This is a genomic window from Acetobacter papayae, assembly GCF_047721125.1.
In the GTDB taxonomy this organism is placed as follows: Bacteria; Pseudomonadota; Alphaproteobacteria; order Acetobacterales; family Acetobacteraceae; genus Acetobacter; species Acetobacter papayae.
This window is the reverse complement of the sequence record NZ_JBDNWF010000015.1, coordinates 1-51,716: the sequence shown is the minus strand read 5'-3', so window position 1 is coordinate 51,716 and position 51,716 is coordinate 1. Positions and strand designations below refer to the sequence as shown.

General features: G+C 61.0%; 40 protein-coding genes and 1 tRNA gene. 14 read left to right on the top strand and 27 right to left on the bottom strand.

Features of this window, described 5'->3' with window-relative positions; all coding sequences use genetic code 11:
• The 6 genes from ABF757_RS06695 to ABF757_RS06670 form a co-directional block, all read right to left on the bottom strand.
• The coding region (locus ABF757_RS06695) for a hypothetical protein (protein WP_415481471.1) at positions 1-218 on the bottom strand (218 nt) is incomplete at its 3' end.
• A gap of 399 nt (positions 219-617) precedes the next feature.
• Entirely contained in the window at positions 618-2,714 is a 2,097-nt protein-coding gene (bcsA, locus tag ABF757_RS06690) for a UDP-forming cellulose synthase catalytic subunit (RefSeq protein ID WP_415481470.1), read from the bottom strand.
• A 123-nt stretch (positions 2,715-2,837) separates the two neighbouring features.
• Positions 2,838-6,767, bottom strand: a complete 3,930-nt coding sequence (locus ABF757_RS06685; RefSeq protein WP_415481469.1) for a cellulose biosynthesis protein BcsC — start codon at positions 6,765-6,767, stop codon at positions 2,838-2,840.
• A 35-nt stretch (positions 6,768-6,802) separates the two neighbouring features.
• Positions 6,803-7,909 (bottom strand): acyltransferase family protein, encoded by a 1,107-nt coding sequence (locus tag ABF757_RS06680; RefSeq protein WP_415481468.1) that lies wholly within the window; start codon positions 7,907-7,909, stop codon positions 6,803-6,805.
• Positions 7,910-8,002: 93 nt separating this feature from the next.
• Complete coding sequence (locus tag ABF757_RS06675; protein ID WP_415481467.1) at positions 8,003-8,656, bottom strand: SGNH/GDSL hydrolase family protein; 654 nt, start codon at positions 8,654-8,656, stop codon at positions 8,003-8,005.
• A 109-nt stretch (positions 8,657-8,765) separates the two neighbouring features.
• A complete protein-coding gene (locus tag ABF757_RS06670; RefSeq protein ID WP_415481466.1) occupies positions 8,766-11,492 on the bottom strand; it encodes a cellulose biosynthesis cyclic di-GMP-binding regulatory protein BcsB in 2,727 nt (908 codons plus the stop codon).
• A gap of 599 nt (positions 11,493-12,091) precedes the next feature.
• Between ABF757_RS06670 and ABF757_RS06665 the strand changes: the two genes are divergently transcribed.
• The gene (locus ABF757_RS06665) at positions 12,092-12,799 is read left to right on the top strand and encodes an FkbM family methyltransferase (RefSeq protein ID WP_415481465.1); all 708 of its coding nucleotides are present in this window, start codon (positions 12,092-12,094) and stop codon (positions 12,797-12,799) included.
• Between the two features lie 593 nt (positions 12,800-13,392).
• Positions 13,393-15,534 (top strand): FUSC family protein, encoded by a 2,142-nt coding sequence (locus tag ABF757_RS06660; RefSeq protein ID WP_415481464.1) that lies wholly within the window; start codon positions 13,393-13,395, stop codon positions 15,532-15,534.
• A gap of 10 nt (positions 15,535-15,544) precedes the next feature.
• On the opposite strand, the gene ABF757_RS06655 is transcribed toward ABF757_RS06660, so the two are convergent.
• From ABF757_RS06655 to truB, 5 genes are all read right to left on the bottom strand, one after another.
• Complete coding sequence (locus tag ABF757_RS06655; protein WP_415481463.1) at positions 15,545-16,063, bottom strand: YqhG/Tai3 family protein; 519 nt, start codon at positions 16,061-16,063, stop codon at positions 15,545-15,547.
• A 15-nt stretch (positions 16,064-16,078) separates the two neighbouring features.
• The gene (locus ABF757_RS06650; RefSeq protein ID WP_415481462.1) at positions 16,079-17,497 is read right to left on the bottom strand and encodes an NAD(P)H-dependent flavin oxidoreductase; all 1,419 of its coding nucleotides are present in this window, start codon (positions 17,495-17,497) and stop codon (positions 16,079-16,081) included.
• A 152-nt stretch (positions 17,498-17,649) separates the two neighbouring features.
• On the bottom strand, positions 17,650-19,800 hold the full coding sequence (gene pnp, locus ABF757_RS06645; RefSeq protein ID WP_025860822.1) for a polyribonucleotide nucleotidyltransferase: 2,151 nt from the start codon (positions 19,798-19,800) through the stop codon (positions 17,650-17,652).
• Between the two features lie 371 nt (positions 19,801-20,171).
• On the bottom strand, positions 20,172-20,441 hold the full coding sequence (rpsO, locus tag ABF757_RS06640) for a 30S ribosomal protein S15 (RefSeq protein ID WP_025860821.1): 270 nt from the start codon (positions 20,439-20,441) through the stop codon (positions 20,172-20,174).
• 26 nt (positions 20,442-20,467) lie between these two features.
• Positions 20,468-21,382, bottom strand: coding sequence for a tRNA pseudouridine(55) synthase TruB (truB, locus tag ABF757_RS06635; RefSeq protein WP_415481461.1), 915 nt, complete (start codon positions 21,380-21,382; stop codon positions 20,468-20,470).
• Between the two features lie 279 nt (positions 21,383-21,661).
• Between truB and ABF757_RS06630 the strand changes: the two genes are divergently transcribed.
• The 5 genes from ABF757_RS06630 to ABF757_RS06610 all read left to right on the top strand — a co-directional run bounded on the left by ABF757_RS06630 (position 21,662) and on the right by ABF757_RS06610 (position 27,912).
• On the top strand, positions 21,662-22,828 hold the full coding sequence (locus ABF757_RS06630; RefSeq protein ID WP_415481472.1) for an ABC transporter permease: 1,167 nt from the start codon (positions 21,662-21,664) through the stop codon (positions 22,826-22,828).
• A 3-nt stretch (positions 22,829-22,831) separates the two neighbouring features.
• Positions 22,832-23,632, top strand: coding sequence for an ABC transporter ATP-binding protein (locus ABF757_RS06625; protein ID WP_025860819.1), 801 nt, complete (start codon positions 22,832-22,834; stop codon positions 23,630-23,632).
• A 6-nt stretch (positions 23,633-23,638) separates the two neighbouring features.
• Positions 23,639-24,595 carry an MlaD family protein gene (locus tag ABF757_RS06620; protein ID WP_415481460.1) on the top strand — a complete coding sequence of 319 codons (957 nt, stop codon included), beginning with the start codon at positions 23,639-23,641 and terminating at the stop codon, positions 24,593-24,595.
• Positions 24,592-25,257, top strand: coding sequence for a PqiC family protein (locus ABF757_RS06615; protein ID WP_415481459.1), 666 nt, complete (start codon positions 24,592-24,594; stop codon positions 25,255-25,257). The genes ABF757_RS06620 and ABF757_RS06615 overlap by 4 nt, the downstream gene beginning before the upstream one ends.
• A 327-nt stretch (positions 25,258-25,584) precedes the next feature.
• A complete protein-coding gene (locus ABF757_RS06610) occupies positions 25,585-27,912 on the top strand; it encodes a TonB-dependent receptor (protein WP_415481458.1) in 2,328 nt (775 codons plus the stop codon).
• Positions 27,913-27,933: 21 nt separating this feature from the next.
• Here the strand turns inward: ABF757_RS06610 and ABF757_RS06605 are convergent, their stop codons facing one another.
• Positions 27,934-28,518, bottom strand: a complete 585-nt coding sequence (locus ABF757_RS06605) for a hypothetical protein (protein WP_415481457.1) — start codon at positions 28,516-28,518, stop codon at positions 27,934-27,936.
• A gap of 228 nt (positions 28,519-28,746) precedes the next feature.
• Here ABF757_RS06605 and metH point away from each other — a divergent pair, with 228 nt between their 5' ends.
• From metH to ABF757_RS06575, 6 genes are all read left to right on the top strand, one after another.
• Positions 28,747-32,247, top strand: coding sequence for a methionine synthase (metH, locus tag ABF757_RS06600; protein ID WP_415481456.1), 3,501 nt, complete (start codon positions 28,747-28,749; stop codon positions 32,245-32,247).
• 113 nt (positions 32,248-32,360) lie between these two features.
• The gene (locus tag ABF757_RS06595; RefSeq protein ID WP_025861294.1) at positions 32,361-33,206 is read left to right on the top strand and encodes an aldo/keto reductase; all 846 of its coding nucleotides are present in this window, start codon (positions 32,361-32,363) and stop codon (positions 33,204-33,206) included.
• Positions 33,207-33,366: 160 nt separating this feature from the next.
• Entirely contained in the window at positions 33,367-33,711 is a 345-nt protein-coding gene (locus ABF757_RS06590; protein ID WP_051543289.1) for a phosphoribosyl-ATP pyrophosphatase, read from the top strand.
• Between the two features lie 175 nt (positions 33,712-33,886).
• Positions 33,887-34,411: a CvpA family protein gene (locus ABF757_RS06585; protein ID WP_415481455.1), complete on the top strand. Its 525-nt coding sequence runs from the start codon at positions 33,887-33,889 to the stop codon at positions 34,409-34,411.
• A gap of 47 nt (positions 34,412-34,458) precedes the next feature.
• Positions 34,459-36,006 (top strand): amidophosphoribosyltransferase, encoded by a 1,548-nt coding sequence (purF, locus tag ABF757_RS06580; RefSeq protein ID WP_025861289.1) that lies wholly within the window; start codon positions 34,459-34,461, stop codon positions 36,004-36,006.
• Positions 36,007-36,121: 115 nt separating this feature from the next.
• Positions 36,122-36,197, top strand: a tRNA-Thr gene (locus ABF757_RS06575).
• 78 nt (positions 36,198-36,275) lie between these two features.
• On the opposite strand, the gene ABF757_RS06570 is transcribed toward ABF757_RS06575, so the two are convergent.
• The 15 genes from ABF757_RS06570 to ABF757_RS06500 form a co-directional block, all read right to left on the bottom strand.
• Entirely contained in the window at positions 36,276-37,289 is a 1,014-nt protein-coding gene (locus tag ABF757_RS06570; RefSeq protein ID WP_415481454.1) for a LysR family transcriptional regulator, read from the bottom strand.
• Between the two features lie 52 nt (positions 37,290-37,341).
• Positions 37,342-38,364 (bottom strand): ABC transporter substrate-binding protein, encoded by a 1,023-nt coding sequence (locus tag ABF757_RS06565; RefSeq protein ID WP_415481453.1) that lies wholly within the window; start codon positions 38,362-38,364, stop codon positions 37,342-37,344.
• Positions 38,365-38,421: 57 nt separating this feature from the next.
• The gene (locus ABF757_RS06560) at positions 38,422-39,462 is read right to left on the bottom strand and encodes an isopenicillin N synthase family dioxygenase (RefSeq protein ID WP_415481452.1); all 1,041 of its coding nucleotides are present in this window, start codon (positions 39,460-39,462) and stop codon (positions 38,422-38,424) included.
• A gap of 39 nt (positions 39,463-39,501) precedes the next feature.
• Positions 39,502-40,386 (bottom strand): hypothetical protein, encoded by an 885-nt coding sequence (locus ABF757_RS06555; RefSeq protein ID WP_415481451.1) that lies wholly within the window; start codon positions 40,384-40,386, stop codon positions 39,502-39,504.
• 132 nt (positions 40,387-40,518) lie between these two features.
• A complete protein-coding gene (locus ABF757_RS06550) occupies positions 40,519-42,234 on the bottom strand; it encodes an ArnT family glycosyltransferase (protein ID WP_415481450.1) in 1,716 nt (571 codons plus the stop codon).
• Positions 42,228-42,998, bottom strand: a complete 771-nt coding sequence (locus ABF757_RS06545; protein ID WP_415481449.1) for a glycosyltransferase — start codon at positions 42,996-42,998, stop codon at positions 42,228-42,230. Before ABF757_RS06545 ends, ABF757_RS06550 begins: the two co-directional genes overlap by 7 nt.
• Before the next feature lie 28 nt (positions 42,999-43,026).
• Positions 43,027-43,521, bottom strand: coding sequence for a F0F1 ATP synthase subunit B (atpF, locus tag ABF757_RS06540; protein ID WP_035371190.1), 495 nt, complete (start codon positions 43,519-43,521; stop codon positions 43,027-43,029).
• Between the two features lie 33 nt (positions 43,522-43,554).
• Positions 43,555-44,148, bottom strand: coding sequence for a F0F1 ATP synthase subunit B family protein (locus ABF757_RS06535; RefSeq protein WP_051543278.1), 594 nt, complete (start codon positions 44,146-44,148; stop codon positions 43,555-43,557).
• A gap of 38 nt (positions 44,149-44,186) precedes the next feature.
• Entirely contained in the window at positions 44,187-44,411 is a 225-nt protein-coding gene (locus ABF757_RS06530; RefSeq protein ID WP_003624142.1) for an ATP synthase subunit C family protein, read from the bottom strand.
• Between the two features lie 52 nt (positions 44,412-44,463).
• A complete protein-coding gene (locus tag ABF757_RS06525; protein ID WP_025861281.1) occupies positions 44,464-45,213 on the bottom strand; it encodes a F0F1 ATP synthase subunit A in 750 nt (249 codons plus the stop codon).
• Positions 45,214-45,284: 71 nt separating this feature from the next.
• A complete protein-coding gene (locus tag ABF757_RS06520; protein WP_025861280.1) occupies positions 45,285-45,593 on the bottom strand; it encodes an AtpZ/AtpI family protein in 309 nt (102 codons plus the stop codon).
• Positions 45,594-45,750: 157 nt separating this feature from the next.
• Complete coding sequence (ftsY, locus tag ABF757_RS06515; protein ID WP_415481448.1) at positions 45,751-46,698, bottom strand: signal recognition particle-docking protein FtsY; 948 nt, start codon at positions 46,696-46,698, stop codon at positions 45,751-45,753.
• A gap of 1 nt (position 46,699) precedes the next feature.
• A complete protein-coding gene (mtaB, locus tag ABF757_RS06510) occupies positions 46,700-48,064 on the bottom strand; it encodes a tRNA (N(6)-L-threonylcarbamoyladenosine(37)-C(2))-methylthiotransferase MtaB (protein WP_415481447.1) in 1,365 nt (454 codons plus the stop codon).
• Positions 48,061-48,876, bottom strand: a complete 816-nt coding sequence (dapF, locus tag ABF757_RS06505) for a diaminopimelate epimerase (RefSeq protein WP_415481446.1) — start codon at positions 48,874-48,876, stop codon at positions 48,061-48,063. The genes mtaB and dapF overlap by 4 nt, the downstream gene beginning before the upstream one ends.
• 66 nt (positions 48,877-48,942) lie before the next feature.
• Entirely contained in the window at positions 48,943-49,356 is a 414-nt protein-coding gene (locus ABF757_RS06500) for a VOC family protein (RefSeq protein ID WP_415481445.1), read from the bottom strand.
• A gap of 199 nt (positions 49,357-49,555) precedes the next feature.
• Between ABF757_RS06500 and ABF757_RS06495 the strand changes: the two genes are divergently transcribed.
• Positions 49,556-51,448 carry a hypothetical protein gene (locus tag ABF757_RS06495; RefSeq protein ID WP_415481444.1) on the top strand — a complete coding sequence of 631 codons (1,893 nt, stop codon included), beginning with the start codon at positions 49,556-49,558 and terminating at the stop codon, positions 51,446-51,448.
• Positions 51,449-51,716 lie beyond the last annotated feature (268 nt).

Sequence of the window (51,716 nt, the reverse complement as noted above, 5' to 3'; positions counted from 1 at the left end):
AGGATACGCGTCTCGATTGGCGCATGGTGTTGCGGCGGCAGCGAACTACCCCTCATACCGTACATCAGCCCCATAACCGCAAAAATATGCAGCAGACCGACAAAAACAGCCGCAATCAGCAGCAGGACAATACCCGGACGCAGCCCGCGCACCACGCGCCCGCCCGGTGTTGCATGCTGCCCCTTACGCTCATCCACCGCAGTGTGAAAAGCGCTCATGGCGCGGCCTGCCCCGGCTGAAACCCCATGTTCTGCGCTCTCCCTTTCACACCGTTTGCGAAGGCCTGCACTCGCGTAACCTGACAGGACAGCGAGCCCGGAGCCTTCTTAATTGCACTATTTTATAATGTTGTTTTAGTCGTTTTCGTATCACGCACTGTATATTCAACGCGTAAATTAACAAGCGATAATTTTTAATATAACAGATTTCTATCGCATATGCGCAGCATACCCCAGACAAGCTGCGGCAACCCGCAACCAGAGCGCCCGGTCAGGTTAGGATATTTTATGGTTTTTCTGTAGGGAGCAGGCAGGCCGCAGAATGCACCCGCAAAACGTAGCGGCGGTGCCAACCCTTCCCGACACGCATCACGTGCGTGAAGGGCTGGCCGCCTGCGCTCAGGTCTGGGGATTACGCCGCAGGATGATGAGCATCAGTAGATTGGCGACACTGCGTGTCAGCAGCGTCAGGCTATGGAAAGGTTTATCGTTGGAGTAGTTGCTCCAGTGAGACCAGGCATCGCTGCGGCCGAAAATCATTTCGATAATCGCCGTTTCATCCTGCGTATTCCGGCTCATCCACTCAAGCCTGACCAACCCATCACGCTGGTTGATAATCCGGGCCGGGACACGTACGGTAATCTTGTCGCGCGTGTTGATATATTCGACCTCCACCGTCTGCATATCCCCTGGCAGGGGGCCAAGCATCTTGACCGACAGGCCACCCTTTGAAAGGTCCTGTGTCTGTGCGGGATAACGCTGCTGCCCCACGGCATCACGCAGGACAATATCAAGCTGGGCGGCAATACGCGGTGCCCGACGCACCTGCTTGCGCTCATACCCAACAGTAATAGCCGCCAGAACGATCAGCAGATTACCCGTGACCCAGAGCAGGTTCATGCCATAGGTCTGAAACAAGGTATGGTTGGCCCGGCTTTCAATCATGCCGTATACGCCAACAATTGTTGCGACAATCAGCAGGCAGCCCATAATGACATTGGGCCTGACCATACGGGTATCAAGATAATCCTTTGTAATCAGGCCACCTTTTGCCGTGACATTAAACGTGCCGCGCTGGGGTGCGAAAAACGCCACCACCACAACCGGTGCCAGAAAGGTGGCAATGGCGGTTTCGTAAACATAGTTCCATGTCGAATAACGCCACCGCCCCTGCATGCGCGACTGTGTCAGCACTGATTGCAGCAGATGCGGGATAACATAAGTCATGACCGCCAGCGGTGTGGCGTAAATGATATTCTGCCCGAGGAACAGGAAGGCCATGGGGGCAAGAAGAAAGATAATGCGCGGAATGGGAAAGAAAAAATGCAGCATGGCCGACAGATAGCAAAAGCGCTGCCCGAGGCTGAGGCCACGCCCCAGCAAAGGATTATCGGTACGGAAAATCTGCACCATGCCACGCGCCCAGCGAATACGCTGGCCAACATGCAGCGCCAGACTTTCAGTCGCGAGGCCACCCGCCAAAGTCTCTCGCAGGTAAGCGGACTCCCACCCCTTGCGCTGCATTTTTAGCGATGTGTGGGCATCTTCCGTAACCGTTTCAATGGCAAAGCCATCGATACTGGCCAGAGCCGAGCGACGCAGCACCGCACAGGAGCCACAGAACAGCGTTGCATTCCAAAAATCGTTCCCCGGCTGCACAAGGCCGTAAAACAGATTGCTTTCGGGCGGAATATGCTCGGATATATCGAGGTTTCTCTGGAACGGGTCGAGAGAATAGAAATGCTGCGGTGTCTGGATAAGAGAGATATTCCTATTCTGCACCATCCACCCGACAGTGCGGGTCAGGAAGCTTTTGACCGGAATATGGTCGCAGTCAAAAACGGCAATCAGCTCGCTATTCGTATGCTCAAGCGCGTGGTTGAGATTGCCAGCCTTGGCATGCTGGTTGTTGGCACGGATAATGTAATTGACCCCGACCTCACCAGCAAAGGTACGGAATTCGGGCCTGCGCCCATCATCAAGTAGGTGGACATGCAGCTTGCCGGCAGGCCAGTCCATAGCCACGGCGGCCAGAACGGTATTCCTGACAACGGACAGGTCTTCATTATAGGTCGGAATAAAAACATCGATGCTGGGCCACAGGCTTTGATCAGCCGGAAGCGGGCATTCCTTCCTGTTAAGAGGCCATGCAAGCTGCATGTAGCCTAGAAACAGGATGATCCATGAATAAACCTCTGCAAACAGCAGGGTGAGCATCAGGGTTGTCTGAAACCAGTTTTCAAACTCAAGGGTCTGGAACAGACGCCAGAAAATGTAACGCAGCGATATGAACGTGGACAGGCCTATCATCAGCAGCCGTGCGACATGGCCGGGCCGTTTGCGAATGGCCAACGTGCACAGCAGAATAATGATGCTCAGATAAATCTGCGCCACAGGAGAAATAATAGCCTGACTCGCGGTGAGCACGAGCAGAAAGCCCAGCAGCATCAGGATATACGGCGTAACTCTGCTTATTCTTTCCGAAGAGGATATCATGAGACAAAATTACCTGATCTGGCCAAGCCGCAGTAAAGAGAAAACACCGTGTGTCCAGCCCATGCCGGACAGGCACACGCACCGCACTGGCAGCCAGCCCCCCTATCCGGGCCAGCCAGCCCTTTAGTAGTCAAAGCTGTCAAACGTGTAATGCGCCATGAGAAAGGCCGTCAGCTCTGACCAGTTACCGGCCCTGCTGTAGCCAACCTGCATGCCCAGCCGCAGGGCGGGCGTTGCCTGATACACAACCTTGCCCATGACATTACCCGCAACACCGCTGGCCGACTGACGGCCTTCCGTCGAGGGTGTAACCGCACTCTGCTGCAACCCGTCATTGAGCGGGAAATAATCGGAACCGTTGCTACGGTAATGCTGGAAGCCACCCTCACCCCGTAGCAGCCATGTCCACATATCGCGGTGGCCCGACCACTCCAGCGGAAGCATAATGGCGTAGTATTCCTGCGGCGAGAAATACCCACCCTGCCCCCAGGTAAACAGATCGCTGTTACGCCGGTAGCCGTAATAGGAAAAATTAAGCCCGGTGCGGACACGCTGGCGTTCCTGATCATTCCAGATCGTGGCAATGCCGCCGGCATGAGCATCCACTTCCGTATTGGAAACGACATGCGTGCCATCAAGATAGGCAAAACCGGCCCCGGCATACAGGCTCCACTGCTGGCGCGCCCATTCAAACATAGCCTGGCCATATTCGCGGGTAACGGCACCCCATGTCCGCCCTGAAACCGGGTCTTTCATCCCGGCATAGGACAGTTCGCTATTGGTCACCATCTGGCGTCCACCGCTCATGCGCAGTACCAGATCACGTGTCAGATGCGGGGCGAACTCGATATCACCCAGTATGTTGGCAATGGGGAAACCCAGCGGAGAAGAGCCAATATCCGCGCTGAACCAGTGATTGACGTAATTGATGTTCAGCCCAACGCCCTGCGCGTAATAATGCCGCCCTGCCCCACCGCAAAGACCCGAGCTCCCCACCGTGGCGCACTGGCCAAACTGGTGGTTGTTGGTCGTATTGGACTGCGGGTTGCCCGTGAACAGAAAGGTAGGGGCGATAGAAAACGAAACCCTGTGGTTCCACGATTCAAACGGCAGGGTACCTGTGATCGGCACGGCCAGTTCGGTCAACTGGCCCAGACCATCCTCGCCCGTACGGTTACGCACGTAAAGATTGCCGTCAAGCTGGGGAGAGAGCGAGTCATGCAGATACACGATGGAGCGGTTATTGGCCTCGGTTGCCGTATCGGCAGGCAGCTCGTGATAGGCGGCGGGCAGGGTATCCCCTCGCAGGTCCTGATAGCCTGATTCGATAAGCGGCCAGCGATAGTCGGGCTTGAGCACATCGTGCCGGTCGCAGGCATCGCCACTATCGCTCTCGCATTCGATGCTCTGGACATGCTCCATGGCGGCAAGCTGGCTGCGCGTATCGTCATGAGCCTGTGCGTTTTCAGCCACGGCGGACCATGTATCACGGTCTTCAGGCGCAATGGTCTGGAGTTTCTGCGTCAGGCTCGCGGCGGTTGCGGCATCATCCGCCATGGTCGCTGCATGCACGGAGGCGCGCAGCACGCGGGTATCGTCCGGCCTGCTTTTGAGCACGTCCATATCTTCAGCCAGAGCCTGTGCGTGCATGTTTCTGGCTTCATACACACGCGCCAGAGCCAGCCGCGACTGTATGGCGTCGGGATGGGTTGCCGTATAGGGTTGCAGGCTCCGCTGCGCATCATCAGGCCAGCCATTCTTGACGAGTGCATCGGCCTGAATGGCCATCAGCCCGTCTTCCACCTGATTTCTGGTCTCGGTTTCGTGCTCGGTGGATTGCTGCCCCGGCTCCTGCGCCGCTGCATCATAAGCGTTCAGGTTAGCCAGCACATCCTGCCGCGCCTGTTTCTGAAGCCCCGAGGAATCAGACAAAGCCATGATATGCAGGTAAAGTCCCGCATAGCTCAGCCTTTGTGAGGGTGACACCGCACTGCTCTGCGCCTCTCCCTTTTTCAGCACATCATAGGCGGCCTGCGCCTCATCATGCTTGAGCAGCGCACTGGCCACCAGCAGCGCTCTCTGGCCTGAAGGGTCGGGCCTGTCCGCCAACGCCCGCAACCCGTTTACGGCGGATGGGCCAAGATGTTCGGCAGCGCTGATATCAGCTTCAGCCTGCGCGCGGTCCATCACCCGGTGCAGGTCCGGGGTTAGCGCCGCAGGGGGCATCCGCCGGATCAGGGCTTCGGACGTGGCAAAATCATTCTGCCCATCCGCGTACAGGGCCGCTGCGGTCAGGGCTTCCTGCGAGGGGTGGGGCTGGTCGGTCAGGGCGGCCATGACAGCCTGCCCCTGATCGGCATGATGAGTCGCGGCAAGGGCCTGCGCCAGTTTCAGCCGCACCCACGGGTCGCTGGGCGTGGTCTCCACAGCCTCGTTCAGCAGGGACACACGCTCGTCATCATCCGTTGTCTGCCCGGCCTGCTGAACCAGCCGCGCGCTATGCACCCGTGCCGCAAGGGCCGAGCGGGTATAGCCATTTTCCTGAATGAGGCTTTCCGCCTCATCGACACGGCCATCCTGCAACAGCATGTTCACCAGCATGGCCACGGCACCGGAATTATGCGGCATGCGCGAGACAACGCCCCGATACGCCTCTTCCGCCTCGGTCCGGTGGCCCAGCTTCATTTCAAGCTGGGCACGGAACAGGAGGGCTATGGTCTGCTGCCCCGGTATCTGTGCCAGACGGGCAATGTCACGCCGGGCATCATCATACCGGCGGGCAGCGAGTTCGCGGGCAATCTGGGCAGGCAGGGGGCTGCTGCCTGCCATGCTTTTCCGCACACCGGCCAGAGCCTCGTTCCACTGCGCCGCCGTTGCGGGGTCTGCCTCCATGGCCAGCCTAAAATTCTGCTCGGCCCGCTGCCAGTCATGCTGGCGCTCCGCCACCAGCCCTACACCGCCAAGGGCCGCCGCATCCTTGGCATTATAGGCCAGTGCCTGCTCAAAGCCCTTCTCGGCTTCATCCACACGCCCTGCGTTCAGGTGGCTGTAGCCGTCAATTCTGGCCGTATCAGCATCGATCCGCTTCTGCTCCTCACGCGCCTTTGCCAGCCTGTCGGCAATTTCGGCATCGTTGGGGTGCTGGGTCAGCCACTCGTAATACAGCGGCACGGACGAACCACGAATGGCGGTCCATAGCAGCGCCTGCCGCCACGCATCATAAGCCTGACGGCGAATGCGCGGCGAAACATCGGCCTGCGCCAGTTTCTTGACCCCATCGAGCCCAAGCAGGCGCGAGGCCTCGCGATAGGTCAGGATACGGTAATAAAGAAGCTGCGCATCCAGATCAGCCGGGTTGCGCTTCAGCCATTCCTGCAGGCGGGCCACGGCTTCCTGATAACCAAGAATGGTCGAGCCCAGAACCGTGTAATATTCCAGCGCCAGATCCTGCGGGGGCGGCCCGTTGCCAAACAGCGCCTTGTACGCCATGGCCGCCTGCAGCATTTTACCCGCCGCCGCCAGCGCACGCGCCTGTGCAAGACGCTCGGGATCAACAGGGTTCGCTGCAATCACATCCCGCAGGGCAGCCCGCATATCCTGCGATGCGCCGGTGCTTTCCATGCGGGCAAGCGTATTCTCCGCCCCCGCCAGATCCCCCAGCCCTTTTTGCGCGCTACCGAGCAGGAGCAGAGCCTGTGCATTCTGCGGCGCTATGTCCAGCGCACGGTTGGCCGTATCCTGCGCATGTTTGAACTGGTGCTGCGCGAGCCAGTATTCCGTCTCGGAAATCAGGCGGTCCAGCAGCGCGCTATCCTGTGCATTCAGACCATTGGCGGACTGAAGCGCCATAACCACAGGCGCACCCTGCGCGGGAGATAGGGCCGTTGTGGCCGCCAGACTGGCTGGGTCGCTCACCACACCCTGCGCCAGAGCGGAGGAAAGCGTGCCCCCCCACAACGTGCCAACAGCCCCTAGCCACGCCAGATGTCGGCCTGCACGCAGCACCACAGCCTGCGGCGCGGCTTTGAAAACTATCAGGCGGGAGCGTTCCATGATGAGGCCGGGCACGGTCTTTACCATTGGCTATGTCAATGCACACGCGAGACGGCGGAAACACCCGCCAGCGCCATGGCTACCATAGCACACAACGCAATCAGAATGATAACACCGCGTCGCGCTGCATCGGGGGTCGCGCGGTTTTCAAAAGCAAGCAAAGGGCGTTCTACACCGGCATAGCTCAGCACCGACACAGCCGTTGCACCACCCAGCACCAGCGCCATAGTCAGACTATCCGCCGGGAACGGCAGCAGATAGGCCGCGAGAACAATGGCAGGCCAGTGCCACAGATACAGCGAATAGGAAATAACCCCGACAGGTGAAAGAGGTTCGACAAGGCGGCGGCTCACGGCCTGCGGCTGCATGATAATGAGCATGGTGGCCACACACGGCACCAGCGCCATGAGTGAGGGGCAGGCATTGGCCAGATCATAAAAAACGGCGCAGAGCAGCAAAGCCAGAATGGAAACAGCGTAAGTCAGGGTCGAGAACAGACGCGACTGCGGCAACCCCGGCAGCACCCAGATAACCGTGCCGAGCGAGAACTCCCATAGCCGCGCGAGAATGCTGTAATACGCAGCCTGATTGCCAATATGGAAAGCATAGGCACTGCACGCGAAAGAAGCCGCAAGCATGATATAAAGCAGAAAACGCCGGTCCCGCAGGCGCGGCAGCAGCAGCGCAATCAGAAAAATAACGCAGTAGAACTGCATTTCCAGAGACAGCGACCATGTGTGCAAAAAGGGATAGGCAATGCTCTGCCCCTCAAAATACCCCACATGATGGCTGGCCCAGATATTGGAAAGATAGACCAGCGCATAAGCCCCGTTCAGGGCAATATCCGAGCGGTCGCTCTGGAGCACCCACCACAACATACCGGCTGAAACCGCCGAGACCATGACCAGCAGCGCAGGCACAAGCCGGTAAAGGCGGCGCAGGACAAAACGCTCAGGCCTGAACGGATGCTGCATGAAAGCCGAACGGCCCATGAAATACCCGGAAATGACGATAAAGATATCGACCCCGATAAACCCGCCGCTGATCCAGCCCGCATGAAAAAACATGACAAGCAGAACAGCCAGCCCACGCAGGCCGTCAATATCACGGCGCCTGCCTGCGGGGAAAAACGCAGCGTTCAAGCTGTTCTTCCATGTCTGTGGCGCCGCCAGAGGCTGCATAACCTTGATCACCATATTTCACTGGCCATGCAGCCATGTTGAAGAAAAACAGTTTTACTGCTTACGAAGCTTTTCCAGAACCGGCATGGTCTGCTGCACAATACCAGCACCCCAGACCTTGTAGCTTTCCCCGGTCAGGTGCACGCCATCAATGGTTTTGGGGCTACCCGGCTGCATAAGCTGCGTACCGTCTATATAGGTGCACGGAGCAACTTCGCTTTTGAGAAATGTCGCCATTTCCTGCGCGCGTTTGTCGGTCTTGCCGTAACGGGGGCTGTATTCGCCCCAGGTCGGGCCAATCCAGATGCAGGCCGTGTTACCAAGGGTCATGGTCAGGGTCTTGACCTGCTCATCTGCCCAGTTGGTCGAAATTTCCTTCTGCCCGTAAGCGGCCATGGTGTCACCCAGAACCACCAGCACCACATCCGGGTGCCACTGCGCAATCAGCGATGTAATGGGCGGGGGCGATGTAGGGGTCATGTTCGCAGCCCCTACCGGAGCCGTTCCCACCCGCTGATACGCGCCACAGCCATTATTGCTGTTGGGCACAACCCAGTCCGCCGCCGTGGAAGAACACACGCCATAGGTTACAACCTTGGCACCCGCCTGCTCATAGGCCTCCGGCAGGATGGAAAGCAGCGAATCCTTAAAGGTAACGTGGCTGTCTCCAATAATCAGCAATGTCAGTCCAGCCAGTAGCGCGCTCATAATCCTGTCCTTGTAACCTGTCTTTTGACCAAATCAGTCGTTTTGAAAATTCCCTTTCCCACGCGCCCCCTACTGGCGGCGGCGTGGAAAATCATCAGGGGATGGCCGCTCAGTTATCGAGCGGCTTATCCTCTTCCGGCAGGTTCCGCTGCAGCCGACGCCGTGCGCGGTTTCTCAGCCACCGGGCCGTGCCGATCACCAGCAGTGCCGTACCCAGAAGCCCGGCAACAACAAGGATCGGGATGTATTTTTCAATCGCCATTTCTATACGGATCCACTGCGGCAGCGTGCCGAGCGTATAGCGATGGGCATTCCGATAGTTGGTGATGCTGGTGCCGTTTTTAATAACCAGATCACCCTGCACGGCGGGAATGGATTCACGGTCACGCAGGCTGGCCACCATCTGCTGCAACTGCACCGGATGATCACCCAGAATAGCCACCACAGACCGGTGCGCCGCATAGGGAGATTCCCCCCCGATCAGCAGAGAAGCATTGGCGATAGGCGCATTGAGCACTGGCTCGGCCTTGTTGTGCTGCCCGCCGTCATCCTTGTCTTGGAACAGATACCAAAAGCCATCGAGCAGGGTTTTCTGACCCAGACGGATCGTCTGCCCGTTGATGTCATACGCCGTGCGTGCCAGCAACCCCTTGGCGGCGCCAAGCTGGTCAACCGTGGACAGAACCACGATATCCTTTGACTGAGACAGACCCGCCAGATTGGCGGTGGAGGCAAGGTCGATCCCCACAACCGGATACTGCGTGGCGGAACCAAAGAAACCCATCAGATCAAGATACGCGCCGGTAACAGCCAGATCAGGCTGGGCGGGCAGCACGATGGCTGTCTGGGAGTAATCCGCCAGTCTGGAGAACGGGAACGCGGCCCCGGCAAAATACGCCAGATTGGGCAGGGTTGCGAAATGGTAGCTATTGCGGAAATCCAGCGTGGAGTTAGCGTCCACCTCGGCAATAAACAGATCGTTCACACGCCGGCAGGCCCCGCGGTCGATCGGCAGCACATTGAAGTTGAAGGAGAGCTGATTACGCCCGCCAAACAACAACCAAGGCGGCAGCGAGCCATCAAACGCCAGCGCGCTGTTCTGCCCACCGGCCAGATAGGCTTCGGCCTTCTGCCACATCAGGTTGTTGGCCAGCGAAAAGCTCTGCACATAATTGCTGTTCAGCAGCAGATCGAGCCGGGCTCCCTCGCGCTCAAACGCAACAGCCGCCGGGGTCCTAACCTGCAACTTCATCGGAAAAGCGTGCTGCCGCCATGTAAACATATCGGGCGGCAGGCGGAACGGCAGGTCGATGCTCAGCGGCACGCCGCCCTGATGCTGCAATTCCGATGTGGAGAACAGATCGCCAAACCGCACAACACGATCCGTCGGCACAAAAGCTGGTGCATCGTAGGGCTTGCGCGGATCAAGCGCGATATCCCCCACCACACGAGCAGGCACATCGCCCAGCGTGTCAGACGAAAACGCCAGAACGCGCGCAGCAACTTCAACATCCTGCGGTGTGCGGCCCGTCACCACCAGAATGGTGCCCCAACGGTCGTTGGGGTTGGGCATTTCAAACAGGGTCGGGCCAAACGGCGGGCTACCGTTGCTGTCGATGGGAATATTCTCGCCAATTTCCACCGCATTGCCCGTTGCCGGGAAAGCGATGGAGGCAGGGAAAGACGTGCCCCGGAAATCAGCCAACTTACCCAGCCACGAGGCGACAATACCCGCCGCCTTCAGGCTGTTCTGTCCGCTGTAATGCGGAAAGACAAACGGCACGCGCAGGACATCGCGCATGTTCGGGTCAAAAAACGGCGCAGGCAGGTGCGAAAGTTTACGAACCGGCGGCAGCTTGATGGTGGTAATAATGACCTTTGAAAGATCAGAAACACGCGCCCACAGCACACCGTTATGCAGGTCGTTACAGTCGCGCCGGTATTCCCCCGCGAACTGGAAGTTCAGGTGATTTAGCCGCGTGAAAAAGATCGGGTCGATATCAAATACCAGCGGACCGAAATGCGCGTTCTGCGGATCAACCTTGACCGTGCCGACATACTGCTCGTTGAGTGTCACCGTCAGGCTGCTGGCCTCAGGCAGCAGCGAGGGCGACATGGCTCCATCAAGCACGATCTGAGCACGGGTTACGACCTCATCGGCCGGAATGGGAATATCAAGCCCCTGCAACGGCGAGAAACCGCGCAGGGTCATGGGGGCTGTCAGCCCAAGTGAGCGTAGGGTGAAGGTGCGCGTGGTTTCAGGCTGGGTTACCCCCATCGGGGCGGCCATGGCAGGCTGAGGTGCTACGGCATACCCCGCAGGCGGCGCATAGCCAGCGGGCGCGCCCGGCACCGCATAAGATGGCGGCGGGGCTACCTGTGCCGGAACACCCGGCGCCTGTGTATAAAAAGGCTGCCCACCCGGCACCGGCTGCTGCGGCATAGGCGGCGCAACAGGGGCCTGCATGGTTTCAGAAGCGGGAATGCTGGGCGGCGGCAGATCAGAAGACGGCTGCCCGCCAGCCGGAGCCGCAGGATACGCACCAGCCACAGGGGCGGTGGCAGGCCCGGCTGGGTACACGGGTGTTACGGTAGGAGCTACCGGCGCAGCAGGAGGGGGCGCAAAAGTACCCTGAACAGACGTACCGGTTACAGGTGCGGCCACGGGCGCCTGACTGCGCGCATTGACAGACACATCGGACGGGGAAAGAGGGGCGCTCGCCCGCTCTGGCACTTCGTACGGCGCGGATTCCTGGGAGGAAACATTCTGGGCGAGAGCCGCACCAGACAAAGCCAGCGAACTTGCCGCGCCATAGACACCGGCAAGCCAGAACATGCGGGAACCTGCTTTAAGCACGAACGGTTTTTCCCTTAGAATTTGACACACAAACGCCCGACTGAAATCGGGCGGCGTTACTCAGAAAATCTTAGATTGGAAGTAGCGTGACGAGGCATGATGATCTCTCGATTTCGCCAAAACCAGCATTACAGCTCACGTCACAAAAAAATGGGGCAGAAATTCCACATTTATAACAATCCGAAATGATATTGCGGGCAGAGTATAGTGACATCAAATTAAAATGATTTAATAAACAAATCATTAACCTTTTAAGCCTTTCTAAAAACTTTTATGCGCCATTGCCACATTGGACGCAGAAAGAATTTTAAATTCAGCCCCAACCTCGCACTCCATAAGTAACCCCTTGCCAATATCGATCGGTCAATATTAATTGACCCATAGCAAGGCGAAGGATTTTAGTTATGGGAGCGGATAAACGTTATTTTTTACCATATGGAATCCTGAATTTTACACGCTTTTTATTGAAGCTCATTCCCCTGCAAAATGGGAAAGGCAAAATCATTGATAAAACTTTTCTCAGAAACGTAAAATTCCGAGAAAAAACGCTCCATGTCCCAACCTTTTATGGCGCGCGCATGGAGGTATTACCCAACGACCATGTGGGCCGTCATGTCTTTTTTTTGGGGACATTTGACCGACCCGTTTTTGAATGCCTGCGCCTTTTCGCAGGCAATACCCCGGTTTTGTGGGATATCGGCGCCAATATCGGCTATATGTCGATAGAGTTCCTGAACCTGCTGCCTAATGCGCATGTTCTGGCAATCGAACCCCTGCCCGACATCTTTGCAATTCTGGAACAGAATCTGCGCAGAATCAGCGCCAACCGCGCCCTCTGTCTCAACTGCGCTGTAAGCGACCGCTCCGGCACAGCCAGAATGCAGCGTGTTTCCAATAATTCCGGCGGTTCGTTCATCAGCATCGATGGCGATGAAATCACCACCGTTTCCGGCGACACCCTGCTGGATATGGCCCCGGCCCCGACTGTGATCAAAATCGATGTCGAAGGGCATGAGGCACAGGTTCTGCAGGGACTGCAAAGCGTTCTGTCCAACCCGGCCCTACGCGCGGTGGTGTTTGAACACCATACCCAAACCACCATGGCCGAAGACGTCAGAAAACCGCTGCACGATGCCGGATTTAAAATTTTCCGAATCTGGAAAAACGCGTTCACCTGGGCGCTGTGTGATGCAGAGCGCCAGAATGGCCGGGCGGGCTATTACCCCACCGCCGATTTTGCTGCTGTCCGCAACCCCGCAGTACCCGGCATTAAAGTCCTGCGTTAGACGTAACGCCGTAAACCCACCCCGAAACGGGAGGGAACACCGCTACTGCTGTGGTCTCTCTAGTTCTGTAAGGAAAAATTGGTGAGCCGGGAGGGACTCGAACCCTCGACCATTCGATTACGTACCACTTCGGCTTTCGCCGCCCCGTAGGTTCGTGGTCTGGACTTTACCTTCACCATGGGCCGAAGCCTTTAGGTGGACCCTGTCAAGTCTCTACACGTTCCATCTTGCGATGGCTTCGCTCGGTATTGGCACGGCCAACCCAAGGGGTATGACCAGAGCGTTCACCGAATTTAAGGCCTGTTCCACAGCCGGTTTCCCGACTGGGCTCCCATTGAAAGTCGAATGCTCTACCGACTGAGCTACCGGCTCTCACCAATGCGGCCCCTCTTACAGCAAAGCCCCAGACAGGGCAAGCCCTCTAACCACAGCTTATTTTACGCATCTGATCAAAGCTGCCTCCCACCCTCATACCCACACACGCAGACTTTATTTTATGCTATAACAAGCGACTGGCACCGCACCGGCCCGCTACGGCCTTTTTCGATCGGGCCTGCCTTATTTCATCACGACCACCAACACCTGCCGAGCCCATGAAAAGCCCCCCACGCTCCCTGCTCCGCCTGAGCCGACGGTTGCTGACTTTCCTGCCAGCCAATCTGCTGCCAACCGCCCTGCTACACTGGCTGGGCGCGCGGGCCATTGCGGTAGCCCCGGAGCAGATCGCCATCCGTGAAGGCATGCGCGCGGGAGTTGCGGTCGGGTCTGTCATGCTGCTGGCCTGGCGGCTTGAGGCCCCTCTGATGGCATGGGCGGCGTTTGCCGCATTCTGGACCTGTCTGGTGGACCCCGGCGGGCCACTCCGCCAGCGCATACATGCTCTTTTACGCTTCAGCCTGTCCGGCATGCTCATAACAGGACTTATTTCCGCAGCCGCAGGATGGGGGCTGGTGCCGGGTTTTGTAGCGCTGGGCCTGTGTATTACCCTGTGCGGCCTTTCACGCATGGGTGGCGCCATTGCCACGCAAATCAGCGTTCTGGCGGCAATTGTTGCCGTTGTAGCGGTCTGTTATCCGCAATCGCCCATGGGAGCCATGCAGCTTGCGGGCCTGTTTGCCGCCGGTGCGGCCTGGGCGATGCTGATCTGTATTCTGGCTTGGCCGGTTGATCCTTTCGCCCCTCAAAAACAGGCCTGTGCCGCTATTTTTCGCGAACTGGCCCATATGGCAGGCAGGTTGCCCCGCGCGGCCATGGTGCAGGCTCGCCCCCCGGCTTCGGGCGCACACCATATTATCAGCGCATACCGGCGCGATATCCGCACCCGTATCGAACAGGCACGCGCGGCTCTGGCCCTGCTCCCTGCCAATGCCCAGCCCCGCATTACCCTTTCCGCCGCCACCGAAACCGCCGACCGTCTTTTTGCCGCCGTCATGGCGCTGGAACATGCCGCCTTTTCACACGCGCCCACCCAAGCGGCCCGCCGCGTTATCCGCCTGCTCACCCTCACCCTGCAGCGCGTTGCACGCGAAATTCCCGCCAACCCACCTCGGGCAGACAGGCTGGCGCGCGACATTGCCCTGCTCCGCCGCGCCAGCATGGGTGAGGATGACATCCACACCCGTGCCGCCATATTCTGCGCTGATGCCTTGCAGGCACTTCAGGCCGCATGGAACACGGTAGACACCCCCCAACCAGACGAAACCGAATCCCTCACACCACACCCCGCCTCGGCCGCCATGCACGCAGCGGCGGAGAGAGACCAGCACACCACCACGCAACACGCAGAAGCCCCGCCTGCCCGCCCCCAAACAGACATCAGGCGTGAAGCAGCCCCTCCCACACGCCCCGCGTCACGCTGGCCGGACATGCTGTTCATCCGCCATGCCGCACGGCTGGCCGTAGCCGTGCTGGCGGCCTACGCCATTTCTCTGGCGCTGAACCTGCCTTATGCCTACTGGGCCATGATGGCCGTTGTGGTGGTAACCCAGCCGAGTGTTACCTCCACCCTGCCCCGCGCCATCGAGCGCGTAGCGGGCAGCATGGCGGGCGGGTTTGTTGCCGCACTTATGGGGGTTTTTCTGCCTCAATACGCTATTCTGCTGCTGATTTTCCCGCTAGCGGCCGCAACCATTACCCTGCGCAGCGTCAATTATGCGCTGTGCGTGATGTTCATGTCCCAGCTTTTCGTGCTGGTAACAGACCTTGTCAGCACCACGCATGGATGGGATGTCGCGCTGTCGCGCGCGGCCAATAATACTATTGGCAGCCTTGTCGGGCTGGTGGCCTGTGTATTCCTGTGGCCGGGCAAACGCCCTGCACCACTGGCCGAACTGGTTTGCAGCGCATTTACGGCCAATCTGCATTACGCGGCACTCGCTGCCTGCCCGCCCCGTGCGACATGGCACACACTCGAGCCCGCCCGCCGTGCGGCAGGCACCGCATCCAGCCGGGCAGAAATTCTCTACCAGCAAAAACGGCTAGAAGGCCTGCATGAATCAGAAAACGTGAAAGCCTGCGGTGAAATCCTGTTTCTTTTACGCCAGCTTGCCGGTGCCGCCAGCATCTGGTGGCTAGAACAGCCCGGAGCCGACAGCCCGGACACGCCCCCACAGCCTCGTGCTGCCATTCTGGCTGATCTGACCGGGCATTATGCGCAGCAGCAAAGCCTGTTGCCACAGGACATGCTCACGGCACTCCGCCAACCCGCATTGATGGAAATACAGGACAATACCTGAAAACAGGGCGTTATTCCGCGCAGGCAGTACGCTCGGCCTCACCTTGCGGCTCCACCCGGAAAAGACGCCAGCCCTCGCGCTCATGCCGTAACCTGACACAGAGCAGGGCTTCACCGAGCCTCACCCGCACCAGCGCCCGGCTGGCTGTCTGCACCACAGTTGCGACCTCGGACGGCATCTGCCGCACGACACCCGCACTGTCAGCATGCAGGAAATAGGCTGAACTCTCATCGAGTTTTTGCGCGCAGTTACCAGGCCCGGCCTCATGCAAGGCGGCCACCAGCTCCGCACTGACAAAGCGCTTCAGTGCTGGATCATCCACCACGGAGCTACCAGCGCCCCCTGCGCAAAGCCGGGTGGCGTGCAAAGCTGTTGGAATATACCACTGGTAAAAAAGCGCTGTCTGCTGGGCCGGATTCCCTCGCCCCTGCAAGACAGGCTGCGCCAGCGTAGGCTGAACGGCTAGTGACGCAAACCCCACGCCCAGCGCAAAGACAATGACCAGCCATGAACACAGCCAGCGGGTCATTGCCTGCACTCCCGCTTAGCGGCCGGTAAGAATCCGTTCGACCAGTTGGCCCACGGTCGGCACAAAACCGTTCGAATAGAACGGGTCAGCCGCAAAGCGCCATGCGTTGGTGCCACCAAACATCAGCGTGTTATCCAGCACCTTGTCCTGATCCGGCCCGCTGGCATGGGCTGCCGCCTGAAGGGTTTTCTGGATACAGAAGGAACGCGGGTCCGCCTTGTGGCCGTTGCTGTAATCCGGTGCACGCTGGCTCCAGTTAGAGAAACGGCATTCGGACAGGCAGCCCATGCAGTCAGCCTGATCGGCCAGAATTTCGCGCGCACTGTCAGGTGTAACGAAAATAAGCGTTGAATCGGGCGTACGCATCGCCTCGACAAAACCCTGACTTTCCCATTCCTGTACATGGGCCAGATCTTCCGCCGCCAGAAAGACCTGCCGTTTACGCGCACCAACACCATACGGCACCGTAAGGGCACCCAGAGGTTCGGTTGAAAACGCCACCTGCCGCTCGGAACGGGCCTGAAGATCGCGCAAAAAGCTGTTATTGACAGCCGAAGAATAAAAACCCGTAGGCGAGAAGCGGTTCAGATGCACATCGCCTTTTTTCAATGTCATCAGCCGCTCTTTCCACGCCTGCGGAATAGGGCTCTCACGCGTCAGCAGCGGACGAGTGCCGAACTGGAAAACAATCGGCCCCAGCTCAGGATTGTCGATCCAGTCCTGCCATTCCTCAAGCCACCACACGCCACCAGCCATGATAATGGGTGTTTCATGCAGGCCAAAACCGCGCATGGTCTGGCGCAGGGCCAGCACACGGGGGTAGGGATCTTCAGGATTCAGCGGGTCTTCCGTATTGGACAGACCGTTATGGCCGCCAGCGCGCCACGGGTCTTCATACACCACGCCGCCCAGCAGATCCGCCGCCTTGTTATAGGAGCGCTTCCACAGCGCGTTGAACGCACGGGCGGAACTGACGATGGGGTAATAATGCACGCCAAAACGCATGGCGATATCGGCCAGCTTATAGGGCATACCCGCGCCACAGGTCAGACCGTGAATCAGGCCCTGTGTGCCTTCCAGCACGCCGGTAATCACCCGTTCAGCCGAGCCCATTTCCCACAGGATATTGGCATGGATACGCCCGCGACCGCCTGAAACCTCATGCGCGATACGGGTCTGGGCAATACCACCGGCAATGGCGTACTGCACCAGTTCTTCATGCCGTTCGCGCCGGGTGCGACCTTTATAGATCTGCGGCACGGGCTGGCCGTTTTCGTCATAACTATCTGCATTAACGATGGACACGGTCCCTGCACCGCCCGCCGCTGCCCACGCGCCAGCCGAGGCCCCGTTGGAAACGGAAATCCCCTTGCCGCCCTCGACCAGAGGCAGGACATCCACCCCTCCCATGCGCAGCGTGTTGATCGCCTTCATGATCGTCCTATCGTTCCTGCAACTGCTCACAAACAGTACGGGCGAGCCTGCCCGCCCGAAAAGGGTGGGCCATTACGGCCCGGCTTTATTGATACCGAAAAAACATCCCGAACCGGAACGGGCCTTAAAGCCCGCTCCGGCCCGGCCGGATGTTACTCCGCGTCCCGACGGGGAGCGCGAGCGGGCTTTTCGCCTACGGTTTCGGTAATATCGGCACCGGTCGCCTGATCCACAACGCGCATGGACAGCTTGACCTTGCCACGATCATCGAAGCCGATGACCTTAACCTTAACCGCATCGCCGTCCTTCACCACATCGGTGGTGCGGCCAACGCGACCCTGAGCCAGCTCGGAGATGTGCACCAGACCGTCACGCGCACCAAGGAAGTTCACGAACGCACCGAAATCGGCCGTCTTGACAACCTTACCGTCGTAAATGCGGCCCAGTTCCGGCTCGGCCACAATGCCGTTGATCCGGTCCATGGCTTTCTTGGTCTGCTCTTCCGCAGTGGATGCGATGGTGATCGTACCGTCATCACCGATATCCACCTTGGCGCCGGAATATTCGACGATTTCGCGAATGACCTTACCGCCAGAACCAATGACGTCACGGATTTTTTCGCGCGGCACTTTCATGGTGGTGATACGCGGCGCGGTGGAGGAAACATCCGTACGGGTTTCCGTCAGCGCGCGGGACATTTCACCCAGAATGTGCATCCGGCCTTCGCGGGCCTGCCCCAGAGCGATCTTCATGATCTCGGGGGTGATCGAAGTGATCTTGATGTCCATCTGCAGGGCGGTCACACCGGATTCCGTGCCAGCCACCTTGAAGTCCATATCGCCCAGATGATCTTCATCACCAAGGATATCGGACAGAACGGCGAACTTCTCGCCTTCCTTGATCAGGCCCATGGCAATGCCAGCCACGGGGCGCTTGAGCGGAACGCCCGCATCCATCAGCGCCAGCGAACCACCGCACACGCTCGCCATGGAGGAGGAGCCGTTGCTTTCGGTAATTTCGGACACCACGCGCACGGTGTAGGGGAAATCCTTGCGCGAGGGCATCAGCGGGTGGATGGCGCGCCATGCCAGCTTGCCATGCCCGATTTCACGACGACCGGGAGAACCGATACGCCCGCACTCACCCACCGAGTAGGGAGGGAAGTTGTAGTGCAGCATGAAGTTGGTGCGGTATTCGCCTTCAAGCGCGTCGATCACCTGCTCGTCCTGACCGGTGCCGAGGGTGGTGACAACCAGCGCCTGCGTTTCGCCACGGGTAAACAGAGCGGAACCATGCACGCGGGGCAGCACGCCCACTTCCGGCACGATGGGGCGCACCGTTACCAGATCACGCCCGTCGATACGCTTGCCGGTCTTGAGCACGGAGTTGCGCACCACGTCGGCTTCCAGGTCCTTGATGAAGGGCTTGGCGGCTGCGGCATCGGCTTCCGCCGCGACCAGCTTTTCGACAATGGCGGCACGAGCGGCTGCGAGCTTTTCGTAGCGGACCTGCTTCTGCTTTTCCTTGTAAGCATCGGCAATGAGCTTGCGGCCCAGCTTGTCCACCTGCTTGCGCAGGGCGGCCTCTTCCTTGCTTTCTTCCGGCAGAGCCCACGGCTCTTTAGCTGCGTGTTCAGCCAGAGAGATAATGGCGTCCAGAACGGGCTGGAAGGCATTGTGGCCAAAGGTCACAGCGTCGAGCATCACGTCTTCAGACAGTTCGGATGCTTCGGACTCAACCATCAGCACGCCTTCGGCGGTGCCGGCCACAACCAGATCCAGCTCGGCGTCCTTCATCTGCTCGCGCGTGGGGTTGAGGATGAACGCGCCATCCTTGAAGCCAACGCGTGCAGCACCCACCGGGCCAAAGAACGGAATGCCCGACAGCGTCAGCGCTGCGGAGCAGCCGATCAGGGCGGCGATATCGGGGCTGTTTTCCATATCGTGGGTCAGCACCGTGGCGATGACCTGCACTTCGTTACGGAAGCCTTCAGGGAAGAGCGGGCGGATGGGCCGGTCGATCAGGCGCGAAACCAGCGTTTCGTTCTCGGAAGGACGGCCTTCACGCTTGAAAAAGCCACCGGGGATCTTGCCCGCAGCGTAGGCTTTTTCTTGATAGTTGACGGTCAGGGGAAAGAAATCCTGCCCGGGCTTGACGGTACGCGCGCCCACGGCGGTACACAGCACCACGGTTTCGCCATAGGTAACCAGCACCGCGCCATCGGCCTGACGGGCGATCTTGCCGGTTTCGAGAACCAGCGGGCGACCGCCCCATTCGATTTCTTTACGGTAATAATTGAACATTCTGTTACTGCCTCAATAAAAAACAAAAAACGCCAAGGCAGACAGAACGGAACCGGCGGGCGGACAGCGCCTCGGACGGCATGGAGACTGACGGCAACACCGCCCAGACGCCATGTGGTCGGAAACGCCGTGGCCGAACCGGCGCGCGTGGCATCCGCGCCTGACCTGTGGCTGGCCCAACATAAGGGGTTGTCGCACGCTTGACCAGTCCATCCGCTCGGAGCGGGGGCCTATGGCCGGTCATCCCGGCGTGCTCCCGGGTCATATACGCCATAGCGGGGCTGCTCCCGCACCGTGCCTACCCATAAAAGCAGGCAGAATAGTGCGGGAACAGCCCCAGAGCCCAAAGGCTCAGCGGCGCATATTAAAGATTAGCGACGCAGACCCAGACGGGCGATCAGCGCTTCGTAACGAGCCTGGCTCTTGCCACGCAGGTAGTCCAGCAGGCTGCGGCGACGGCCAACCAGAATGAGCAGGCCACGACGGGAATGGAAGTCCTTCGCGTGGGTCTTGAGATGCTCGGTCAGGTTGTTGATGCGCTCGGTCAGGATCGCGACCTGCACTTCCGGCGAACCGGTGTCGGTCGGGGTGGTCTGGTATTCAGCAATAAGCGCCGTACGGCGTTCAGCGGTAATCGACATCACATGTCTCCATAAACAGATAGGATCTAGAGAATCCGCACCGGTTTCAGCCATCCGTCTTCCAGACGGCCTATGCCCAGCACGCGCTCCCCTTCCATGACACGTAAAGTCCCCTGCTCATCGGTGGGGGGTATGCGCCCCTCAAGCCCGAAAAGCCCCAGTTTCTGCCCGTGCCGCAGAAGAACCGCCTCATCCGTAGTCAGGGCCAGCGCCGGGATGTCGGCCAGCGCGGTCTCAACCGGACAGAGAAGGTCTGCGGAAGCAGGGGCGTTTTCGTCGTTTGGCGCCAGTTTGTCCAGCATAATCGCATCGGCCTCGACAAAAGGCCCCACGCGCAGCCGCCGCAGCACGGTAATGTGCCCGACCGTACCCGCCGCCAGCGCCACATCACGTGCGAGGGAGCGCATATACACCCCCTTGCCGGATTCCACCTCGAACACCGCCGTATCGGCATCCGGGCGGTCAATCAGTTCGAAACGGTCCACTCTGGCCGGGCGGGGCGGCAGTTCAGGCGGCCGACCGGCACGCGCCATGTCATAGGCCCGCTCGCCACCAACCTTGAGCGCGGAAAACACGGGGGGCACCTGCATGATATTGCCTGTAAGGGCAGGCAGGACCGCACGAAGCTGCTCATCTGTCGGGCGCACGTCGGATGTGCCAATCGGCGTGCCATCAGCATCGTCACTGTCACGCGCCTCGCCCAGACGCAGGGTAAAGCGATAGACCTTGGTGCCGTCCATAACATAAGGCACGGTTTTGGTGGCCGTGCCGAAAGCCAGCGGCAAAAGCCCTGTCGCCAGCGGGTCGAGCGTGCCGCCATGGCCCACTTTCTGGGCATCGAACACCCGGCGCGCATACCCCACCACCTGTGTGGAGGTCATGCCTGAGGGTTTGTCCACAATAAGCCAGCCATTCAGCGGCCGACCGCGTCTGCGTCGCATAGGAACTTCCTTTTTATCAGGCTGTGCGTCTACCCTTTCACACGCGCGGGGGCAATGCTCGCACGCATTCACCCACCCCGCGAACCGGAAAACCGCTCGCCCGCACAGGCAACTCCGCCCCACCCCCGCAAGGCTGGGCTGCCCAAACGGTCTGCCTCACCCACGCATGCGCCCCGGATGCCGGTTTTCCGCCGTAACCACCCGCGCGTTCCATCACGCATGAGCGTGGCGTACGGGTCTAGCCAGCCCGGTCCGCTTGCCTTAGTGTTGCCATCACGCATGACAGAAGCCCTTTCCCCTTCCGCCGCGCCATCGGACGCGGACACCCCGGCCCCGGCCTGGTCCATTGTTCCCACCGAACAGGGCGGCCGCCTTGTGCTGGAAGGAACGTGGACCGTACCCAAAGGCGGCGTACCCACCTTTGATGCCGATACGCTGAAAGACCTGAAAGACGGGCAGAGCCTACAGGTAGACGCCAAGGGTGTAGGGGCGTGGGATTCGGCGCTGATTTCCTTTCTGTGGGGAGTGGAGCAGGCTGCAACGGCCGCCGGGCTGACATTCGATGTCTCCATCCTGCCCGATGCCACCCAGCGCCTGCTGGCCCTGCTCCCGCCCACACCCCCGCCAGCCACTCCCTCGCAGTTTGTCAGGAAGAACCTGTTTACCCGCACCGGGCAGACCACGCTCGACGTGCTGGAGGAAACCGGCGTTCTGACCGACATGATGGCGCAGAGCACTGTAGGGGCTGTGCGTGCCATCACCACCAAAAGCTTTATGCGTGGAAAGGACCTGCTGAGCGATATCTGGCGTGCAGGCCCCAATGCGCTGCTGATCGTGGGGGTGGTCAATTTTCTGCTTGGCGCCATTCTGGCCTTTGTGGGCTTGGTGGAACTGCGCCGCTTCGCGGCTGAAATCTATGTAACCGACCTTGTGGGCATTGCCTGCGCGCGTGAAATTTCCGCCATCATGACGGCCATCATCATGGCCGGGCGCACCGGCGGTGCTTATGCCGCGCGTATTTCCACCATGCTGGGCAATGAGGAAATAGACGCACTTCAGGTCTTTGGTATTCCCATTTCGGGCTATATCCTGCTGCCTTCCATCATCTCGCTCTCGATCATGATGCCGCTGCTCTATCTCTACGGCACGCTGATTGGCATTTTCGGCGGGTTTGTGGTGGCCATGAGCATGATGGACGTATCCGCCACAGGCTACTGGATTGCGACATTCGACGGGGTGCAGCTCAAGGAATTCATTTTCGGCTTCATCAAGTCCTATTTTTTCGCCAGCTTCATTGCTCTGGCCGCCTGCCGGGTGGGCCTCAAAGCCGGGCGCAGTGCGGCCGATGTAGGCGTGGCCGCCACCCGCGCGGTGGTGATCGGCATTGTGGGCATTATCGCCATGGATGCGGTGTTCGCCGTGCTGGCCAATGCGCTGGGAATCTGAAACATGACCGAACCCACAGCCCAGCCCACGGACGATACGCTGATTGCCGTGCGCGATCTTACCCTGTCCTTCGGCCCCAAGATCATCCAGCAGAACGTGTCATTCGACGTTAAACGCGGTTCCGTGTTTGCCGTCATGGGTGGTTCGGGCTGCGGTAAAAGCACCATGCTCAAGAGCATGATCGGGCTTTTGCGCCCCACTACCGGGCAGATTCTGGTGGGGGGAGAAGACTACTGGGCGCAGGATGAGCGCCGCCGCACCGATATCAACCACCGCTTTGGTGTGCTGTTCCAGAGCGGTGCGCTGTGGTCTTCCATGACAGTGGGCGAAAACGTGGCCCTGCCCATGGAAATGTTCACTGACCTCAAGCCCCCCGTTATCCGCCGTCTGGTGGAACTCAAGCTCGGGCTTGTGGGCATGGAACACGCCATAGACCTGTATCCGTCAGAAATTTCGGGCGGCATGCGCAAGCGTGCGGGCCTTGCCCGCGCCATGGCGCTGGACCCGGATATCCTGTTTTTCGACGAGCCCTCCGCCGGTCTCGACCCCATTACCTCCGCCCGGCTGGATGACCTGATCCTGACCCTGCGCGATGGGCTGGGAGCAACGGTGATTATCGTCAGCCATGAACTGCCGAGCCTGTTCGCCATTGCGGATGACGGCATTTTCCTTGACGCCACAACCCATACCGCCATTGCACATGGCGCGCCGCGCACCCTGCGCGACAGTAGCGATATTCCAGAGGTGCGGGCCTTCATGAACCGTGTCTCCTCTCTTTCATCCCCCACCACGACGGAAGGCTGAACGGCAATGTCTGAAAGCACAAACCGCAAGACAGTGCTGGGTGCCTTCGTCATTTTTGGCGGGGTGCTGGCACTGTGCATTGTCATGGCCTTCGGGCACATGCGGCTCTTCTCGCCCTCGCGCGAGGCAGCCGTTGTGTTCCAGAACTCCATTACCGGACTGGCGGTGGGGGCTCCGGTGAATTTCCGTGGCGTGAAGGTCGGGACGGTCAAAAGCATTTCCCTGCGTTTCGACCCGATGGACCACAAGGCCTATATTCCGGTGGTGCTGACACTCGAGCCCGACCAGATTCACGTCGTGCGTGATGGGCCGGGCGGCACCAGCATCAGCATCCAGCAGTTGATTTCCAGCGGGTTGCGGGCGGAGCTGAACCTGCAGAGCTTCGTAACCGGGCAGTCCAATATCGAACTGGATTTCGACAAGGCCGTGCCGCCCGAACTGCACCCGCGCATTACCGACCTGCCCGAAATTCCGGTGCGGCTCTCCGCCATGGAAAAGCTGAAGGATTCGCTGGGCCAGATTCCGGTCAAGGATATCAGCCGCCATGTGGACACGGCCCTGCTGTCCATCACCGATTTGAGCAACAACCTCCAGCATGACCTGCCGCCGCTGGTGGCCAGCATGAAGGCGACCTCCGACCAGTCGCGCGAGGCTGTGGATGCCGCCGCACAGGCCATTCGCACCCTGCAGGACAAGCTGGTAGTCACGCTTAACAAGATGGACACCATGCTGGATTCGGGCACCGCACAGCTCGACGCCCGTGGGGCGGACCTGCACGCCACGCTGGCCTCTGCCACCAAAACGCTGGATTCGCTTCAGGGAGTGCTGTCTCCGCGCTCCACCGACCGCGCCAATCTGGACGCCGCCCTGCGCGACATAGCGGCCACGGCCGCAGCCCTGCGCGGCTTTGCCAGCGATGTCGAACGCAACCCGCAACTGCTGCTGATGGGACGCCGCCCATGATCCGCCTGCCGCTCTTCCGCTCTTCCGCCCTTTCGCAGCGCACCCGCAACCCGGTGCTGCGCGCCATGCTGCTCGCGGGCCTGACGGTCGGCACGGCTTTTGGTCTTGCCGGGTGTGCCGCCCCGCCGCTGCGCCTGTACACGCTGGGCATGCCTTCGGATGAAAACAGCAGCCAGCCCAACCGGCCTAGCCTGTCCAGCAGGGCGGAGACTGTTGCGGTCAGCAACGTGGTTATTCCCGACTATCTGGACTCGCAGGATATGGTGGTGCGCCGGGGCGAGGAAATCGTCCGTAGCCCGCGCTCACGCTGGGCCACGCGCCTTTCTATTGGCATTACGGACCTGATCGCCAATGAAATGGCGGGCTTTCATCCCTCCATGCTGATTACCGACCAGCCTCTTGCCGATGCCGCCACAATGCGCGTGCAGGTGGATATCTCGCGCTTTGACGTGGACATGAACGGTCAGGCAACGCTCGATGCCCATTGGGCCATTCTGCCAGCCGACCCGCGCAAGCCCCTGATCCGCGACCGCGCGCACCTGACCATGACCGGCCCTGTTACGACCGATGCCGATGTCGCGGCCCTTATGCGTAAAATGGTTATCCTTCTGGCAGACAAGGTTAATGCCGACCTGCCGGTTTCAAGCACGGCCCAGCACTAGGCCAACCAGCGGCGGCGCATGCGCCGCCGTTTTTTATTGCCCGTATCAATCACCCCTGCCACATGGCGGCAACGCGCGGCCTTTCACCAGTTCAAGGGCCACACCGGGCCTATGCCCTGCGCAAAAGTTGCGACTGATTTGCAACAGCAAGAACCAATCCTCCCGCTATCGTTGCAGACCCTGATCGAAAAAAAGCGCAAAAAACCGCGATTGGGCCTTCTGTCAGGCACTTCTAAAAAAATTTACTAATTCTTATTCGCATTGACGCACCCTTAATGCGCTCGGTAGTTGCGATTTACTCTCACTACTAACGCATCCCGAGGTTTCATGTCTTCCCGCTCCCCACGTCGCAGGGCCTGCCCTGCGCTTCTCATGGCGTCCGCCGTTTCCTTTGTGGGGTCTTCCACCGCGATAGCCGCAACAGCCAACACTACCACCACGCCCAAGCAAGGCGTGGCCACCAGCCCGACCAAAGCCGCCACACCCAGCGGCGCGGCCCCCGCAAAGGCTGCACAGCCGCCTGTGGCCAATGGTGCCACCACCCACGCCGCGCCCCTGAACAGCGCCACAACCTCCACCCCGGACAACGTGGAAAAGCTGACCGTGGTGGGCGAACGCTCCGCCATTGTTACCAAATCGCTCAACCCGAAAATGACAGCCTCGCTACTCAATACGCCGCGTTCCATCACGGTGGTCACGCAGGAGCAGATGAAGCTGGTCAACGCGACCTCGTTCGAGGAAGCCATCCGCACCGTGCCGGGCATCAGCTTTCGCGGGGGCGATGCCTATGCCGTGCCGGGGGGTAATTACCCGGTCATTCGCGGTTTTGGCTCCTACAGCAACATGTATATCGACGGCATGCGCGACAGTGGTGTGTCCTCGCGCGAAGTGTTTGATGTGGAGGATATTGAAATTCTCAAAGGCCCCGGCTCGGTCTATGGCGGACGCGGCGGCCTTGGCGGGCAGATCAACATCACCACCAAAAAGGCGAAGCTCGGTAATTTCCTGACCACGCAGCTTGGTTTCGGCACGGCTGACTACAAGCGCGGCACGCTGGATATCAACCGCCAGATTGGCAGCCACACGGCCTTTCGTATGAACGCCATGGGGGATGACGCCAACGTGGCCGGGCGCGGCCCGATTGGGGGGTACAAATGGGGTGTGGCCCCTTCGCTCTCGTTCGGGCTGGGCACCCCCACGCGCCTGACGCTGGGCTATTACCACATGTATTCGTCCGACCTACCGGACTATTCAGCCCCCTACAGCTCAACCACGCATGAGCCGCTGGCTATCCCGCGCAGCACGGTTTTTGCCTTGCAAAACCGTGATTTCGAGCACAGCACCACGGATATGGGGCAGGTCATTCTGGAGCGCGACCTGTGGAAGAGCTTTGTGTTCCGCAACACGCTGCAATGGACATCCACCCAGTACAACTTCATCGCCACCAACCCGCAATGGAAGAGCGGCAGCACCGACACCATTCTGATGGAGGCTAAATCCGGCCTGTTCCACACGGATAATTTTCAGGAACAGGCCATGGTGTCAGGCAAGTTCAAAACCAGCTTCATCCACCACAGCGTCAATTTCGGCATCGAGCTTTCGCGCGAGCGCTCGACCCGCAGCGAGTATTACGTGCGTGACGCGCAGGGCAACAACCTGCGCAACGGCGGCCCCTGCTCGGTGGCCTATAACTGTGTTTCCACCGGCAGTCTGGGCGCGTGGTCACCTTACGCGCCGTGGAATGGCTCCATTACCATTGGCGAGCCGGGTATCCCCAACCTCAACACCAACCTGACCACGGGTTCGGCCTATATATTCGACACCATGAGCATGCTGGACGACCGCGTATTCATCAATGGCGGCGTGCGCTTTGACCGGTTCATGAACTCCACCGTGCAGGGCGATTACGGCATCGCCAACAACCAGAGCTTCATCAACTATCAGGCGGGTATTGTGTACAAGCCCATCCGCCCGGTCAGCCTGTATTTTTCCTACGCCACCGCGTCCAACCCGGTGGGGGTGAACGGTGTTGCCAACGGTCTGGGCACGGTTTCGAGCAAGAACTACAACACCGCCCCCGAAAACGGGCAGAATGTCGAAGTCGGGGCCAAGGCCGACCTGCTGCATGAGCATCTTTCCGTTACCGGCGCGCTGTTCATGGGCCGCCTGACCAACGCACAGGTTTCAGACGGGTTTGGCAATACCGTCAACGCTGGCACGCAGCGCGTGCGCGGGGCGGAAATCAACATTGCCGGGTCACTCACCAAGAAATGGGATGTATTCGGCGGCTGGACCTATCTGGACAGCACCATTACCAACGGTGGCCCCACGGGAGCCAATGTGGGCAAGCGCTTTCCCTATACGCCAGCCAATTCCGTTACATTGTGGACAACCTACCGCATTCTGCCTCAGTTCCGTGTGGGTGGTGGGCTGACCTTCATGAGCAGGCGCTATGTCAACGCGGCCAACACCGCATGGGTGCCGAGCTATACCCGCTTCGATCTGGTGGCCAATTACCAGATTACCCCCTCGCTCGACCTGCAGGCCAACCTGCAGAACCTGACCAACAAGCTCTATTACGACCGCATCTACACCAACTACTCGCGCATTGCGGCGGGCCGCACGCTTACCTTCCAGCTCACGCTGCATATGTAAGCGTAAGGGCGTAACGCCATATCAGACAGGGGCGGGTTCCAGTGCATAAAAGGCTGCCAGCAGGCCGGAACCCTGCACCATGGCCCGAACCTGCGCCGCTGTGCCTGCCGGGCACAGCACCACAAGGCCATGAAAGGCCGGGCCTGCGCCGCGCACATGCTCCTGTGCACGGGCCAGCAGAAAACGGTCCAGCCCGCCCACACCCACACAGCACACACACCCACCACCGGGGAGCTGATTGCCTGCACCACCTCCGGCCCCCGATGGCAGGCTTTCCGCCACAAATGGACGAAACATCCCCCCGCCAGCAGGCGCCCTGCGCTCAGCCGAGCCCGCTCCCGCAGCACCAGCCGGGCTGGATGACACGGGGCCGGGCGCAGGCAGCGCAGTGGACGTATCAGCAACCACATGCGGCGGGGCATGCCATGTCCACACACCCGCCCAACCGGGTGGCGTTTCCTCCGCCGATGCCTCGCCCTGAACACCCACACGCACCAGCGCCACCCCACCCACCGGGCGTAATACAAGCAGGGGCTGATCCGTCACGCACAGGGACAGGCGACCATCGCGCCGGGGTGCAGAAGGGAGGCAAACAGGTTGGGTCATGGCCGAATGCTGGCCTTGCGGGCACGTGCTGTCCAGTCCCGGCATGGGAGTAAGCCGCATGCACGCTCCCCAGCGTTTGTGCCGCGCGAATGCTGGACAGCCCTGCGTCTCTCTGAAATAAGAAGCGGGCGTGACCCGGCAGACCCCAAGGCCCGCCCGGCGTCCGGCCCCCTCAACACCCTTTTTCCCAGGGTGTGTTTTCCTTTCCTGTCTGGCTGCATGGTGCCCATGTCCTCTCGTCCGCCCCTTCTCGACGCCCTGCGTGAACACGTTCTGCTCTGTGACGGGGGCATGGGCTCACGTATCCAGATGCTCGATCTGGACGTGCAGCGTGATTACTGGGGACAGGAAAACTGCACAGAGGTGCTGACCCTCTCCCGCCCCGAGCTGATCCGCGAGATCCATCGCGGCTATTACGAGGCCGGGGCCGATATGGTGGAAACCAACACCTTCGGGGCGTCCCCCATAACGCTGGGCGAGTTCGGGCTGACCGAGCGCGCGCGCGAAATCAACCGTGCCTCCGCCCTTCTGGCGCGTGAGGCGGCAGACAGCTTTGCCGATGGCCGCCACCGCTATGTGGTGGGCTCCATGGGGCCGGGCACCAAGCTGCCCTCGCTGGGCAATATCGATTACGACACGCTGGAAGAGGCCCTGACCGAGCAGACCCGCGGGCTGATCGAAGGTGGGGTGGATGCGGTCCTGATCGAAACCTGTCAGGACACGTTGCAGATCAAGGCCGCTGTCAACGGCGTCAAGCGCGCCCGCGCCGAGACCGGAACAGCACTACCCATTTTTGTGCAGGTTACTGTGGAAACCACCGGCACGCTGCTGGTCGGGCCTGATATTGCGGCGGCAGCCACGGTCATTCACGCGCTGGAAGCCGACCTGATCGGCCTGAACTGCGCCACCGGCCCGCAGGAAATGGCCGAACATGTCAAATGGCTGGCCGAAAACTGGCCGCGCCTGATTTCCGCCCAGCCCAATGCGGGCCTGCCCGAACTGGTGGATGGCCAGACCCATTACCCCCTGTCCCCGCAGGAAATGGCCACATGGGTCGAGCGCTTCATTACCGAGGACGGGCTTAACCTCATCGGCGGGTGCTGCGGTACCTCCACCCCCCATATTCAGGCGCTGGACGCCATGCTGCGCCGCCGTGCCGAGGGCACCGGCTACCACCGCCCTGCCCCTGTGCGCCGCATTTCGCACTGGGTGCCGTCGGTCGCCAGCCTGTACGGTCAGGTGCCGTTGCGGCAGGAAAATGCCTATTTCTCCATTGGTGAGCGCTGCAACGCCAACGGCTCCAAGAAATGGCGCGAACTGCAGGAAAGCCACGACTGGGATGGCTGCGTGGCCCTTGGTCGCGACCAGCTACGCGAAGGCTCGAACGCGCTGGATATCTGCACCGCTTTCGTGGGCCGCAACGAACGCGAGGAAATGGATGAGGTGATCACGCGCTTCACCTCCTCCGTCAACGCGCCGCTGGTGATCGATTCGACCGAAACCCCCGTAATCGAGGCGGCCCTCAAGCTGCATGGCGGCAAGCCGATCATCAACTCCATCAACTTCGAGGATGGCGAAGGCCCCGCCGATGACCGCCTGACCCTTGCGCGGCGTTTCGGCGCGGCGGTGGTGGCCCTCACCATTGATGAAGTGGGCATGGCCCGCAAACCCGAGGACAAGCTGCGCATTGCCGCCCGGCTGGTGGATTTTGCGTGCAATACGCATGGCCTGCCCCAGTCGGACCTGATGATCGATCCGCTGACCTTCACCATCGCCACCGGCGCGGAAGATGACCGTAAGCTGGGGCAGTGGACGCTGGAAGGCATTCGCATGATCCGCGAGGCTTTCCCCGATATCCAGATCGTGCTGGGGCTGTCGAACATCTCCTTCGGGCTCAACCCGGCAGCACGCGCGGTGCTCAACTCGGTCTATCTGGACCATGCGGTGCGCGCGGGCATGACGGCGGCCATTGTGCATGTCTCGAAAATCCGCCCGCTGCACCTGATCGCCCCTGAGGAAGTCAAGGTAGCGGAAGACCTGATTTTCGACCGCCGTAGCGAAGGGTATGACCCGCTGGCCACCATGCTGGCCATGTTCGCGGACCGCAAAGCCTCCGAGGCTGTCACGCGCCAGCGGGCCGAAACCGCCACCGGCCGCCTGAAAGACCGCATTGTGGATGGCGACCGCAAGGGGCTGGAAGCCGACCTAGAAGAAGCCATGCAGACCATGGCACCGCTGGACATCATCAACACCGTGCTGCTGGACGGCATGAAGGTGGTGGGCGAACTGTTCGGCTCGGGCAAGATGCAGCTTCCCTTCGTGCTGCAATCGGCCGAAACCATGAAAGCCGCCGTGGCCTGGCTGGAACCGCATATGGAGCGCACCGAGGGCCAGAGCCGGGGCACGATCGTGCTGGCGACGGTCAAGGGCGATGTGCACGATATCGGCAAGAACCTTGTGGACATCATCCTGACCAATAACGGTTACCGGGTGGTCAATCTGGGGATCAAGGTGCCAGTGGCCGACATGATCGAGGCGGCGCGTGAGCAGAAGGCCGATGCAATCGGCATGTCTGGCCTGCTGGTGAAATCCACCGTGATCATGCGCGAAAACCTTGAGGAAATCGCCCGCGCCGGGCTGGAAACGCCCGTGCTGCTGGGCGGTGCGGCCCTGACACGCAACTATGTCGAGGAAGACTGCGTGGCAGCCTACTCGCCTATCGGACGCGTGGCCTATGCGCGCGATGCCTTTGACGGGCTGACCCTCATGGACCAGATCGCAGGTGGCGGGTTTGACGGCTATCTGGCCGCCGTGCAGACACGCCGCGCTGGCAAGACAACCCGCACCCGCACGCCTGAAACCGCTGAAACACGCGGCTACGGCCCGGTAGATGCCGAGGCCGCCCGCGCCCGCCGTGCGCGCCTGTGCGCGGATGAGCCGCACAGCACGCCCCCCTTCTGGGGCGCTAAGGTGGTGGAAGCAACGCCCGAGGCGGTTCTGCCTTTCCTGAACGAACGCGCGCTGTACCAGTTCCAGTGGGGCTTTCGTAAACAGGGCCGCTCGCTTGACGATTTCCTGATCTGGGCCCGGCAGGAACTGCGGCCGATCCTGCGCCGCATGCTCGACCTTGCAGCAAAGGACAACATCCTGCGCCCGCAAGCCTGCTACGGCTACTGGAAAGCCGCGGGCGACGGCAACGATCTGGTGCTGTTCGAAGAAGACGGCACCACCGAGGCCGCCCGCTTCAGCCTGCCCCGCCAGCCCCGTGCGGATGGCGAGTGCATTGCCGATTTCGTGCGCGATATTAACGACCCCGTGCGCGATGTCGTGGGCCTTCAGGTTGTCACCGTAGGGCAGAAAGCCTCGGATATTGCCCGCGACTGGTTTGAGGAAAACCGGTATCAGGATTACCTGTACCTGCACGGTTTGTCGGTGGAAATGGCGGAAGCCATGGCCGAATACACGCATAAGCGTATCCGTGCGGAGCTGGGTTTCTCCGCTGAAGACGCGCGTGAGATGGATACCCTGCTGCAACAGGGCTACCGGGGCTCGCGCTATTCCTTTGGCTATCCGGCCTGCCCGCGGCTGGAAGATCAAGCCCCCCTGCTGCGCCTGCTGGGTGCCGAGCGTATTGGCGTCTCCCTGACCGATGGTGACCAACTCCACCCCGAGCAGTCCACCTCCGCACTGGTTGTTCTTAACCACCACGCCAAGTATTTTACGGTCTGAACCACCCCCCCCTTTGGGGGGAACACCCGCCATGCCACGGGGGGCAGATTTGCCTTTGGCGGCAAATTTGCCCACCATGCCCCCTCAGCAAACGCCGAGAAGGAGCTGTGGACATGACCACTCCCCCCATCCCGAACGTCGCTCTCAATGACGGCGCTACCATGCCCGCCATTGGATTTGGCACCTATAAACTGAACGGTGCGCAGGGTGTGACCGACATGGTCAGCGCACTGCACACTGGCTATACCCTGCTCGATTCCGCCTTTAATTACGAAAACGAAGGGGCCGTGGGCGCGGCTATCCGCAAGGCGGGCCTGCCGCGTGAGACGCTACGAGTCACGTCCAAGCTGCCGGGGCGACACCATCATTTCGACGAAGCGATCGCCACCGTTGAGGAATCGCTCTACCGCGCGCAGCTTGACTACTACGACCAGTATCTCATCCACTGGCCCAACCCCAGCAAGGGGCTGTATGTCGAAGCTTGGACCGCACTGGTGGAAGCCCAGAAACGTGGGCTGATCCGCTCTATCGGGGTGTGCAACTTCCTGCCTGAACATCTGGAGGCCATCATCAGCGCCACGGGTGTCACGCCTGCGGTCAACCAGATCGAACTGCACCCGTATTTTCCGCAGGATGCCCAGCGCGCCTTCAATGCCAAACATGGCATTGCCACCCAGTCATGGAGTCCGCTGGGCCGCGCCAGCAGCATGCTGCAAGATCCCCTGTTGCAGGAAATCGCCACACGCACCGGCCGCAGCATTGTGCAGGTAATCCTGCGCTGGCACGTGCAGCTTGGCGCGGTGCCGTTGCCCAAGGCATCCTCCCCTGAGCGGCAGCTTCAGAACCTGTCGGTGTTCGATTTTGAACTGACAGCGGATGACATGGCCAAAATCGCAACACTGGCCCGCCCTGATGGTCGCACCTTCGATCAGGACCCCGCCCGTTACGAGGAATTCTGATCCACGCGGCCACCGCCGCTGACAGACCCTGCCCGCGCGTTGGTTTTAAACCCCAAAAACCGCGCGCGGGCATAACAGAACGGACAAACCCACAGGAAAGGTGCCACCCCTCTTACTTGGGTGATTGACCCACCCGGTCGATACGACGCATCATGAGATAATGGCACCAACCCAACCCGCGCAGTCCTCCTCCGCCTCTGGCGGCACACCGGCCCCCGCCACCATGCGGGTGTGCCAGAAAGCAGGACTGCACGCCACGAACTGCACGGCGGCCTTTATCGCAGGGCGACGGCAGGACATTATCCGCGAAAGTGCCCAGTTCCTGCTCGCACTCGAAGAGATCTGGCGCGCACAGGACATGCCCCCCGCCGAAGTCTGGACCGAACTGCTGCGCAGGCTGGAAGTGTCCGAGCTGCTGCACCGGCTTAACCAGCCCCCACACCGCCGCAAGGCCGTCGGACGGCGCGCGCGGGCATGGCGCATCACCACCAGCAAACTGCCCTGAGCCACGCGCAGGCCAACATCCTGACAGCCCCCCCTGACTATGCCTTGGGCCATGCCTAGGGCCTGAACCCTTACAGCCCGGCTACATCACACAAGGCTGGCGGCAGGCCTGCCCGCTTGACAGGCTCCCTGCGGCCCGCCACCAGAGTATCCATCATCCAGAACACGGTAGTCCCATGGCGGCCATAGACGGCATCGCGCTTGCACTCATCACCCTGTCGGTCCTGCATGGCCTGTGGCGCGGGCTGACGCGGGCGGCGCTAGGCATAGTGGTGTGGACACTCGCGGGGCTGGCGGCCCTCAGGTTCAACCCGTCCCTGACGCAGTGGGCGCAAACATACATTACCTCCCCCACGGGAGCACGGGCGGCGGCATTTCTGGGTGTGCTGCTGGTTGCGGCCCTTGCGGGGGGGCTGCTCTCCGCACGCATCGTTCAGGTGGTGCGCGCCACCCCGCTTGATGGCCCTGACCGGCTGCTGGGCGGCGTGTTCGGCCTTGCGCGCGGCGGGCTGATTGTTGTGATCGGCTACATGCTGGCACACTGGCTATTACAGCCGCAGGACATGCGGGCACTGGAAAAAGGCAGCAGGCTCACCCCATATATACAGGCAGCCGCTCATGGCCTTCAAACCTATATGGCCGATTTCAGCGCAAAAGGGGTTGCGCCTTCGCCATCAACAGGTCATGACGCGAGCTTGTAATCCCCTACCGGCTCCTGCCAGCCCATTGCGGAGGCCCTGCGCGTTCCATGCCCGTCCGTTCCAGCCTGTCTGATCCTTCCTGCGCCACCCTGCCAGAACCCGGCCCCGCCCGGCCCGTACTGCCCTCAGACCCGAGCACCTCCGCCTGTGGCCTGGAAGACGACCACCTGCATGAAGAATGCGCGGTCTTTGGCATATGGAACGCCCGTGACGCCGCCCCGCTGACCACCCTTGGCCTGCATGCGCTCCAGCATCGCGGGCAGGAAGCGGCGGGCATTGTCTCCTTCGATGCCGCCACCGAGCGCTTTCACTCGCATCGCGGGCTGGGCCTTGTAGGCGATGTCTTTGAAGACTCGCGCGTTCTGGCCACGCTGGAAGGCACGCGCGCCATTGGCCACAACCGCTACGCCACATCCGGTGCCACGCTGCTGCGCAACGTGCAGCCCCTGTTTGCCGAATTCGCCTTTGGCGGGCTGGCGGTGGCCCATAACGGCAACCTGACCAACGCCAACATGCTGCGCCGCGAACTGATCCGCCGGGGCTGCCTGTTCCAGTCCACCACGGATTCGGAAGTGTTCGTGCATCTGATCGCCATTTCGCTGTACGCCACGGTGGAAGACAGGCTGATTGATGCGCTCAAGCGGGTTGAAGGCGCTTACTCGCTGGTCGTGCTGTCTCAGGACGCGCTGATCGGCGTGCGCGACCCCATGGGCGTGCGCCCGCTCGTGCTGGGCCGCATGCCCAAGGACGACACCGGCAATAGCGGCGCATGGGTTCTGGCCTCGGAAACCTGCGGTCTGGACATTATCGGCGCGGAATTCGTGCGCGATGTGGAACCGGGCGAGCTGGTGATCATCGACGATTCCGGCATCCGCTCGCTCCGCCCCTTCGGGCAGACGCAGCCGCATTTCTGCGTGTTTGAATACATCTATTTCGCCCGCCCCGATTCCGTGCTCGAAGGCCTGCCAGTTTATGGCGTGCGCAAGCAGATCGGCCGCGAACTCGCGCATGAAAGCGGTGTAGAAGCCGATGTGGTGGTGCCGGTGCCCGATTCCGGCGTGCCATCGGCCATCGGCTATGCGGAGGCCAGCGGCATTCCGTTCGAGCTGGGTATTATCCGCAACCACTACGTGGGCCGCACCTTTATCGAACCCACGGATCAGGTTCGGCATCTGGGCGTTAAAATGAAGCATTCGCCCAACCGGCAGATGCTCGACGGCAAGCGCGTAATACTGGTGGACGATTCCATCGTGCGCGGCACAACCTCACGCAAGATCGTGGATATGGTGCGCGCCGCCGGGGCCAGCGAAGTGCATATGCGCATTTCCTCCCCGCCCACCAAGCATTCGTGCTTCTACGGGATCGACACGCCTGAGCGCAGCAAGCTGCTGGCCGCCCAGCATGACCTGAAAACCATGGCCGAGCTGATCGGGGTGGACAGTCTGGCCTTTATCTCGCTGGATGGTCTGTACCGCGCCATGGGCCATGAAAGCCGCACCGCTAGCCCCAACCGCTATTGCGATGCCTGCTTTACCGGTGACTACCCCATTCCGCTGACCGATAACGACGCCGAAAACGGCCCCGGCAGCGCCTGAAGTCCAACCCTGTGGCGGCAAAGGCAAGCCCCTGCCGCCACAGGACATTTTTTCTCCGATTTGCGGTTGCGCCCGCTGGGCCTGCGTGATAGTCACCGCTTCGGAAATATTCCAAGCCCGCTTAGCTCAGTTGGTAGAGCACGTCATTCGTAATGATGGGGCCGGTGGTTCGAATCCGCCAGCGGGCACCATTTTCCTTTCCTGACATCATGCTTGATACAAAGCGCCCCATGCGTGCAGTGTTGCTTTGTGCACAGACACAACCCGTGTCAGGCCAGCCGCATGTCCTCCCCATCCAGCAAAGAACGCTCCGCCATGCGCGAGACAATGCTGCGCGTCATGAGCGAAGCCGCCGTGCCTTCTGGCGTGTCCGTGCGGGTAATCATGTAAATGGGGTAGCGGGGCAGCAGGTCATCGGGCAGCAAGGGCACCAGCCTACCTGCCGCCTCATCCGGGCGGGCAAAATCAATGGGCAGAAAGCCGATACCCACCCCCAGCAGCACGAGGCGTCTGGCCTCGCTCAATGTATCCACCTGCCCGGACACACTCTCGCCCAGCCCGTAACGAGCGCGCAGGTCCCGCAGTTCGCGCGGTTCATCCCCGCCTGTCAGAATAAAGCTCTCGCCCGTAAAGTAGCGGGGGGCGAAGCGCTTTTCCTCCCCGGCCACACCGAGCCCGGCCGCCGCCAGCCGCGCCAGCAGGGGGGCCTTGTCCACACAGTAAAGCTGCTGGGCTTCCTGCCCTATGGTGACATAGCGCAGGCTCTGACGCCGGATATCGTCGCAGGTAATACCAATATCTGCGTCGCCCCGCTCCACGGCCTCTATGGTCTGCCGCCAAGGCGCAATATCGATATGCAGGGAAACTGCCGGATAGGCGCTGTTGAACTGCATGATAGCCTCATCCACCGCGGGCACCGCCACATCGGGGATCATGCACAGCCGCAGCGTGCCTTCCACCCGCCCGGCAGCGGCAGCAGCGTGGAGCGGCATAGCCATGACACTGCCTGCCATATCCCGGCACAGCGCCAGCACGGCGGCCCCCATGGGGGTCAGCACCACACCACGGCTTGAGCGGTCGCAGAGCGTATGGCCCACATGGGCCTCAAACCGGCGCAGGGCGGCACTCAGGCTGGGTTGCCGCCGCCCGGTGGCACGGGCCGCGGCCCCTACGCCGCCATAACGGGCAATGGCCAGAAAGTCGCGGCACAGGTTCCAGTCCACCTTGCGCACAAAAGCCTGAAGGCTCTGGTCGGTCCACTCAGGGGCAGTCTCCTTTTTCATGAACTGCCTCCCCCCATGCGTGTCCGCGTCTCTGGCTTCCGCCGCGCGGGGCCTACTCCTTTAAAGCAGACAGCAAGCCGCTATCGAGATATTTGGACACAGGCTGGGCCGTTTTGTAAACGCCTTCCCTGACATTGAACGCATCCGCCAGCCGCGTCGATTCATACAAAGACATGATATTGTGTGAATCCACAAAGCTCCTGCGGTTGTCTGCGAGCGTCATAAGCCGTGTGCCATCCAGAAGCTTTCTGTAAGTCGCGACATCAACCCCCACCCGCGCAGACATAATCCGCAGCGCGTCGTCCTGCGTTGCGGGGTCGTTGATGTAATGGACGACACGCTCCCATATCCGCATGATACCGAGCCATTCCGCCCGGTGGGCCGCAAGGCTTTCCGGCCCCACGGCAATGACATCGCACAGCAGGCCGGGGGCCTCGCGCGAGGTAAAGACAGGGCGGGCCCCCACCGCCAGCCGGAGCACCTGCCCCGCCGTTGGCTGCCAGACACTGACGGCATCCACCCCACCCGAGGCCAGAACCTGCGGGGCTTCGTTGGTCTTGATATTGACGAGGGTTACATCGCTTTCGCTCAGCCCCACACCCTTGAGGGCGTAGTCGAGCATGAAATCGTCCACCAGACCTTTTTCCACCGCCACCTTACGGCCCTTGAGGTCTTTGAGGCCATGCACATCAGCCGTGGCAATAATCATGTCATTGCCGTTGGAATAATCGCTTTGCAGGATCATGACGCTCTTGCGCCCTGTCGCCCCGATTGTCAGCACATCCCCCGCAGCGGCAGCAATGGCATCAAGTTTGCCCGCCGCGAACGCATCAAGCGAAGCACCGTAGTCAAACCACTGGAATGCGACATCCAGCCCCGCCTCGCGAAACCAGTTCTTATCGATGGCCACCTGCCAGGCCACATAACCGGGGTAATCGCTATAGCCGATGCGCAGCGGCTCGGCCCGCGCCGGGGCACAGCCGCCTATACTCAGAAACACCGTGAAAAACACAAAGGACAGCAAAAACGCGAAAGAAGACGCGCACCGCGATCCGGCTCGCATGACATGGTCCATGTTGTTTCCTTCCAGAGCTATGCGGCCCCGGCACAGACCGGGCCCGGCGGGTTACCCTCAGTCCTGCATGGCGCTGCCCCCGCGCCCATGGCGCGCTTCCTGCCCGAAGACCGATAGGCCGACATGGCTTTCAGGCAGGCTTATCCGGCCTTCCGCCACGCGCTGTTTGAGATAGGTAAATGTCTGCATCGTCTGGGCGGCGAGGTGCTCGCCCGCGATCAGGCTCTGGGCGGGCAGGCCATCCGCTACCGGCACCACGGGCTGAACGCGCACATGGTAATCCAGCGAGAAGAACAGCGGAAAAGAGTAGCGCTCCTCCGCCACTTTACGCACCCGGTGCGATGTAGCGACAAAGCGCCCCCCGCTCAGCAGTTCCAGCATGTCGCCGGTATTCACCACAAAGGCGTTTTCAACCGGGGGGGCATCCACCCATTCGCCTTTCTGGTTCATGACCTCCAGCCCCGGCGCGGTAGAACGCAGCAGGGTAAAGCACTCGTAATCGGTATGCGCGCCAATACCCGCCACATCATGGGCATCGGGGTCGAACGGGTAATGAATGAGCCTGAGCTGGCTGGGCGGGCGGGTCAGGCTGGATTCAAAAGCGTTTTCCTCCAGCCCAAGAGCAAGGGCAAATGCCCCCATGAGCCTGCACCCGATCTGGAAGGCCGCATCGTAATACTGGTTTACCACCTGCCTGAACGTGGCATCATCCGGCCACTGGTTAGGCCCTAGCAGAGGGTTGCCCGCAAGATATTCCGGGTCGGTGGCAGGCAGATCACGCGAGAGGTCGTAGGCTTCCTTGAGGTCCTTGCTGCCCGCGCTGAACACTTCCTCACCCTGTGGCACGTAACCACGATGGTTTGTGGAATTGCCGATATAGACTTTCATTTTTTCGTCCAGCGGTTGGGCGAAAAACCGTTTTGTCTGTTCCAGCAAGGCCTCGAACACGGCAGGGTCAAGCCCGTGCCCCGTCACATGCATGAAGCCCACATCCTGTGCCGCGGTAGCCAGAGCCGCCACCACTGCAGCTTTCTCTTCCGCCGTGCCGAAAAGACCCGCGATATCGACAACGGGAATGGAGGTGAAATCCGTGTTCATGAACGCAGTCCTTCTATTTTCCGTCATGCCTTGGGCAAATCAAGCAGCGTGTGAGAGTAGGGGCTGTCTGTCCCACAGCAAGGTGCAGGGCTGGCCATCGGCTTCCTGCCCCGGCGTGGCCAGCGCGCCATCGGCCATGACCGACAGGTGAAAGGGGCTCCCCACCCGCCAGGGCAGGGTCGAGCGCATGATAACCGGCAGCCCGTCAGGCCCCTGCACATGCCCAAAGGAGATTTCGCACGCCACAAGTGCGCGCGCCGCCTGCAGCGTATCCGCGCGCTCCACGGCTTCGGCCAGAGTATTGGCCTGTGTGGGCGTGACTAAAGACGATGCCGCCTGCGCGAACATGAAATACGGCCCCACGCGCAGAGCCATGGCTCTGCCCCCTGCCCCACGCGCACGCAGGCGTAGCAAAACCCCTTCCGCCGCCTGCCAACCACCCGGCTGTGCTTCATCCACCGGGGCGGATAGCTCTGTTGCGCGGTGCCAGTGCTCCACATAAGGCTGATGCCGCCCTGTCTCCACCAGCATCGTATCCTGCCACGCCAGAAAACCGGAATCCGGCGTAGGCTCGGCAGGCTGGTAATCCAGCTCACGCTCCCAGACAAACGCCGTTCCATCTTCCAGCAATGTGCCAGCAAACCCCTGCTGGGCCGCCAGTGCCCGGCAGGCATCCCATGTCAGGTCATTCAGGCAGTTCACTGAGGCAAAATCGGGCAGGTCAGCAGGCTGGCGCAGGTCGATATACCCGGCCCTGCCCTGCAACCACACAACCTGTGTTGTCGTATCCTGTCGCCCGTCAGGCCAGGCGATCAGCGAGCGGGTCCATAATCCCTGCAGGTCGGCCAGACCGGGTGTTACCTGCCCGCAAGGCGTCTGCCCTGTGGGTAAAGACACGCTGGCGGCGGATGCAAAACCTGTCATGTCTCTGACTTTCCATTCGTCCTGTTACAGAACGAACTGTCTCACAGACCATAACGGATACGGAACGTCCAAAAAACCGATGCAGAGCATAGATACAATCTATGGGTGCCCGCATAATTGCGACTGATAGGTTTAGTGCGCCTCGTCCTGCGCTGCTGGCGCAGGCGGTGCCTCGGGGGCCAGCGTATACAGGCTGATATCCAGCGTGCGCCCGTTGGAGTAATTCATACCCTGCACCTGCCCATGGGCGCGCAACCGGCTCGGCTGCCCACCCAGCGCATCGAGAAAGCGGGAACGATCACGCGTAGCCAGCAGCACCGCTGTGCAGGCGGGGTGCGCCAGCAGGCCCTGCGCCGCCTCAGCGGGGGGAGACAGCACCACCTGCCCGCCAAGTAGAAAAACCAGACTAGGCTCGGAAAAGGACACCGAATACACCCGCGTAACCGGGCAGGGTTTTTCCTGTTCCACAAGATCCGCCAGACGCGGCGCCAGCCAGATCGTGTTGAGCTGCGGCACAACAAACGTAAACAGTTCGGCATAGAGCAGGGCCGCAGCCACCAGCGCGCATAACAGGGCGCGTTGCAGCTCCAGCCGCCAGATCAGCACCATGGACAGGCCAATCAGCGGTAAGGCACCACCTGCCAGCACCAGTGCCTGTGGCGACACCGTGTGCTCCAGCCGGTACAGCAGCACTGGCCCGGCCAGCGCCAGCAGGCACCCGACCAGACACCACGCCACGCTATACCCACCCAGCAGCACACGGCCCCAGCGGCTTTGCGGGCCGTTGCGCCATGTCGCCCCGCCACGCCCCAGCAGCCCCGCCACCAGAATGGCTATGGCCGGATAGGTCGGCAGCACATAATGTGGAAGCTTGGTGGCAATAGCTTCAAACACCAGCCAGTGCGGCACAATCCAGCACAGCAGGTAGCGCACAGCCGGTGTCGCACGCTGCCGCCAAGCTTGGGGTGCCACCGCCGCCGCGAAATACGAACCCGGCCAGAAGGCCAGCACAAACACCAGCAGGTGATAACCCGGCGGCAGACCATGGGCTTCCTGCCCGGAGGCAACCTTACCCAGAAAATTACGCCCCACCGCCCGGCGGAAAAATTCGCCATGGCTGACAAGGCCTATCGCAATACACCACGGCAGCGCCACGGCCACAGCCACAAGCCAGCCCCAGCCGGGCCGCATCCTGCGCCAGAGATCCGCCCGCCGCTCCACCAATGCCAGAGCCAGCGGCGTGCCAAGTGCTGGCACCAGCACCACCGGCCCCTTGAGCATAAGCCCGCAGCCTATGGCCCCCCAGTACAGCAGCGCCACACGCAGCGGGGTCGGGCGTTCAGCCTCACGGTCTTTCAGGGCGCGCGTCAGGGCAAGCTGGACCAGCAGGATTGTCAGCAGCAGGCACGAATCAATGGTGGCCATCCGGCCTTCGGCCATGCACAGCACGCTGGCCAGCAGGATAAGCCCTGCCCATAGCCCCGCCTGTTCGCCAAACAGCGCACCACCAATAACGGCTGTCAGCACCACGGATGCCGTCATGGCCAGCAGGGACGGAATACGGTACGGCCACACCGCCCGCTCCTGCGAGGTGCCGGTTACGGCGGAAGCCAGCGCGGTAGAAGCGGATTCAAGCCAGTAAATACCCGCAGGCTGAAGATAGCGCGGTGCATCCTGAAAGCGCACATCTATGAAATTATGCGTCCGCAGCATCTGCGCTGTGGCTTCCATATACCGTGGTTCATCACGGTCAAACGGCGGAATGGAAGCCCGGCCGAACAGCAGCATGACAAAAGCTGCAAGTCCGAGAAAACTCAGCCGGAGCAGGCGCGGATGTTTTTTCAGCATTCCCGAACCGAAGCGGGCAGGCGCGTGCGATTACGCAGCCACATAACCCCCAGCAGATCGCGCACACCAACAACCGCGCGGTTGAAATTGGTGTATTTGGACTGCCCATGCAGTCGTGGCCGGTGCGAAACCGGGTGGCACACCAGCGGCACACCATAGGAGCCCAGCAGAGCGGGCAGAAAACGGTGCAGACCTTCAAACTGAGGCAGAGCCAGAAAATCAACGCGACGGAAAATCTTGATTGGCGCACCCGTATCCGGGCAGTGATCCTGTAACAGACGCTGGCGCAGCCCGTTGGCCAGACGGGTCGCTACCCGGCGCGACCAGCCATCCTTGCGGCGGGTACGCACACCTACCACCAGCGGGGGTGCCCCGTTGGCCGTGCGGGCGAGTGTCAGCAGGGGAGCCAGTTCACGCGGGTCGTCCTGTCCATCACCATCGATGGTGGCAATCCACACACCCTGCGCCGCCGTAATGCCGGTACGCAGCGCGGCTGATTTGCCGCAGCGCCTGTCATGCTGCAACACGCGCAGATTCAGAACCCCTTCGGCCCGAATGCGCTGCAGCACGGCCACGGTTGAATCCGTGCTGCCGTCATCAACAAAAACAATTTCGACAGAAGGGAGAACCGCACAGGCCTCGGCCAGTTCACGGCAAACCTGCGGCAGATTATCCTGCTCGTTCAGAACGGCAATGACGATACTCAGCACAGGCCGAGTATCGTCATGAGAAAGCAGAGATGCTGTCTGTTCTACCTGCGTCATGCTCAGGCAGGCCTTGTGGCGCGCGCTATCAGGCCGCGTGCGCCGCCAGCGCCTTGGGCAGATTGGCCAGAGCCTGATCCACCAGAGCGGAGGCAGAATTGGTGTCGAGTGTCTGCGGAATGACATCCTGAGCGGCGTCAACTGCGACATCGATAGCAAGCTGGCGCACTTCCTTGAGGGCTGCGCGTTCGACAGCCGCAATCCGGTCACGCGCCATCTGCTCGTGACGCTTCACGGCGTCCTCGGCTTCCTGACGGGCTTTCAGGGCGATGTCCTGTGCCTGCTTGCGGGACTGCTCGATCAGGCTACGGGCTTCGGCCAGAGCATGTTCACGCTCACGCGTGGCGTCCTCCAGCATCTGCTCGGCTTCACGGCGCAGATCGGCTGCTTCGTCCAGTTCCTTGCGGATACGATCCGCGCGGTTGTCCAGAATGGCTGCCAGCGGCGTCCAGATCTTCTTGCCAACCAGCACGAAGAACAGAACGAACGAAACCGCGACCCAGAAACCCGCTTCGTGAAAAATGCCGGACATGACGTAAATTCTCCCCGAACCGGATCAGACGGCGCGGCGCGCTGAGGCGCCTTCAACCTTTTGGGCCACAAGCTGGGCATCAGGGGCGAGACCGGTCAGGCGCTGCACGAGAGCCTGCGTGGTGTCGAGCGCAATATCCCTGAGGGCACCCAGCGCGCGGGCTTTTTCAGCCGCGATACGCTCTTCGGCGTCCGCGATTTCCTTGTCCAGACGGGCATTGATATCCTGCATCTGCTTTTCAGCGGCCTGACGTTCTTCGTCGAGCGCTTTCTGCAGGTTGGCCTGAGCCTCCGACATGGCATCCTTGCGGGCCTGCTGGAGTTCGGCCACTGCCCTGTCCGCATCGTGCTTGGCGGCGCGGGCGACTTCGAGATCACTCGAAATACGATGCGCGCGGTCTTCCAGCACACGGGACACACGCGGCAGCATGGCGCGTGAAAGGACAAGATAGAATACGAGAAAAATCACCGCACCCCACATGACCTGACCGGTCACGAGGGGGTTGGCGAAATCAAGCTGAGGCATTCCCGAGGCGTATGCACCAGGTGCGGTGGCGGCCAGCAGGGAAACACCGCAAGCCGACATAAGCAGTCCAGCGCGAACTGTCTTCGTCATCATACGCACGGAAATGTCTCCTCCCTAAGTTCTGATCTGTCTCAGACGAAGAGGATCAGGAACGCGATCAGCAGCGCGAACAGGGCGATAGCTTCTGTCAGCGCGAAGCCGAGCATGCCCAGGCCGAACACATGCGGGCGCGAAGCGGGGTTGCGCGCGATGCTGCTGACCAGCGTTGAAAAGATGTTGCCGAGGCCGATACCAACGCCGGCGAGGGCGATCACGGCGATACCTGCACCGATTTCCCGGGCTGCAGCGATGTCCATATCAGTCACTTCCTTGTTTCAAGACAGTTTCAAACGAAACGGGCAAAGCAGCTCAGTGAGCCACGGCCTCCCGCAGGTAGATGCACGTCAGGATGGCAAACACGTAGGCCTGCAACACACCAACAAGCAACTCAAGAGCCATAAGCGCCACGTTAATGGCGATAGGCCCAATCGCGAACACGTCACCCACCACGCCAAAGCTGGCGAGCATGATAACGAAGCTTGCGAAAATATCGAACATGACATGCCCCGCCACCATGTTGGCGAACAGTCGGATGGACAGGCTCACCGGACGGGACAGAAAGGACAGGATTTCAATCGGAATCAGCAGCGGCGCAAGGAAGGGGCTGGCACCATCGGGCATGAAATGCGCGAAGAAACGCAGACCCTGCGACTTGAGCGACACCACCACGCTCAGCACGAACACCATCAGCGCCAGAGCGAAGGTAACCGCAATATGGCTGGTGAAGGTGAAGGAGAAAGGCAGAAGGCCGATATAGTTACCCGCCAGGATGAAGAAGAACAGCGTAAACACGAAGGGGAAGAAAGCTGCCCCTTCAGCGCCGATCGTATCAACCGCCATGGTATGGATGAACTCGTAGCACACTTCCGCCGCTGCCTGCAGGCGACCGGGCACCACGGCAGCAGGACGCATACCCAGATACAGGAAAGCCAGCACAAGGCAGACAGCCACCACCATGTACACAGGAGACTGGCTCAGACGCAGCGCATCGCCCAGACCCCCGAGAATGGGATGAAGCTCAAACTGCTCAAGTACGTTGATGCTGGAACCGCCCGCCACAACCGCTCTCCCAAACCCGGCCCCGAATCGCCTGCGCCCGCGCGCATGGCCGATACCGGGCCTTCAGCTTCCTATGTTCTGTCCATCGGCTTAACGAGCCGCCAGACATTGAGTACGCCCGCACCACCACCGAGCAACGCGAAGAGAACCAGAAAAAGTGCCCGCGTACCAAGCCAGCGATCCAGCCCCCACCCGATAGCAACACCCACGACCAGAGCCGAGAGCATTTCGGTGCCAGCCCGCAGGGCCAGCGAGGACAGGGCCTTGTCTGCCCCTTCAAGGGCAACCTGATCCGCTGTTTTTTCCTCTACCACCATACCGTTGCGGCGCTCTGCCGCATTCAGTCTGCTGGAAAAGGAATCGTCTTTTTTCCCATTCATTCTCCGCACCTCCCGAAGGGTGCAGGCGCTTGCTAACGGGGCAGGCATATCCTGTCAAGAAAGCATGACAGACCAGAACGCCAAAATATTGCCTTATCCCCAGCTACGCCGCATTCCGCGTCATTTCCGCCACGCACGCACCATGCGGCGTGATCGCTTATTCTCCCGCGTTTTCGGCTGGAGCAGGCAGAACGCCCACCAGACCACGCGCATAATCCGCCGCCTCGAACGGGCGCAGATCCTCCGCCTGCTCGCCCACACCCACGGCATGAACCGGCAGGCCAAACGTATCGGCCAGCGCCACAACAATGCCACCACGCGCCGATCCGTCGAGCTTGGTCACCACAAGCCCGGTTACATTCACAAGTTCGCGAAACACCCGCACCTGCTCCACCGCGTTCTGCCCGGTGGTGGCATCCAGCACCAGCAGCACGGAATGGGGGGCCGTTTCATCGAACTTACGCATGACGCGGATGATCTTGGCCAGTTCCTCCATCAGCGCGCTTTTATTGTGCAGCCGCCCCGCCGTATCGACAAACAGCAGGTCCGCCCCTTCGGTTGTGGCACGTTGCAGCCCCTCGAACGCCAGCCCCGCCGCATCGGCTCCCGGTGGCCCGGCCATGACAGGGCAGCCCGTACGCTGGCCCCAGACCTGCAACTGCTCCACCGCCGCGGCGCGGAACGTATCGCCCGCCACCAGCATGACCTTGCGGCCCTTATCAGTGAAAAAACGCGCCATCTTGCCAATGGTTGTGGTTTTACCCACACCATTCACCCCCACCACCAGCACCACATGCGGCCGGTGCGCGGGATCGGGTTCGAACGGTTTGGCCACGGGCTCGAGAATTCGGGCAATTTCATCGGCCAGTGTGGTGCGGATTTCCTCATCCGTCACTTCCGCGCCAAAGCGGCTGGCGCGGAAGGATTCAATCACCCGCTCCGCCACCGCCGGGCCCAGATCAGCCGTAATCAGCAGGTCTTCCAGTTCTTCCAGCGCCGCGTCATCGAGCTTGCGGCGCGTGAACAGCCCGCTCAGCCCATCGCCCAGCTTCTGGGTAGAGCGCGAGAGCCCCTGCTTGAGACGAGAGAAAAAACCAAGCGCCATCTCAGATCCTTTCGGCCACCAGCCCCACGCCGTCCACCGCCACGGGCATGAGGGTCACAATCTCTCCCACCTCGGCCTCGCCATGGGCAAGCCGCACGGGCGCGAACTGCTCGCTATGCCCGGTGGTGGGGGTTTCCATCAGCACACGCAGGGGCTGGCCCAGCAGCCCGGCATGATAGCGGGCAGCAGCCTGTGCCCCCACATCGCGCAGGGTGGCAGCCCGCGCCCGGCGCTCAGGCACCGGCACGGCGCGCATACGGGCCGCCGGAGTGCCCGGTCGCTCGCTATAGGGGAAGACGTGCAGGTACGGCAGCGCCTGTTCAGCCAGAAAACGGCGCGTTTCCTCGAACAAAACTTCGTCCTCGGTCGGGAAACCCGCGATCACATCCGCCCCGATCCCGATATCGGGCCGCAGGGCACGCGCGCGGGCAACAACCGCTGCGGCATCCTGCGCCAGATGGCGGCGCTTCATACGCTTGAGGATCATGTCCGAACCAGCCTGAAGCGACAGGTGCAGATACGGCATGAAACGCGGCTCAAGCTCCAGTAGCTGCCAGACATCCTCGTCAATTTCCACCGGATCGACCGAGGACAACCGCAGCCGTTCAAGCTCTGGCACCAGACGCAGCACCCGGCGGCAGAGCTGCCCCAGCGCGGGACGCCCCGGCAGGTCCGCCCCCCATGAGGTCATGTCCACGCCGGTCAGCACGACCTCACGGTAGCCTGAGCGCACGAGGGCGCGCACCTGCTCCACAACAGCGCCTACCGGCACCGAGCGCGACGGCCCCCGCCCGAAGGGAATAATGCAGAAGGTGCAGCGATGATCGCACCCCTGCTGCACCTGCACGAAGGCGCGCGTGCGCCCGGCAAACTCCGTAACCAGATGCGCCGCCGTTTCGCGCGCGGCCATAATGTCAGACACGGCGCGGGGCTCCGCCATGGCGGCGGGCGACCAACTTTCGGCCTTCAGCTTTTCCTCATTCCCCAGCACGCGGGTGACACCCGGCAGGGCGGCCCAGCGGTCAGGGTCGATCTGGGCGGCGCAGCCTGTCACGACAATACGGGCATCGGGGTTGCGGCGATGCGCACGCCGGATAGCCTGCCGCGCCTGACGTTCGGCCTCGCCCGTAACCGCACAGGTATTGACGATAATGACATCACTGCCGCCATCCGCCGTCTCGCCCAGCCCCTGCGCGTGGTTGCGCATGACTTCGCTTTCCCACGTATTCAGGCGGCAGCCGAATGTCAGGATTTCCGGGCCGGAGGCCGTATCAGCCACAACCCCGTCTTCCCCTGCGGGAAGAGCCAGCCCGGCGGTGTCCTCGGTAGGCGGCAGGGCCTGTTCCGAATCGGAGAGAGGGTTCATGACGGATAAGCGGCCAGATCGACCACCCCTTCAAAACTGGCGGTGGCAGGGCCGGTCATCAGCACATGGTTGTTGGCTGCCCATTCGATACGCAGCTCGCCGCCATCCAGCTCCACCGTGCACAGCCGCGCCCCCAGCCCCCGCCTTGCGGCATTGACCACAGCGGCACATGCGCCCGAACCACAGGCCTCGGTCACCCCCGCACCGCGTTCATGCACTTTCAGGCGCATGCGGTCTGGAGCCTGCATGATAGCCAGCCCGATATTGGCCCGCTCGGGAAAAAGCGGATCATGCTCAAGAGCAGCCCCCTGATCGAGCAGGCTAAAATCCTCGACAAAGAAAGTCGCATGCGGGTTGCCCATGGACAGCGCCGCGGGCGCGCCCGGCAGCGGCAGGCTGAGCGTATCCATGGCCGTGGCCAGTGGTACGTCGCGCCAGTCCAGCCGGGGCGCGCCCATATCAACCGTTACCAGCCCCGAGGCCGTATCCACCGTAGCGGGCAGCAGGCCCGCGCGCGTCTGGAGCACAGGCGTTGCCAGCCCCTGCTGGCGGTGCAGCAGATCCGCCACACAGCGCGAGGCATTACCGCAGGCCCCGGCCTCGGACCCGTCAGGGTTGAAAAAGCGCACCAGCACATCCGCACCCGGCAGGGTGGGAGTGGCCAGCGTTACAAGCTGGTCACAGCCGATACCACGCCTGCGATGCGCCAGCGCCGCCACGCAAGCGGGGGTCAGCGGCAGGGGGGCGGGGCGCTCATCGAGAATGACAAAATCATTCCCGAGCCCGTGCATTTTATGGAAGGCTGTCAGCATGGGCGCAGATATAAGCGAATTTGCACGCAAGCACCATGCCCGCGTGCAGGCTGTTACGCGAAAGGCTCAGACAAAGCGGCCCGGCGCACCACGCTCAAGCACCTCTATGCGATAGCCATCGGGGTCTGTCAGGAAAAAGAACGTGCCCACCACGCGCTGATTTTGACCGCTGCCATGGGTCATGGTCTTGACCGGCGTTACCGGGTACCCGGCGGCACTCAGGCGGTCATGTTCTGCCTGCGCATCGGCCACGCTTACGGCCAGATGCCCGTACGCCGTGCCCAGATCATACGGTTCCGCCCGTCCGTGGTTGATGGTCAGTTCCAGCTCGAACGGCCCGCCCTCGCCCGCCAGATAAACCAGCGTAAAACCATCGAACACCAGTTTTTCGACCACATGCAGGTTTAACGTTTCTTTGTAAAAACGAACTGACCGTTCTTCTTCGAGAACGCGCAGCATGCTGTGGATGAGCCGTGCCATGACTGTTATCCTTTCGTCGTATAGGAAATATTAAAACTTTCGGCGTGCTTAAAGCATAAAGCGATGCACTGAAATTATTTTTTAAGGAGCTTTCCCTTTACGAGCTACCTGCGAAAATGGTTCAAACTGAATACAGTTCCGCCACCCCAATACTTGAAACGCCGAGCGAATGCGCCATTTTAGCCCTCAGCTGCCATCCATGACCCTATTTGTAAAAATCGGCCTGTTCACGGGGACAGTTCTGGCGACAGCGCCCGTCCTGAGCAGCCTGCCCTGCCTTATTGGCCGCGCCAGCGCTGCTGATCTGGACGCGCTGGAAGAGCAGATCGCCAATATTCAAGCGCAGCAGCGCGCACTGCAAAAAGCACTGGTTTCGGTTCAGCAGCAGGTCGCGGCCCATCGCGCGGCTACCGGGGGCACCAGCCGGGCCGCACATCATGCGGTCAGTGGCACGGCGGCCCATCATGCGGCCCTGCAGGGTATTTCAGGCGTTGCCGATACATCAGAAGGCGTAGGGCTGGCAGAACCCGAACCGGTTGTCAGCCACCACCGCTATGCAAGCGGGCCGGATGCACAGCCCGTGTTTTCCGGCGCGCGCGATGTCCCCGAGGTCGAATCCGTTATCGGCCACCGGGCGGAAGATGTTGTCTCCCGTCTGGCGGAAAACAACGTAGGCCCCCACTCGCGTGAAACGGTGGGCGCACAGGCCGCTGGCGCTCTGGGCGACCACGGCGTGTTCCACATGGGGCCTGTCACCCTCATTCTCGGTGGCTTTCTGGATGCGGCGGCGGTGGAAGAAAACCGCCACACCGCGACCGGCACCTTCAATTTCTGGCAGGATATCCCCTTCCAGAACCAGTCTCGCTACCACACGAACAATTTTGAAGGCAGCGCGCGTTACAGCCGTATCTCGCTCATGGCGCGCGGCAATGTGGACGCCCACTCCACCATTTCAGGCTTTTTTGAAATGGATTTCGGCGCGGGCGCTTCCACCACCGATGCATATGAAAGCAACAGCTACGCACTCCGTATGCGCCAAGCCTATCTGGCGTATGACAACAGCGAGTATAATGTGCACTTTCTGGCCGGGCAGGCATGGAGCATGCTCACCCCCGGCCGTATCGGCATTACGCCGCGTCAGGAAAGTCTGCCTGAAACCATCGAATCCTCCATGCTGGCGGGCCAGACATGGGCGCGGCAGTTGCAGTTCCGCTTCGTCAAGGACTTCCTTAACCACCGGCTGTGGGCTGGTCTTTCGATCGAAAACTCCGCAACCCTGTATGATACCAGCAGCTTTGATGGTACAGGCTGCGTCACAAACGGAAACGGCGCTGCAAGCCAGAGCAGCGGTCAGGTCTGCATGCCGAACGGACGAACCGTTACTGTGGGCTATAACGGCACGGGCCTGACCAACCCAGCCCTGTTCTCCAACGAAATCGCGCCTGACATCATCGGCAAGCTCGCCTGGGACCCGCATTGGGGCCATTACGAAGTGGAAGGCATCTTACACTTCCCGCATGATCGCGTGTCCACGCTGGGTGGCGGCCATAACAACACCGCCGTTGCCGGAGGCGGCGGTGGCTCCATGATCCTGCCCGTCATTCCCCACAAGCTGGAAGTGCGCCTAAACGGCCTTGCAGGCTACGGTATTGGCCGCTACGGCTCGGTTCTGCTGCCAGACGCCACACTTAACGCCAATGGCTCGCCCTCTCCGCTGCTGTCGGTGCAGGCCACAGGTGGTATTGTAGCACACCCCACGCCACGGCTCGATGTGTATGGATTCTTTGGCTACCAGTCCTCTGGCCGCAGCTATTTCAGCAGCGGCGGCAAAAACTACGGCTATGGCAACCCCAACTACAATACCTCTGGCTGTAGTGTTGAACTGTCGACCGACTGCACGGCCAACATTCACAGCGTGATGGAAGCCACCGCAGGGGCGTGGTACCGCTTCTTCAAAGGCAAATACGGCACCGTGCAGGGTGGCCTGCAGCTTGCCTACTCGCGTGTAAATGCCTGGAGCGGCAATGGCGGCGCACCCAACACAAGCCTGAGCGAAGTGTTCATGGATTTCCGCTACCTGCCTTTCCAATAAGACTTTAATTGCGCCTGTGGTCACCCGCGCACCCCCAGCGGGCCTTGCACGGGCGCAACACAGGCGAACCTGAAAAAGCATGAAGAGAGACAAGATGCTGGTCTTTCAAGGCCAGAGGCTATAATGGCCTTGTTCTTCTGCTGTTGCCTGGACTTAACGAATGCCCTTTCAGAACGCTCCCGCCCCCCTAGCACGTGCCCTGTCGGCGCGCGGGTTTGAAGCCCCCACCCCCGTGCAGGCCGCCGTTGTGGCCCCGGAGGCGCTGGGG

Bases quoted from the DNA above. Each gene is read 5' to 3' on its own strand.
- bcsA (WP_415481470.1), bottom strand. From the start codon at position 2,714: ATGATATCCTCTTCGGAAAGAATAAGCAGAGTTACGCCGTATATCCTG.
- ABF757_RS06535 (WP_051543278.1), bottom strand. From the start codon at position 44,148: ATGATGACGAAGACAGTTCGCGCTGGACTGCTTATGTCGGCTTGCGGT.
- ABF757_RS06590 (WP_051543289.1), top strand. From the start codon at position 33,367: ATGGCACCAACCCAACCCGCGCAGTCCTCCTCCGCCTCTGGCGGCACA.
- ABF757_RS06605 (WP_415481457.1), bottom strand. From the start codon at position 28,518: ATGACCCAACCTGTTTGCCTCCCTTCTGCACCCCGGCGCGATGGTCGC.
- ABF757_RS06665 (WP_415481465.1), top strand. From the start codon at position 12,092: ATGGAGGTATTACCCAACGACCATGTGGGCCGTCATGTCTTTTTTTTG.
- ABF757_RS06555 (WP_415481451.1), bottom strand. From the start codon at position 40,386: ATGACAGGTTTTGCATCCGCCGCCAGCGTGTCTTTACCCACAGGGCAG.
- ABF757_RS06595 (WP_025861294.1), top strand. From the start codon at position 32,361: ATGACCACTCCCCCCATCCCGAACGTCGCTCTCAATGACGGCGCTACC.
- ABF757_RS06610 (WP_415481458.1), top strand. From the start codon at position 25,585: ATGTCTTCCCGCTCCCCACGTCGCAGGGCCTGCCCTGCGCTTCTCATG.
- truB (WP_415481461.1), bottom strand. From the start codon at position 21,382: ATGCGACGCAGACGCGGTCGGCCGCTGAATGGCTGGCTTATTGTGGAC.
- ABF757_RS06585 (WP_415481455.1), top strand. From the start codon at position 33,887: ATGGCGGCCATAGACGGCATCGCGCTTGCACTCATCACCCTGTCGGTC.
- ABF757_RS06560 (WP_415481452.1), bottom strand. From the start codon at position 39,462: ATGAACACGGATTTCACCTCCATTCCCGTTGTCGATATCGCGGGTCTT.
- ABF757_RS06630 (WP_415481472.1), top strand. From the start codon at position 21,662: ATGACAGAAGCCCTTTCCCCTTCCGCCGCGCCATCGGACGCGGACACC.
- ABF757_RS06620 (WP_415481460.1), top strand. From the start codon at position 23,639: ATGTCTGAAAGCACAAACCGCAAGACAGTGCTGGGTGCCTTCGTCATT.
- ABF757_RS06615 (WP_415481459.1), top strand. From the start codon at position 24,592: ATGATCCGCCTGCCGCTCTTCCGCTCTTCCGCCCTTTCGCAGCGCACC.
- purF (WP_025861289.1), top strand. From the start codon at position 34,459: ATGCCCGTCCGTTCCAGCCTGTCTGATCCTTCCTGCGCCACCCTGCCA.
- ABF757_RS06545 (WP_415481449.1), bottom strand. From the start codon at position 42,998: ATGACGCAGGTAGAACAGACAGCATCTCTGCTTTCTCATGACGATACT.
- ABF757_RS06675 (WP_415481467.1), bottom strand. From the start codon at position 8,656: ATGAGCGCGCTACTGGCTGGACTGACATTGCTGATTATTGGAGACAGC.
- ABF757_RS06565 (WP_415481453.1), bottom strand. From the start codon at position 38,364: ATGGACCATGTCATGCGAGCCGGATCGCGGTGCGCGTCTTCTTTCGCG.
- ABF757_RS06520 (WP_025861280.1), bottom strand. From the start codon at position 45,593: ATGAATGGGAAAAAAGACGATTCCTTTTCCAGCAGACTGAATGCGGCA.
- ABF757_RS06570 (WP_415481454.1), bottom strand. From the start codon at position 37,289: ATGAAAAAGGAGACTGCCCCTGAGTGGACCGACCAGAGCCTTCAGGCT.
- ABF757_RS06660 (WP_415481464.1), top strand. From the start codon at position 13,393: ATGAAAAGCCCCCCACGCTCCCTGCTCCGCCTGAGCCGACGGTTGCTG.
- ftsY (WP_415481448.1), bottom strand. From the start codon at position 46,698: ATGGCGCTTGGTTTTTTCTCTCGTCTCAAGCAGGGGCTCTCGCGCTCT.
- ABF757_RS06495 (WP_415481444.1), top strand. From the start codon at position 49,556: ATGACCCTATTTGTAAAAATCGGCCTGTTCACGGGGACAGTTCTGGCG.
- ABF757_RS06655 (WP_415481463.1), bottom strand. From the start codon at position 16,063: ATGACCCGCTGGCTGTGTTCATGGCTGGTCATTGTCTTTGCGCTGGGC.
- ABF757_RS06500 (WP_415481445.1), bottom strand. From the start codon at position 49,356: ATGGCACGGCTCATCCACAGCATGCTGCGCGTTCTCGAAGAAGAACGG.
- ABF757_RS06625 (WP_025860819.1), top strand. From the start codon at position 22,832: ATGACCGAACCCACAGCCCAGCCCACGGACGATACGCTGATTGCCGTG.
- ABF757_RS06550 (WP_415481450.1), bottom strand. From the start codon at position 42,234: ATGCTGAAAAAACATCCGCGCCTGCTCCGGCTGAGTTTTCTCGGACTT.
- pnp (WP_025860822.1), bottom strand. From the start codon at position 19,800: ATGTTCAATTATTACCGTAAAGAAATCGAATGGGGCGGTCGCCCGCTG.
- ABF757_RS06685 (WP_415481469.1), bottom strand. From the start codon at position 6,767: ATGGAACGCTCCCGCCTGATAGTTTTCAAAGCCGCGCCGCAGGCTGTG.
- metH (WP_415481456.1), top strand. From the start codon at position 28,747: ATGTCCTCTCGTCCGCCCCTTCTCGACGCCCTGCGTGAACACGTTCTG.
- rpsO (WP_025860821.1), bottom strand. From the start codon at position 20,441: ATGTCGATTACCGCTGAACGCCGTACGGCGCTTATTGCTGAATACCAG.
- dapF (WP_415481446.1), bottom strand. From the start codon at position 48,876: ATGCTGACAGCCTTCCATAAAATGCACGGGCTCGGGAATGATTTTGTC.
- ABF757_RS06670 (WP_415481466.1), bottom strand. From the start codon at position 11,492: ATGTTCTGGCTTGCCGGTGTCTATGGCGCGGCAAGTTCGCTGGCTTTG.
- mtaB (WP_415481447.1), bottom strand. From the start codon at position 48,064: ATGAACCCTCTCTCCGATTCGGAACAGGCCCTGCCGCCTACCGAGGAC.
- ABF757_RS06650 (WP_415481462.1), bottom strand. From the start codon at position 17,497: ATGAAGGCGATCAACACGCTGCGCATGGGAGGGGTGGATGTCCTGCCT.
- ABF757_RS06530 (WP_003624142.1), bottom strand. From the start codon at position 44,411: ATGGACATCGCTGCAGCCCGGGAAATCGGTGCAGGTATCGCCGTGATC.